This window comes from Micromonospora sp. M61 (genome assembly GCF_018070245.1).
In the GTDB taxonomy this organism is placed as follows: domain Bacteria; phylum Actinomycetota; class Actinomycetes; order Mycobacteriales; family Micromonosporaceae; genus Micromonospora; species Micromonospora zamorensis.
Window position 1 is genome coordinate 1 of the sequence record NZ_JAGPYA010000010.1, and the last position, 57671, is coordinate 57671.

Below are 57671 nucleotides of genomic sequence, written 5' to 3' on the forward strand. Positions count from 1 at the left end.
TTCATCCCCGACGAACTCCAGCGGTACGCCCCCGAGGTCGCCGAACCCGACGACTTCGACAGGTTCTGGCGGGACACGCTCGCCGAGGCGGCTGCCCGACCGGTGCTCGTCGACGTCCGGCCGGAGCCCACCGACCTGCGACTGCTCGACTCGTGGGACGTCACGTTCGCGGGCTTCGGCGGTGACCCCGTACGGGCCTGGTACACCCGCCCGGCCGGTCGACCTGAGCCGCTGCCCACCCTGGTCGAGTACGCCGGGTATGGCCGCGGCCGTGGCCTGCCGCACGAGCGGCTGACCTGGCCGGTGGCCGGCTACGCGCACCTGCTGATGGACAACCGGGGTCAGGCGGGTCAGTACGGCGCCGGGGACACCCCCGACCCGCACGGCGCGCCGGGCGGACCCTCGCCGGTCACCTGGGGCATCCACGACCCGCGTGACTACCACTTCCGCCGTCTGATCACCGACGCGGTGCGGGCGGTCGAGGCGGTCCGCGCCCTGCCTGGGGTCGACGTCGACCGGGTCACCGTGGTCGGCAACAGCCAGGGCGGCGGTCTGGCCCTGGCGGTGGCCGGTCTCGTCGCCGACCTGAGCGCGGTGCTGACCACCGCGCCGTTCCTCTGCGACATGCGACGGGCCGTCCAGCTCAGTGAACCCGCGCCGTACGGCGAGATCGCGCGTTACCTGGCCGTGCAGCGGGAGGCCGAGGAGTCCGTGTGGCGCACCCTGTCCTACGTCGACGGTGTGAACTTCGCACGACGCGCGACGGCGCCGGCGCACTTCGGGGTGGGCCGACGCGACACCGTCTGCCCGCCGCGCACGGCTTTTGCCGCCTACAACCACTACGGCGCCGGCAACGGGAGGCCGATCCGGCCGGAGCGGGAGATGCACGTCTACCCGTTCAACGGCCACGAGGGCGGCGAGGCCGTCCACGTCCGGCGGCAGCTGCGCTGGCTCGACTCGGTGCTCCAACCCTGACAGGTGGCACGGCTCACCGCTGAGTCATAGTCGAGCGTTGATGCATTGCCGATGTTGATGCATTGCCGATGTTAGCGATAACACGCTATGGTGCGTCGGGCGGAGTGCAGGGCACACTCCCGCCCACCGCCCATCGGTCCGTCGCGCCAGATTCGACGGCCGGCGCCAGGTTCACCGCCACGACCACCAGTGAAGATGTCCGGGTTCCTGGTCGTTGCGCGCACCCCCACCAGGAGCAGCCCATGAGCAGTTCGACCCTCGACCGTCCCGTCCCTCCCCCACCCGCCACCGGCGCGACGTCGCGACCTCGCCGGGCTCGCCGGCGGTGGGCCGTCCTGGCCGCCGTCGCCGCCATGGTCGCCGCCGTGCCGATCGCGACCACCCCCGCGAGCGCGGAGTCCAACGGCGGCGTACGCGTGATGCCCCTCGGCGACTCGATCACCGACGGGTTCAACGTTCCCGGCGGTTACCGGATCGAGCTCTGGCAACGGTTCACGACCGGCGGGTACCGCGTCGACTTCGTCGGCTCCCAGTTCAACGGTCCCGCCAGCCTCGGCGACCACGACCACCAGGGCCATTCCGGATGGACGATCGCGCAGATCGACGCCAACGTCGTCAACTGGTTGCGGGCCACGAATCCCCGGACCGTACTGCTGCACATCGGCACCAACGACATGTACGGCGACACGTCGGGCGCCCCGGGCCGGCTTGCCGCACTGGTCGACAAGATCACCAACAACGCACCGAACGCGGACGTGTTCGTCGCAACGATCGTCCCGAAGTCCGGCGCGGACAACCAGGTCCGGGCGTACAACGCCGCGATTCCCGGGATCGTGCAGACCCGGGCCGCCGCCGGGAAGCGCGTCCACCTGGTCGACATGTACCGCGCACTGACGCTCAGCGACCTGGCCGACGGCGTGCACCCCAACGCCACGGGCTACCGCAAGATGGCCGCCGCCTGGTACGACGCGCTGCGGACCGTGCCCGGCAGCATCGGGGGTGACACACCTCCGACCACCACGCCTCCGACCACCACCCCACCGACCACGCCGCCCGCGTCGGACGCCTGCCGTGTCGCCTACACGGTCAACGCGTGGAACAACGGTCTCACCGCGTCCATCTCCGTGACCAACACGAGCAGCACGCCGGTCAACGGCTGGGCTCTGGCGTTCACGCTCCCGGGTGGGCAGAGCATCACCAGCGGTTGGAACGCCAGCTACACCCCGTCCAGCGGAGCGGTCACCGCCCGCAACGTCTCCTACAACGCGACGATCGCGCCGAACACCTCGGTCGACGTCGGTTTCCAGGCGACCCACACGGGCAACGCCGGCCGACCGTCCGCGTTCACCCTCAACGGCACGGCCTGTACGACCGTCTGACACCCGTCGCGGTGCCGGGCAGCAGAGGCTCGGCACCGCGATGGGGAGCGCCCGCCATCGCCGACCCCTGGCGGGCGCTCCCCCGTCGCGCGGCCGACTACGTCGTCCACGTCGCCGTGCCCGCGGGATTGTGGACCTGGACGTCAGCGCTGTCCGCGAGTGCACAGACGACGGGGCGGCGACGGGATCCGTCGCCGCCCCATCAACGTGTGGTGGTGCTCAGGAGGCGGTGCAGGAGCGCACCACCGGACGGGTCCAGGTGCCGTTGGCCATGGTGGTGAAGCCGAAGACGTTGCCGCTGCCGTTCGACCGCATGGTCATGACGTTCCCGCTGCTGTCCCAGGTCGGGGTGCCATTCCAGGTGTTGGAGACCTTCTGGGGCGGGGTGACGGCGACCACGACGGTCCAGTTGCTCGCCCCGCTGACGGTCACCTGGCTGTTGAACCGGTCGCCCCATCGAGTGCTGTCCTGCAGCGTCGCGGTGCAACTGCCGCTGGGCGGGGTCGTCGGTGGGGTGGTGGGCGGAGTGGTCGGCGGGTCCGTCGGCGTGGTGCCGTTGTTCAACGCCGCGAGCACGGCGTCGTACGCCGCCTTCTTCTGACCGCTGCTGTTGAACAGCAACGGCGTCTGGGACGCCCGCCACGAGTCACTGTCGCGGATGCCCCACACCGTGACGCCGTTGCAGCGGGCCACGGCCAGGCAGTCCTCCACCACACTGCGGTAGGTGGCCGCCGGGGCACCCTGGATGTCCAGCTCGGTGACCTGCACATCCACACCCAGTGCCGCGAAGCTCGACAGCGTGGTGCGGTAGTTGCTCACGTACGGGGAGTCGTTGTTGAAGTGCGACTGGAAACCGACGCAGTCGATCGGCACACCGCGAGACTTGAAGTCGCGGACCATGTTGTACACAGCCTGCGTCTTGGCGTGCGTCCAGTTGTCTGTGTTGTAGTCGTTGTAACAGAGCTTCGCACCCGGATCAGCCGCACGCGCGGCCCGGAACGCCGCCTCGATCCAGTCGTTGCCCGTGCGCTGGAGGTTCGAGTTACGACGCGCACCGGAGGTGCCGTCCTCGAACGCCTCGTTCACCACGTCCCACGCCACGACCTGACCCCGGAAATGCGTGGCCACCTGCGTCACATGGTTGAGCATCGCCGACCGCAGCGCGCTGCCACTCATGCTCTCCATCCACGACGGCTGCTGCGAGTGCCACGCCAGGGTGTGACCCCGCACGCTCATCCCCCGACTCCGCGCGTGGTTCACGATCTGCTCCGCGGCGCCGTAACTGAACCGACCCTGCTGCGGCTCCGTCGCGTCGATCTTCATCTCGTTCTCGGGCGTCACCGAATTGAACTCTCGGTTGAGGATCGTCGTGTAGTTGCCATCCGACAACCTGCTCGCCGCCACCGCCGTACCGAAATACCGGCCCTTCTCCGCGGCAGAAGCGCCGAGGGTCGTCCCGGCGCTCGCCGTGCCGGGCAGGAACGCGACGCTCGTGGCGGCGAGCAGAGCCGCGGCGGCGAGAACGATCGCCGTACGCGCTCGGGGGCCCGTCCGTGGACGGGTGTCCCCCTGGCACCTTTCGGTCATGTCTCTTCCTTCCGTGGGGCCCGGGGCGGGGCAACTGACGCACCGCTCCGGCGGTGGTGGGTGCCGGGTCGGGACCGCGCACGGAAAAGGCGTCCGGGAAGAGGCGCCAACCCTGGGTCATCGACTCCGGTGGATGAGGAGTATGTCAGCGCCGTTCATCGACGAGCAAGAATTTCCGGAAGTTTAACGAGACATGGACCGCCCCGGTCATCAGACCAAGAGACTGCTGCCCAGGTGGCACCCCATGCCGCAGCACGGGGAGGTCGTGGTGCATCGACCCAGGACGGAGCGAGAGGAGCCCGCCGCCGCAAGTTCCGGAACTTGTTCCGCAACGCCTACCCGCCGTACGGGCAGAGCGACGTTCCCGCTAGATGATCACCGACCGGCGGCGGGGTAGAGCCGGCTCACGGTCTCGGCCACGCAGACGGGCTTGCCGCCGGTGTCGCTCTCCACGGTGACCGTCGCGACCATCTGCACACCGCCGCTGACCGGCGACACCTCGGCGATGACGACGGTGGCGCGCACGGCGGCGCCGACCCGGACCGGCGCGGGAAAACGCACCTTGTTCAGCCCGTAGTTGACCCCCATGGCCACCCCCTCGACCCGGTAGAGCCGGCCAGCCAGGGCCGGCAGCAGCGACAGGGTCAGGTAGCCGTGGGCGATCGTGCCGCCGAACGGCCCCGCTGCGGCCCGCTCCGGGTCGAGGTGGATCCACTGGTGGTCGTCGGTGGCGTCGGCGAAGAGGTCGACGCGGCTCTGCTCGATGGGCTGCCACGGGCCGGGCCCGATGGTCTCGCCGACAGCGGCGGCCAGCTCTTCGAACGAGCCGAAGACTCTCATGCCGGATCTCCTTGGAGCTAGAAGGCGTTGACGCCGGTGAGCGCGCGTCCGATGAGGAGTTGCTGGATCTGGCTGGTGCCCTCGTAGAGGGTGGCGACCCGGGCGTCGCGCAGGTACTTGCCGACCGGGTACTCGTCGATGTAGCCGTACCCACCGAAGACCTGGACCGCGTTGTTGGCCGCGCGGACGGCGGCCTCGCTGGCGAAGAGCTTGGCCATCGACGCCTCGGTGGCGAACGGCTGATCGCGGTCGATCAGGTCGGCCACCTGCCACACCAGCAGCCGGGCGGCTGCGGTGTCCACCGCGATGGCGGCGAGGAGCTGTTGGACGAGCTGGTGCCCGGCGATCGGCTTGCCGAACTGGGTTCGCTGCCCGGCGTAGCCGACCGCCGCGTCGAGGCAGCCCTGGGCGATGCCGACGCACCCGGCGGCCACCGACATCCGTCCCTTGGCGAGGGTGGCCAGGGCCAGCCGAAACCCGCCGCCCTCGGGGCCGAGGCGGGCCGCGTCGGGCACGCGCACCTCGTCGAAGCCCAACTCACCGGTGGCCTGGCCGCGCAGGCCCAGCTTGCCGTGGATCTCGCGGCGGGTCAGCCCCGGGCTGTCGGTGGGCACCAGGAACGCGGTGATGCCCCGGTGCCCGGGACCGCCGGTCCGGGCGAAGACCAGCGCGACGTCGGCGGTGGTGCCATTGGTGATGAACATCTTCGTGCCCGTGAGCAGCCAGTCGTCGCCGTCGCGGACCGCGCGGGTGCGCAGCGCGGCGGCGTCCGAGCCGCTGTCCGGCTCGGTCAGCGCGAAACAGCCGAGGGCGGTGCCGGCGCAGAGCCGGGGCAGCCATTCGGCCCGCTGCTCGGCCGACCCGTGGGCGGCGATGGACTTCGCGACCAGGCCGAGGGAGACCGAGACGATGCCGCGCACCGCCGAGTCGCCCCGGCCGAGCTCCTCCAGGACCAGGCAGTACGCGAGGTGGTCGCCACCGGAGCCGCCGTCGGCCTCGGCGATGGTCAGCCCCAGGAAGCCCAGGTCACCGAGCTTGCCGACGATGGCGGGGTCGACCGACTCACGTCGATCCCAGGCGGCCGTGTGCGGCAACAGCTCCCGGTCGGCGAACTCGGCGGCCAGTTGGCGCACCGCCGCCTGCTCGGCGGAGAGAGTGAGCTCCATGACGCTTAAACTAGCGGTGATAGTTTACCGCGTCCAGACCGGACGATCACCGATCCGAGGCCAGCCCGACCTGCCGCTCGGTGGCGAACGCCCGCGCCAGCTCGGTACGCGAGCGGATGCCCAGCCGGTGGAAGACGTTGCGCAGGTGGTGGTCGACCGTACGGGTGGAGAGGAACATCCGGGCCGCGATCTCACGGTTGGTCGCCCCCTCCGCGACCAGCTCGGCGATCTTCAGTTGCTGGCCGGTCAGTAACCTCGCCGCCGGCAGGTCCGGCGGACCGACCGACTCCCCGGCCGCCCGCAGCTCGGTGGTCGCCTGCTCGGCCCAGCGACTCACCCCGAGCAGCGTGAACATCTCACGGGCCTGGTGCAGGTGCGTACGCGCGTCGCGCGGGCGTCGGCTGCGGCGCAGCTCCTGACCGAAGAGCAGCTCGGTGCGGGCACGTTCGAACGTGCCGGCCTCCGTCGGGTGCAGCCGCAGCGCCGTCTGGAACTCCTGCTCGGCCTCGGGACCGCCGCGCGGCGCGAGTAACGCGTGGCACCGGGCGGACAGGGCCCGGCGCAACGGGCTCGCGGTGCTGCTGGCCCACCTGTCGAACACGGCGAGCGCGGCCGTCGCCGCAGGTCGGCAGGGCAGGTGGGCTGCCGCCTCCACCAGGTAGGGGGTGGCCATCACCTGCACGAGAACCTGACCGCGCCCGGTGCCCAGCCGGGCCAGTGACGCCAGCCGGTTCGCGGCCTCGGCGTGCCGGCCGCCGACCAGGTCGAGCACCGCAAGGGCCCACCCGGCAAACGCGTGCGGACGGCTGCCCGGCGTCGGCGTCTCGCCCATCTCGCGGATGCGCCGCAGGCTGGTGTCCCGGTCGGCCCGCACGGCGGCGAGCACGGCGAGCATGCCGAGGTGGACGTTGGCGCAGTTGGCCTGACCGGTGGCACGGGCGACCCGCAGCCCATCGCGGGAGGTTTCCGCCGCCGCCTCGTGCCGGCCCAACCAGTACTCGGCGACCGCCCGCAACTCCAGCGCCCGGGACAGCATGGACAGCTCACCCCGCTCCCGGGCCAGCGCGACGGCGCGATCGGCGAGCCGGTGTGCCGCGCCGTCCACGGCGACCACCAGGCCGGCCGCCGCGGCACAGCTCAGCGCGGTGGGGGTCAACGCCGACCCGGTCAGTCGGCCACCCAGCACGACGGCGCGACGCAGTGCGGGGCCGGCCCGCTCGTGATCGCCCCGCAGGGTCGCCGCCACCCCGCCGACCAGACTGCCCATCAGCTCCATGGATGGAGGATCGTTCGGCCGCCGCAACGCCGACGCCCGGCGGCCGACCTCGGCGTACCGGTACTGGTCGCCGGCGAAGCAGACCGCCTCGCCGGCCCGTACGAGCCCGGACATCGCCAGCGCGCGGTCGGTGCCGGCCACCGCTCCCGCCGAGGCCAGCAATCTGGCCGACGCGCGGGCGGCGGTGCCGCACCGCAGCTCCAACTCGCCGCGCAGCAGGTCGGCGCGACCCCGGACGGCCGGGTCCCGGTAGACCGCGCGGAGACGGTCGAGCAGGAGCCGGGCCACGTCGGGCTGGCCCCCGGTCCAGGCGTAGTGGGCGGCGGTCAGCAGGCGGGCGGCCGACTGGGTCGGCTGGTCGCTGAGGTCGGCGGCCCAGCGCAGCGCCGCCGAGGCGGTGGCCCAACCGTCGGCGCCGCCGGCTGCCGCCGCTTCCAGCTCGTCGGCGAGGGCGGGGTCGGCACCCGCCGCCGCGGCGGCGAGGTGCATCGCCCGGCGCAGCCGCTGCCCGTCGGCCACCAGCACGCCGGCGAGCAGTCGGTGCGCCGCGCGCCGCTCCGCGAGTGGGGCGCTGGCCGCGATCATCGTGCGCACCAGGGGCTGAGGAAAGGTGACGCCTCGCGGCTCGACGCGGACCAGGCCGGCCACCTCCGCCGGGGCGAGCGCCTCGATCTCGGACCCGGCGACTGCCGCGGCCCGGATCAGCGTGCCCGGCTCGCCGTCCTCGTCGAGCGCCGCGAGCAGCAGCATCCGTCGGGTGTCCGGTGGCAGCCGGTCCAGTCGGGCCCGGTACGCGCGGCCCAGAGCACCGTCCGCCGGTGGCGCGGCGGGTAGCGACTCCTCCCCCCGCCACTGGCCGGGACTGAGCACGTCGACGAGGTCCACCAGGGCCTGCGGGTTGCCGCCGCCGATCGCGGCCAGCGCGGCCACGACCGACTCGGCGGGCCGCTCGGGGAGCCGGTCGCCGCTGCCCCGCTCGATCAACGATCGGAGTCGGTCGGTGAGGACGGCGGCGCTCTCGTGCTCGGTCAGGGCGCGAAGCCGGTGTGCCGGTATCCCGTCGACAGTGGCGGTCACGTCCGCGGTGAGCAGGATGGCGATCGGCAGGTGGCGCAGCCGGCGGGCCACGAAGGCCAGCACCTGGGCGGTCTGCGGGTCACCCCGGTCGACGTCGTCCATCGTGGCGAGCAACGGACGGTCGCGGGCGGCAGCGGTGAGCAACCCGAGCACCGCCATCGACAGCGTCAGCCGGCGGTCGGCCGGGCAGCTCTCGCCGCCCAGCGCGCGCCGCAGCAGTCGACGCTGCTCGTCCGGGAGGACGGTGGCCCGGTCGAGCACGGGGTCGACCAGACGTTGCAGGCCGGCGTACGGCAGGGCGGCCTCCTCGGCTAGCCCGCTCCCGCCGAGCACGGTGCAGCCGTCGGCGTGCCGGTGGGCGTAGCCGACCAGCGCCGTCCGACCCGATCCGGGCTCACCGTGCAGCAGCAGGGCACCGCCGCCGTTGGGCATGCCGTCGAGGAGGCTCCGGACAGACCGGCACTCGTCGTCCCGGCCACGCAGCACGGTTAGTTGCACTCTCGATGCAGTAACCATGCATGTCAGTGTCACTCATCGGAAACCGAATGGAAAGAGGGGGCGATATCGGGCCGGACCGGAGTCAGTCGGCCGCGACCTCCGCCAACAGGGCCCCCACCGTCCGGGTCATCACCGCGCGGGCCTGGTCCACGCCCAGCCCGAGGCCGTAGCGCAGCATCGACCAGGCTGGCCACATGCTCGCGGCGATCAGGGCGTTGAGCAGTTGCTCCCGACCCCGACCAGCCTGGGCCAACTCGGCGGCGAAGAGTTCCTCGACCTCGTCGCGGACCCGGTCGATGTGCTTGAGGCGGTTGCGGTGCAGCTGGTCGGAGACCGGCTCGCGCATCTGCGCGGCACGCGCCGACGGCGTGATGAGCTGGAGCAGCCGGGCCCGCTGCCGGCAGTACGCGTCGACCCGCTTCGCCAGCGGCAACCCGGGCGAGACCGGCCGGTAGGCGGCGTCCTGCTGGCGGAGCACCTCCGCGCCGCTCGCCTCGAAGAGCGTCTCCATGTCCTTGAAGTTGGTCCAGAGCGTCCGCAGCGAGATGCCGGCCCGTTCGGCGATGCGCTCCCCGGTCGGGCGGAGGTCCCCCTCGCCGATGAGCGCGAGATGAGCCTCGACGATGGCCGCGCGGGTGCGCTCGGCCCGGGCGGTACGCCCGTCGACCCGGCTCGCGACCTCGACCCCGTCCATCCGCCCCCGCCCTCTCACCGCCACGGCGCCTCCTGACGCACCGCCGAGTCTAGACAGGCGGTGATCAGCGGTTCCGGGCCGACCGCCGGGGCTGTCATCCGGCTCGACCGGTCAGCGAGACGCCGCCGTCGCAGACGATGGTCTGCCCGGTGATCCAGCTGGCGTCGTCGGAGGCGAGGAAGGCGACAGCGCCCGCCACGTCCTGCGGCAGGCCGAGGCGGCCCAGCGGGTACCGTGCCGCGACCTCGTCCTCGCGACCCTCGTAGAGCGCGGCGGCGAAGCGGGTCTTCACCACGCCGGGTGCGACGGCATTGACCCGGACCGTCGGCCCCAGCTCCACGGCGAGACTGGCGGTGAGGTGGTTGAGCGCGGCTTTGCTCACCCCGTAGAAGGCGATGCCGGGCGACGGCGTGAGACCGGCGATCGACGAGACGTTGACCACGCAGCCGCCGCGCTCGGTCATGCCGGCGGCACACACCTCCTGCACCCAGCCGAGTGTGGCGACGACGTTGACGTCCAGGATCTTGCGGGCCGCGGCCGGGTCCAGCCCGATCAGCGGACCGTGCACCGGGTTGATGCCGGTGTTGTTGACCAGCAGGTCCACCGGCCCGAACGCCTCACTGACCTGGCGCACCGCCTGGGCGCGATGCTCAGGGTCGTCGGAACGGCCGGGCACGGCGACGGCGTACGCCGACCCGCCCAGGGCCGCGACCGCCTCGGCGAGCGCCTCGGGATGTCGGGCGGTCAGCCCGACCCGGGCGCCTTCGGCGACGAGGCGTTGGGCGATGGCCAGGCCGATGCCCCGACTGGCGCCCGTCACGATGGCGACCCGTTCCGCGAGCCGACCCGAATATGCATTCACGGTGCAGATAGTAGGAGGACTGATCGGTGTCGGTCAACGTCCCGGACAGCCGGTCACGAGGCCCGGTCACCCGAGCGCGCACAGCCGTCCGACCGGGCGTGGTCACGCGAGACCACGCCCGGTCGGGCGTCGCTGGTGCGGGTGATCAGGAGACGGTCGGCACCCCGTTCGCCGGCGGCGCGGCCGGGGTGGCGGTGTACTCGTTGACCGGCCCGTCCGCCTCGTCGGTCTCGTACGCGGGCCCGAAGTAGGTCTGCACTCCCCCGGTCACCCGGCTCAGCCGCTGGCCGCCGTAGCCGGAGTGGTCCTTGGCGGAGAAGCGCAGCGGCACCAGCCCGGGGCCCTGGAAGCCGCCCTTCTGCACGGCGTCCAGCACCTTCTCCCGGGTGACGTCCTTGCCGGCGGCGAGCAGCACCTGCACGAAGAGGTAGCCGACCGACATGCCGTAGACGGTGTTGCCGTCGAACGGCGCGTCCCCGTTGTGCTCCTTGTTGATCTTCGTGAAGAGCTGCACCCACGGGTTCGCGGTGTCGTTCTGCATCGGCAGGTAGTTGGTGCCGACCATGCCCTCCAGCAGCGGGGCCGCGGCACCGAGCTGCTTGGCCAGAGTCGGGTGGTCGGCGCCGACGTTGGACACCAGCCACTGCGGCTTGAAGCCCAGCCGAGCGGCGGTGCCGACGGACAGCGCGGTGAAGCCGGGCACTGTGGCGAGCACGACGACCTGGCAACCAGCCGCCTTGAACGCGCCGATCTGCGGTGCCACGTTGGTGTTGCTGGTGACGTACGTCTGCTTGACCGCCACGGCCGACGCGCCGAGCACCTTCTCCACGCCGGCCAGGCTGTCCCGGCCGAAGTCGTCGTCCTGCCCGAGGAAGCAGACCTTCTGACCGGCCAGGTTCGTCTTCGCGTAGGTGGCGAGGATCTTGCCCTCCACCGTGTAGTCCGGGTTGAACCCGAACGTGCCGGGATACTTGTCCGGCTGGTCCCAGCTGCGGCTGCCGGAGGCGACGAAGAGGTCCGGGACCCGGTTGGTCTTCAGGAAGTCGAGCACGCCACTGTGCGTCGGTGTGCCGAGGCCGTTGAGGATCGCGAAGACCTTGTCCTGGAGGACGAGCTGACGGACCACCTGCTGGGTGTTCGCCGGGTTGTAGCCGTCGTCCATGACCTTGTAGGTGATCTTCCGACCGTGCACACCGCCGTTGGCGTTGACGTAGTCGAAGTACGCCTTCGTCGCCGGGGAGATCTTCGAGTAGCCGGCCGAGGCCGGCCCGGTGAGCGGCATGTGGGTGCCGACGACGATCTCGGTGTCGGTCACGCCCGGCACCGACGCCGCGCCGGGACCGGAGCCGTCGTCACCACTGCAACCAGCGGCGGCGGCCAACAGGGCAATGGTGCTGGCGATCGCGAGACCACGTTGTGCCAAACGGTGCATGGAGAACACCGACCTTTCTCGGTCCGGTTCGGGGGAACGGTGTGTGTGGTGGAACGCCCGGCCGGGGCCGGGCGCGGAGCAGCTCAGGAACGCCGGGCCCGCAGGCGCCGACCAAGACGGGACAGCAGCCCGTGGATGCCACCGGGTGCGGCGATCATGACCACGATCAGGGTGAGGCCGAAGATCGCCAGCGGCAGATTTCCCTCCAGCCGCTGCGCCACCGCGGGCGAGAGCGTGAGCATCTCGGTCGCGGAGTGGGTGAGGTCGGGCAGCGCGACCAGCAGGACGGCCCCCCAGAGCGCGCCGGTGAGCCGGCCGAGACCGCCGATCACGACGGCCATCAGCAGGAACAGCGACAGGGTCAACGAGAACGCCCCGGGCGAGACGCTCTGCGCGAGCACCGCCAGCAACGCTCCGCCGAGCCCGGCGGTGGCGGCACTGACCACGAATGCGAGGACCTGGGTGCGGGCCACGTGGATGCCGGCGAGGCGGGCAGCCACCTCGTCGTCCCGGACCGCCCGGAAGGTGCGCCCGTAGCGGCTGCGAATGAGGTTGGCCAGCAGCAGCAGCGCGAGCAGGGTGGCCGCACCGGTGACCCAGAGCTGCCACCGCTCGTAGGGGAAGTACGGGCCGAGCGACATCGGCGGTGGCTCCACCGGCACCGACAGCCCCTGCTCACCGTTGAAGACGCCGTCGAAGGTGACGGCCAACGCCGGCACGACGACGGCCACCGCCAGGGTGACCCCGGCCAGGTAGGGACCACGCAGCCGGGCCGCCGCCACGCCGACGACCGCGCCGATCGCGACCGTGCTGACGATCGCCGCGACCAGCGAGAGCGGCAACAGCCAACCGCCGGTCATCCCCCGGTCGGAGAACGCGTTCTGGCACAGCGCGACGGTGTACGCCCCGGTGGCCATCAACGCGCCGTGCCCGAGCGACAGTTGACCGTTGAGGCCGGTGAGGACGGTCAACCCGGCGGTCGCGCAGAGGTAGGCCGCCACGGTGGCGAGCTGGAAGTTGCGGAACGGCTCGACGGCGTAGCTGACCCCGACCAGCAGGAGCCCGACGACGAGCACGATCGCGAGGTGGCGCAGCAGTGTCGAGCCGCGTCGCCGGTCGACGGGTCGACCCGTCTCGACGAGCTGCTGTTTCGGCGGCAGGGCCGCCCTCGTGGCGCTCACACCCGCCTCGCCGCGACCGGGGCGAACAGCCCACCGGGCCGGACCAGCAGCACCGCCAGCAGCAGGACCAGCACCGCAAGCGGCGTGAGGTCACTGCCGGCGTAACCGCTCACGTAGGAGAGCAACAGACCCACCACCAGGCCACCGACCACCGCCCCCGGTGGGCTGTCCAGCCCACCGACCACCGCCGCGGTGAACGCGGAGACGAACACCAGGTCCATCGCGTGCGGGTGCAGGCCCAACTCGGTCGGGATGACCAGCATGGCGGCCAGCGCGCCCACCCCGGAGGCGAGCGCCCACCCGAGGGTCAACATGCCACCGACGTTGACCCCGAGCAGCCGGGACACCTCGGGGGCGAAGGCCGCCGCGCGCATCCGCAACCCCACCGGGGTACGGGCGAACATCCAGGCCAGCCCGCTGACCACCACCCCGATGGTGGCGAAGACGAACAGGTCGTACGGCGACAGCACGGCCAACCCGCCCACGGTGAGAGCGGACCGACTGAACGGCGCCTCGGCGGGGCGGAACTCGTTGCCGTACACCATGCCCAGCACCGCCTGGATCAACAGCACCAGACCGAGCGCGACGATCACGGGGTTGAGGTGTGAGGTGTGGTCGACGTGCCGCATGACGACGCGGTCCACCAGCGCACCGAGCAACAGGCCGGCGACGAGCGCGACCGCGAAGCCCAACCAGTAGGAACCGGTCGCGGCGGAGACGGTGTAGGCGACGTACGCGGCGGCGACGGCCATCGCCCCCTGGGCGAAGTTGACGACCCGCGCCGCCCGCCAGATGAGCACCAGGGCCAGCGCGAACGCGGCGTACACCGCGCCTCGGGACAGGCCGTCGATGGTGAGGAAGACGAAGCGGTCCAACAGTCCTCCCTCCGGGGGACGAGGTGGTGGTCAGAAACCGAGGTACGCGTGGCGCAGGTCGACGTCGTCACGCAGCTTCGCCGCCGGGGCGGCGATCACCACCCGGCCGAGGGACATCACGACGCCCTGGTCGGCGACGGCGAGCGCGCTGCGGACGTTCTGCTCGACCAGCAGCACGGTCAGGCCGGTGCGGTCGCGTAGCTGACGGAGCAGTGCCATCGTCCGGGCGACGACCCGCGGCGCCAGGCCGAGCGACGGCTCGTCGAGCAGCAGCAGCCGGGGCCGGCCGACGAGGGCCCGACCGAGCGCGAGCATCTGCCGTTCACCGCCGGAGAGCTGGTGGCCGAGGTGCTTGCGACGCCGGGCCAGCGGCTCGAAGAGGTCGTAGACCTCGTCGAGGGCGCGCCCGGCGTCGGCCCGGTCGCGTCGCCACAACCCGCCGAGGCGCAGGTTCTCGTCGACCGTCAGTTCGCTGATCACGCCCCGTCCCTCCGGCACGTGCGCCATACCGCGTCGGACGAGCTGCTCCACAGGCGTGCCGCGCAGGTCCTCCCCGGCGAGGAGCACCTGGCCGGCGACCGGGCGGATCATGCCGGAGAGCGCGCGCAGCAGTGTGGTCTTGCCGGCGCCGTTGGCGCCGACGACCGCGGCGATCGTGCCGGCCGGGACGGTGAGGTCGATGGCCTGCAACACGGGCGCGGCACCGTAACCGGCCACCAGCCCGCGCACCACGAGCAGGTCAGGTGTGCTGTCCGCGCTCACGGATAGGCCTCCTCGACGGCGGCGCCGAGGTAGGCGTCCGTCACCGCCGGGTCGTCGCGGATCTCGTCGGGGGTGCCGGCGGCGATCACCCGGCCGAAGTCGAGCACCACGAGCTCGTCGCAGACCGCCATCACCAGGTCCATGTGGTGCTCGACCAGCAGCACCGCACAGGGGTTGTCGTCGCGCCGGGGCAGCTGCCGGACCAGCTCGGCCAGCTCGGCGATGTCGTCGGCACCGAGGCCACCGGCGGGTTCGTCGAGCAGCAGCAGCCGGGGTCGCGCGGCGAGCGCACGGGCCAGGGCGACCCGCTGACGTACGGCGAAGGGCAGTGTGGTCGGTGCGGCCTCGGCATGCCCGGCGATCCCCAGGTCGTCGAGGATGTCCAGGGCGTCGCGGCGCAGTCGGCGCTCGTCGCGGTCGCTGGCCGGCAGCCCGAGCAGCGCCGGGACGAAGCCCGCCCGGGCGGTGTGGGAGGCCCCGGTCATCACGTTCTCCAGCACGGTCAGACCGGCGAAGAGCCCGGTCCCCTGGAGGGTTCGGGCGATGCCGAGCCGGGTCAGCCGGTGCGGCCGTGGCCGCAGCGGTCGACCGTCGAGGGTGAGCGAACCCGTCTCCGGTGCGACGAAGCCGCAGATCACGTTGAACAAGGTGGTCTTGCCGGCGCCGTTGGGCCCGATGACGCCCACCACCCGGTTGGGTGGCACGCGCAGTGAGACGTCGTCGAGGGCGGTGAGGCCGCCGAAACGGACGCCGATGTGGTGCAGTTCGAGGCCGCGCTCCATCACCCATCCCTCTGTCGTGGCGGGTGTTTATTTACACTCGCAGTGTACGTTTCTCGGGTATCGCGTCAAGACCTTCAATACCCGGCCCCACACGCGGACGGGGCGGTCGCCACCGGCGACCGCCCCGCGACCACGGTCAGGCGCTGGGACAGGTGTTGCGGTACTCCTGGATCTGCGAACCGCTCGGGCCGGGGCACAGGAACTGCTCGTAGCGGGTGTCGTCGTCGACGAACCGCTTCAACCAGGCCACCATCTGCCGGGCGGTCGGCGTGTTCGTCGTCTGCGGGAAGAAGTGACTCGCCCCGTTCAGCTCCAGGTACGCCTTCTCGGCCGAGGCCGGGATGCTGTTGTAGAACGGCACCGAGTGCGACGAGACCGGCGCCACGGAGTCGCTCTCCCCGCCGATGATCAGCGTGGGCACCCGCAGCTCGGACCAGCTCTTGTCCAGGTTCCACGGCGCGAGCGGCACCGCGGCCTGCAACGACGGCCGGGACGAGGCCGCCTCCAGGCTGCCCCCGCCACCCATGGAGTGACCGGCCACCGCGAGTCGACTGCTGTCGATCCGGGTACGCACCGAGCTGCGCTCGGTGAGGTAGTCCAGCGCGGCGAGGAGCTGCCGGCCACGGCTGTCCGGCTGGTCCAGCCGGCTGTTGGTCTCGATGCCGATCACCACGAACCCGTGCGAGGCGATCCGCGGTCCGAGCCAGCTGATGCTGGACCAGGAGGCGGTGTAGCCGGGCGAGATGGCGATGGCGCCGAAGGTGCCCTCGCTGGTGCTGGTCGGGTAGTAGATGACGCCGCCGCCGAAGCCGGTGACGCTCAGCGAGGACACGCTCTGTGAGGCCGTGGCGAACGGACCGCGACTGGCCTCCAGGATCGCGGTGGTCGGGGCGGGGCCCCGCTCGTACGGGCTCGCGGCCTGGGCGGCGCCGGACGATCCGGCCAGGACGCCGCCGGCGGCCAGTACGGCGGCCAGCGCGAACCGGGTCGCTCGGGCGGCGACGGAACGGGGACGGGTGGTGGTTGGTGACGACACGTCGGGCACTCCCTAGAGTCGAGGGATATCGACGTGCGTCAGTTTTGGCTTCTCCGCGCATCCACGCATCGGTGAAATCACCAGTCCCGGTGACGGATGCCGCATCCAGTTGTGTTTCGACCCTCTGACCTGGGGTAGCAGGGCAGACGCCTGCCCGACACGCACCACGGAGAGGTTCGTTCAGTGGATTCAAGCAAGCCCGCCGAGGCGGTCAAGAACGTTGTGAAGAGCGCCACGGGGAAGATCGCCGACGCCCTGTCCCCCGATGTTCCCGGCGCACCGGGCAGCGGGACGCCCACCGTCGAGGAGCCGACGACGCCACACGACCCGCTGCCGCCGAAGCCGGAGCAGGGGGCACCGCAGACGCGTACGCCGACCGGCGCCGAGACCGGCGCGCCAGCGATCGCGAACGGTCAGCAGGGCGCCTACCTCACGACCGCGAACGGGGCGCGGCTGCGCGACACCGATCACTCGCTCAAGGCCGGCCCGCGTGGCCCGGTGCTGCTCCAGGACCACCACCTGCGCGAGAAGATCATGCATTTCGACCACGAGCGCATCCCGGAGCGCGTGGTGCACGCCCGGGGCGCCGGTGCACACGGGGTGTTCACCGCGTACGGCACCGCCGAGGCGGTCACCAGGGCCGGCTTCCTCAAGAAGGGGCGCGAAACCGAGGTCTTCGTCCGGTTCTCCACGGTGCTCGGCTCGCGGGGATCGGCCGACACGGTCCGCGACACCCGTGGCTTCGCCACGAAGTTCTACACCGACGAGGGCACCTTCGACCTGGTCGGCAACAACATGCCGGTCTTCTTCATCCAGGACGCGATCAAGTTCCCGGACATCATCCACGCCGGCAAGCCGCACCCGGACCGGGAGATCCCCCAGGCGCAGAGTGCCCACGACACGTTCTGGGACTTCGTGTCGCTGCACACCGAGGCGCAGCACCACGCCATGTGGAACATGTCCGACCGAGGCATTCCGCGTTCGTACCGGACGATGGAAGGCTTCGGCGTGCACACCTTCCGCCTGGTCAACGAGGCCGGCGAGACGGTGCTGGCCAAGTTCCACTGGAAGCCCAAGCTGGGCGTGCACTCCCTGACCTGGGAGGAGGCGCAGATGCTGAACGGCATCGACCCGGACTTCCACCGGCGCGACCTCTACGACGCCATCGAGGCCGGCGCGTACCCGGAGTGGGAGCTCGGCATCCAGGTCTTTCCCGACACCGAGGATGAGACCTTCGCCGGCATCGACCTGCTGGACCCGACGAAGATCGTGCCGGAGGAGCTGGCGGAGGTGCAGCCGATCGGCCGGCTGGTGCTCAACCGGACGCCGACGAACTTCTTCGCCGAGACCGAGCAGGTCGCCTTCCACCTGGGTCACCTGCCGCCGGGCATCGACGTCACGAACGACCCGCTGCTGCAGGGCCGACTCTTCTCGTACCTCGACACGCAGCTGACCCGCCTCGGCGGGCCCAACTTCACGCAGATCCCGATCAACCGCCCGCACGCGGCCGTCAATGACATGCTGCGCGACGGTTTCCACCAGCACGCCGTGCACGCGGGCGTCGCCCCGTATCGGCCGAACTCGCTCGACGGCGGCAACCCGTTCCCCGCGGGGGACGCCGAGAACGCGTTCGTCGACGTGCCGGTCACGGTGGCCCAGGCGCCGAAGGTACGCGCGAACCCGGCCTCGTTCGACGACCACTACAGCCAGGTACGCCTGTTCTGGCTGAGCATGTCGCCGGTCGAGAAGGAGCACATCATCCGGGCGTACACCTTCGAGCTGGGCAAGTGCTACCACCAGGCGATCAAGGAGCGCCAGCTGCAGAGCCTCGCCAACATCGACCCGGTGTTGTGCGAGCAGGTCGCCACCGGTCTGGGCCTGCCCGCCCCGCAGCCCACAGTGCCGCTGGCCGATGTCGCGCCCAGCCCGGCGCTGTCGCAGGTCGGCCGGGAGTGGCCGGCGGACGGGCGGATGGTCGGGATCGTGGTCGACCCCGACGGTGACCTGGACGGCGTCGCCGAGGTGCGCCAGGCCGTGTTCGACGCCGGCATGGTGCCGCTGTTGATCGCCCCGCACGGCGGCATGGTCGGCGGCATGCCGGTCCAGCGCACCTTCGCCACCGGCCGGTCGGTCGAGTTCGACGCGGTCCTGCTGGCGGGAGCGCCAGCACCCGCGCCGGATGCCATCCCGGCCCGTGACGACAAGGCGGGCAGGCCGGGCCCGGCGGCCGTGGACCCCCGCGTGCTGCTCCTCGTCGAGGAGTGCTGGCGGCACGCCAAGGCGATCGGCGCCTGGGGCGCCGGCGTCACCGTGCTGGAGCAGGCCGGGGTGGCCGGCACTCCCGGCATCGTGGCGGCGGGCTCCGGCGCCGAGGCCCTGACGGCGGTGCAGCAGTTGATGGCCGCACACCGGGTGTGGGAACGGTTCCCGGCCTCGGTCGCCTGACCCGTCACCGAGTCGCCTGACCGATCACCGGCGAGGGCTGTCCTCCGCAGTACGGGAGGACAGCCCTCGTCCGTGCTCAGGCTGCGTCGCTGGACGCTCCGAGCACGTCCAGGCAGCGCCCGCCCAGCTGCACACTCCCATCCGGCCTCATCGTCCAGAGCTGGTTGCGGGCCCGGTCGTCCCGGCAGTCCGCGAGCTGGCCGGCCCGGACGGTGTCGGCCGTCGTTTACACAGTGGCGCCGTCGGGCGAGAGCACGGTCGGCTCCACCGTGGGCGGTGGCCGGATGCTGGCAGGCCGTGGTGCCATCCGACAGATACCATCCTGAAACTACCTCAATCGTCATCAGACACAGGTGGACGCCAGCTTCCAATTGATCCGCCGGCCTACGTCGCTTCAGGTGCTTGACGTGTCAATTTTCCGCAGGTAGTTTAAATTCGCATCTACAAGCATCTATCTAAAGCAGGTGAACCGTGCTGTTGAAATCCATCGCCATCGCCGTGGCCGCGTCCGTCGCAGGCGTGCTGGCCGCCGCCCCCACCGCCTCGGCGGCAGCACCCGGAGTGTCGATACAGGGCTGGGGGTCCGGGAACTGCCCGCAGGGCATGCTCTGCATCTGGCCCAACTGGAATCACCCGCCGCAGGGTCCCGTGGAGACGCCGTCTCTGACGACCAACAGCGAGTGGACCGGCAGCATCCAGGGATTCAACTTCTACAACGGCACAGGCCGCGACGCCGTAATATCCGGGTTCACTTTCGGCTCGTCGATTCCCTTCAAAAACTGCGCTCCTGCCGGCGGCACCGGGGGCGACCTGTATATACCGGTCAACGTGACGAAGGTGACCTGGCAGCTGACCCCCTGCTGATCCTCCACTGGGCCTTTCCGAGTACGGACTTGAAAACGCTCAGTGAGCCGACCGCGTGACGGACGCAGCCGCGCCTACGCGCCCGAGATGGCAGTGAGTGCCGTGTCGAGTGCCTGGTCCGCCGGGACCTGCACATCGGGGACCACTCCGACGCCTTCCCAGTTGGTGCCGGTGACGCTGTTGACGGTCCGGGCGGTCGGCACGGTCACGAGGATGTGTTCGGTGACCGCGTGGCGGGCCGTCGGATGCGCGCCGCCACGTGTCGTCTCACCGACGACGACGCTCCGGCCGTGCGCCTGCAGCGTGTACGCCACGTCCTCGCCCCCGGAGAACGTGATCGCGCTGGTGAGCACGTAGACCGGGCGGTCCGTGTAGCGCGGCGCGGGAAGGTGCGCGGTCGTCCAGAACTGGCGGGTGGCGCCGGTGGACCGCTCGTAGAAGTCGTTGAGGTGCACCTGATCGTCGGGGAAGAAGTAGCTGCACCACATCGCGGCTCCCTCGGGTGCTCCACCGGCGCATGCGCGCAGGTCCAGGATGAGCGCGGAGCTGAGGGCGACCAGTTGCATGGCCGCGCCGATCGCCTCGGCGCCTTCGTTCGCGTACGCGATGCGCCGCACGTCGATGAGCCCGACATTCCCGTCCAGGTGCTCGACCCGGCGGATGCCCTGGTTCTCCGCCCGGAGCAGCGCGAGGAAGGCGGCCCGTCCTCCGTCCTCGTCCGCTGGATCCAGCGACTGCGGCTGGTCGGACCACAGCAACCGCAGATGCTTGTCCGGGCACGCCTCTTGAAGGTGAGCGGTCACCGTCTCGCAGAGCGCCGGCCCGGCCAGGCCGTCGTACTCGCCCGCCGCGAGACGGCGCCGGATCGCGGCGTCGATGTCCACGACCTTCGCAGGAAAGACGTACCCTGCCTCGATCCGATCCAGGGCCTGTCCGATGATCTGTTCGTTGGTGAGCACGGCGGGCCACGCTAGACCGCGGACAGCCCCACGACCACCGAATTTCGCGCAGCGGGGATCAGCCGATGTCGGCCAACCGTGGCAGCACCTCGTCGCCGAGCCGCTGGGCGAACTCCACCGGGTGCCGATCCGGCGTGACCTGCACCTCGGTGACCCCGAGCGCGGCGTAGGCAGACACCTCGGCCAGGAACCCGTCGGTGTCGTCCAGTGGCGACCGGTCGGCGACCACCGTCTTCTCGATGGTGTCGTAGTCGCGGCCCTCGGTGGCACAGTGCCCGCGCAGGACATCCAGTTTGCGCGCGACGTCGTCGGTGCCGCCGCGACCGAACAGGTTGCAGGCGTCGGCGTACCGGGCCACCAGCAGGAGGGTCTTCTTCTCGCCCCCGCCACCGATCATGATGGGCGGGTGCGGTCGGCTCAACGGCTGCGGCGAGTTGATGGTCTCGGCGAGCTGGTAGTGCTGTCCGTTGAACGGGCCGTCGTCGGCGCTCCACATCTGCAGGCAGATGCGCAGCGTCTCCTCCAGCCGCTCGAACCGCTCGGCCACCGGAACGACCGGCACGCCGAGCCCGAGCTGCTCCCGCTCGTACCAGGACGCGCCGATGCCGAGGCGGGCCCGGCCGCCGGACAGCACGTCGAGGGTCGACACGGTCTTGGCGAGCAACCCCGGGTAGCGGTACATCACACCGGTGACCAGCACACCCAGCGTCATCCGCTGCGTCTTCGCCGCGACGTAGCCCAGCGTGGTGTACGCCTCCAGCATCGGCTCCTCGGCCGCGAACACCGCGTCCATCTGGAAGAAGTGGTCCATCACAGTGAACGACGCGACACCGGCCTGCTCGGCGGTGGTCGCCGCCTCCGCCAGGGTGGGTGCGATCGCGGCCGGGTCGGCCGGGGTGGAGTAGTTCCAGTAGTGCAGCCCGAGCTTCATGTTCGGCACCTCCGCAACGAGCCTAGTGCTCCTCGGCGTCACCGGCATGCGGCTCGGGGACCCCGCCGACCCGGCCCGCGCGACGTCCATTACCGGTTCATGACAATTCGTGGATCACCTGCGGATATCCGGCTGGCAGCTTCTGCTGGGTGATCCAACAGCTGTCTCCCACCAATCCCAGGCCCGCGGGACTGTCACAGCGGGCGGAGTGGGCCGACGCCGCGAAGGGCGCCTGCATCATTCTCGTCGTCCTGTGGCACGTCGTCGTCAAGGACTACCTGCAGATCGACTGGCACATCGGCGTACCGGTGCCGGGCCTGTGGGGCACGTTGGGTGAGCAGTTCCTGCCGCTGCGGATGCCGTTGTTCTTCACCATCTCCGGCGTCTTCGCGGCGAACGCCGCCCAGCGGCCCTGGCGGGTCGTCGCCCGCAGCCGGATCGCCGGGTTCCTCTACCTGTACGCCGTCTGGCTGCTGATCCACACCGCCATCCTCACCGCTGCCCCGCAGCTGCCGACCGACCGCGCCACCTCTGCCCTCGGCCTGCTGGAGCAGCTCACCATCACGCCGTCCAACCTCTGGTACCTGTACGCCCTGGCGGTGTACTTCACGATCGCCAAGGTGACCCGCCGGGCGCCCCGGGCGCTGGTGCTCGTACCCGCCGCTCTGCTGTCCGCCGTCGCCGCCGCCGGCCTGCTCGACACCCCGGGCAACCGCGCCGGTCTCTACCAGAACCTGGTCTTCTTCCTGGCCGGCCTGTACCTGCGGCCGCAGATCCAGCAGTGGGCCGCCACCGCCAGCCGGCGTCGGCTCGCGCTGACCTCCGGCGCCTATGTCCTCGCGCTCGCCGCGATGGCGGTGGCCGGCGCCCAGCAGTGGTTCGGCGTATGGATTGCCGTCTCGGTGGTGGCGGTCGCCTTCGGTGTGACCGCCGCCGCCCGACTGGCTCACTGGCCGGCGATCAGCAGACCGCTGGCTGGGCTCGGCCGCATCACCCTGCCGATCTACGTCGTCCACATGCCGGTTCTGGCCGTACTGCACCGGCTGTTGCTCGTACCGGTTTCCGGCCTGGGTGGGTCCGCTCAGGGCCTGCTCGTGCTCGGATATCCGATTCTGCTGACCGGTCTGGTGATCGGCCTGAGCCTGGCCGTCCACCGCGGGCTCCTGGCGCTTCGCGCGGGGTGGCTGTTCGCGCTGCCCGGGCCGCGACGGGTGGAGGTGGCCGGATGAGCGCCCTGGCCGAGGCGCTGGTCGACCTGGACGCGGTCGCCAGCAACGTGCGGGCCATCACGTCGGTCACCGGCACCAGCCTGATGGCGGTGGTGAAGGCGGACGGGTTCGGTCACGGCGCGGTGCGGGTGGCCCGTGCCGCGCTCCGCGCCGGCGCCACCTGGCTTGGGGTGACCTCGGTGACCGAGGCGCTGGCCCTGCGCGACGCGGGTGTGACAGCACCCACGTTGAGCTGGCTGCACGGGCCGAACGACGACTTCGGTACCTTGATCAAGAGTGGTGTCGACGTCGGTGTGTCGACGACGACGCACCTGCACGCCGTCGCCGACGCGGTCCACCTGCTCGGCGTGCCGGCGATGGTGCAGCTCAAGGCGGACACCGGCCTGTCCCGCAACGGAGCCGCCGGGGACGACTGGCCCGAGTTGGTCGCCTGGGCCCGCAAGTACGAACGGGAGGGCGGGATCCGGGTGCGCGGCGTGTGGTCCCACCTCGTCGACGCGGACCTGCCCGGCGCTCCCGAGTTGAGCCGACAGGTGGCCACCTTCGAGGAGGCCCTGCGGATCGCGCGGTCGGCCGGTCTCGAACCCGATCTCGTCCACCTGGCCAACTCGGCGGCCGCGCTGTCGGCGCCCCGGACCCGCTTCGACCTCTGCCGGATCGGGATCGCGTTGTACGGAGTCGACCCGTTCGGCGCCACCGGCCCGGGCGAGTTCGGCCTGCACGCCGCGATGACCCTGCGCACGAGCGTGATCAACGTCAAACGGGTGCCCACGGGCACGGGCGTCTCCTACGGGCCGGAACACGTGACCGGGGCGCCGACCACGCTGGCGCTGCTGCCGCTCGGTTACGCCGACGGGCTGCCCCGGGCCGCCGGAGGCCGCGCCGAGGTGTGGCTCGGCGGCCGGCGGTGCCCGATCGTCGGGCGCATCGCCATGGACCAGTGCGTGGTCGACGTCGGCGACCTTCCCGTGGCGATCGGCGACCCGGTCGTGGTGTTCGGTCCCGCCGAGGGTGACCAGAGCCCACCGACGGTCGTCGAGTGGGCCCGCTGGGCGGGCACCAACCCGCACGAGATCTTGACCGGCATCGGGGCCCGGGTGGCCCGCGACCACCTCCACGGAAGGGCACGGACCTCATGACGATCCGACTGGCAGTGCTGTACGGCGGGCAGAGCGGCGAGCACGACGTGTCCTGCCGCTCGGCGGCCAGCATCCTCGCCAACCTGGACCGGAAGCGGTACCAGGTCACCGAGGTGCTCATCGACCGCGACGGCGGGTGGCATGTCGGGGGACGCCCGACGCCGCTGCCTGCGGCGCTGCGTGTCCTGCGCGCCCAGGATGTGGTGTTCCCGGCCCTGCACGGCCCGTACGGCGAGGACGGCACAGTGGCGTCGCTGCTGGAATGGCTCGGCGTGCCGTACGTCGGCAACGGTGTCTTCGCCAGTGCCGCCGGAATGGACAAGGGTGTCACCAAGCGGCTGCTCGCCGCGGAGGGCCTGCGGGTCAGCCCGGGAGTGACACTGCGGCCGGGCGAGGAGCTGTCGCCCGACGACCGGCAACGACTGGACCTGCCGGTCTTCGTCAAGCCGGCTCGCGCCGGGTCCAGCCTGGGCGTCGTCAAGGTGGACGACTGGGCGGGAGTTCCCGCCGCTCTGGAACTGGCCCGACAGGTCGACCCGAAGGTGCTCATCGAGCAGGGGGCCCGGGGGCGGGAGATCGACGTGGCGGTCCTCCAACACCCGGACGGCCGGGTGCAGGCCGGCCCACCGCTGGAGATCCGGGTGACCGGTGCCGGTTTCTTCGACTACGACGCGAAGTACGACGGTGGGGCGGTCTTCGAGATCCCCGCCCCGCTCGACGCGGCCACCACCGAGGTGCTCCAGGACCGCGCGATCCGCGCCTTCCAGGCCCTCGACTGTCGCGGCCTGCTGCGGGTCGACTTCTTCCTGCCCGCCGAGGGGTCGTCGGAGCCCATCGTGAACGAGGTCAACACGTTCCCCGGTTTCACCGCCGCGTCGCAGTTCCCACAGATCTGGCAGAAGGCCGGCATCGGGTTCGCCGCCCTGATCGACATCCTGATCTCCGGCGCGCTGGTCGACCGGGATCGGACCAGCCACAGTGGGTTGCCCCGGCCACGAGCGGCCAACCTGGTCTGAGGCGGTGGCCGTGCCCGCTCACCTGATCGGGCACGGCCGGGGCGGTCGGGCGCCGTCGGACCCGACGATGGTGACCGGGGCGGAGCTGTCCGCGAAACCGTCCTGCTGGGCGGCGTCGACGACAGTGCAGATGATCTGGTCGGCCGCGTCGGCCGACAAGGTCCGCACGGCGGTGGTCGTGCGGACCGTGAGACCACCGGCCGGATCGGCCCCCGACGTCACAGTGACCGGGTCGAGCCCGGCCGGAACGTCGCTGGTGAAACCCTGGCGCCGCTCGTTCTCCTCCGGACCGGCGGCGAGCAGGGCGAGCGTGTCGGCGGGCGACGAGTCCACCTTCACCGGGCGCAGGACGAGCACGAGTTCGCCCCGCGCGAGCAGGTAGAGCCCCGTGCCCTGCGCCGGGCCGCTGACCGCCGGGCGACCCCTGATGACCTCGCTGGGCCGTACCCCACAACCAGGCGCGAGCAGCGCGAGCAGCAGTCCACCGGCGAGCAGCGCGCGGCCCGTCCGCCGGCCGGTCACCGGGCACCTCCGGTGTCCGCCGTGTCCCGGGGCAGGCGAAGCGTGAACACCGCGCCTCCGCCGGCGCCGTTGGCCGCGACGAGGCTCCCCCGCCACTCGCCGTGGCGGTGCAGGCGGGCGTTCTCCCAGGAGATGGCGAGGCCGAGGCCGCTTCCCTCGGAGCGGGTCCGCGCGGTGTCGGCCTTGTAGAAGCGGTCGAAGACGTGCGGCAGCACCTCCGGGTCCAGCCCCGGCCCCTCGTCGGTCACCTCGATCGTGATCCAGTCCCGGTCGGCGTCCAGGCGTACGGACACCGGCTCGGCACCGTGCCGGAAGGCGTTGCCGACCAGGTTGGCGACGATGACGTCGAGCCGACGGGGGTCGATTCGGGCCACCACTCCGGGTGGCAGCTCGGTTCGCACCCGGTCCAGCCAGCCCCGGATCCGCAGGGTCGCGGTCACCGCCGCGGCCACGTCCACGTCGTCCAGGGCGAGCCGAGCGGTGCCGGAGTCGAACCTGCTGACCTCGATGAGGTCGTTGACCAGCTGGGTGAGGTTCTGCGTCTCCTGGCTGACCAGCCGGGCGGCCCGCCCCGCGTCCCCGGGCAGGTGGTCCGCCTCCTCGTCCAGCACGTCGGTGACCGCCGTCATCGCGGCCAACGGCGTACGGAGCTCGTGCGAGACGTCGGCCACGAATCGGCGGGCGTCGGACTCCATCCGCCGCAGCTCACCGACCTGCCGCTCCAGCGTGCCCGCGGTGTCGTTGAAGGTGCGCGCCACGTCCGCCAGCTCGTCGGCTCCCCGAACCGCCAGCCGGGTGCTCAGATCGCCCTCACCGAGGCGGCGCGCCGCCCGGCCGAGGTCGCGGACGGGTCGCAGCACGCCGCGGGCGGACAGCAGGGCCAGCAGGACGGCGAGGATCAGGGACAGGCCGCCCGTCATCCACGCCCGGTTGGCGAGGCGGTCGATGCTCTGCTGCTCGGGCGCGAGGTTGCGCACCGAGTAGACCTCCAGCCCGGAGGCCCGGGACGTGCCGTCGGGCCGGTCGAGCTCCAGCTGGGTGCCGATGAGCAGCCAGGGCTGCCCGTCGAGCGAGACACGTTGCCAGGCGATCCTGCCGTCGCCGACCTCCTGCCGCAGCTCGGGGGTGAGCGGGTCGGCGAAATCGGAGCCGCCCCGCGACCGCATGTCCCGGTAGACGACCACCGCGAAGCCCTCCCGGTCGGAGAGACGCTGGGCCAACAGGTCCAGATCGCCCTGGGTCGGCGGAAGCTGGGCGATCGGGTAGATCTTGGTGATCTGGTCGGTCAGCGACATCACCGCGGCGTCCTGCGCCTGTTGGAGGATGACGGTCCGGGCCTGGAAGTAGCTGCCGCTGGCCACGACCGCCGTCGTGGTCACGCCCAGCAACGCGAACGCCAGGAGCAGCCGGACCCGCAGGCCCGAGACTCGGGCGCCGACCCAGCGCCACGGTGTCACAGCGGCCCGAACCGGTATCCGAAGCCGCGCACGGTCTGGATGAAGACCGGTGCCGACGAGTCAGCCTCGATCTTGGCGCGTACCCGCTGGACGCAGGCGTCCACGAGCCGCGAGTCACCGAGATAGCCGTGTTCCCACACCGCCTCCAGCAGTTGCTGGCGGCTGAGCACCTGACCTGGGGTGTGTGAGAGCTCCAGGAGCAGGCGCAGCTCCGTCGGGGCGAGGCTGACCGGCGCCCCGTCCTTGCTGACCACCAGCGCGGCCCGGTCGATGGTCAGCGCGCCGTGCTGTTCCAGGCCGGCCCGCTCGCCACCGGCACGCCGCGACTCGCCACCGGTCCGCCGGAGCACCGCGCGGATGCGTGCCTCCAGCACCCGGGCCTGCACGGGCTTGACCACGTAGTCGTCGGCGCCGGCCTCCAGGCCCGCCACCACGTCCATGTCGTCGTTGCGGGCGGTCAGCATGATGATCGGCAGGTCGCCGAGCTGCCGGATCCGGCGGCAGACCTCGAAGCCGTCCATGCCGGGCAGCATGAGATCGAGGACGACGACGTCGGCCGAGGTGGTGCGCAGCCGCTCCAGGCCCTGCTCCCCCGTCCCCACGGCGTGCACCGTGTGGCCCTGTCGCGTGAGCGCCAGCTGAAGCCCGTCGCGCACCGTCTGGTGGTCTTCGATCAGCAGGACCTGGGACATGTCGTCAAGTATCCCATCATGAGATCTTTTGGGGTTCGGCCACTGGTTGCGGTGGCCCGCCACGGCGCGCGGAGAGCGGGACCGCGAAATCGGCCGAACGCACCAGGAACACCACCGAACCCACCAGGAACACCGTGGACGCGCCGGCCGCCACGATGGCGACGAGCGCCCCACGCTGCACCGACGCGGCCAGGCCGGGCACGCCGACCACCAGTGCCCAGACCAGCACGACCAGCGCGAGCGCCGCCTCGGCCAACCTGCGCCACAGACCGCCACCGTCGGGCCCGCCGACCCTGTCGTGGTCGCCACGCCAACCGGCCAGCAAGGCCGCGGCCAGGCAGAACAACGCCACACCCAGCAGTAAGCCGCCGAGCGCGTCACTGAACCGGTGCCAGCCCGCGATCATCGTGGCCGCCGCGATCACCGAGACACCTGCCGCGCCCGGCACCACGAGCCAGCGTCGGGCCCACCCGGGCAGGACCAGCATGAACGCCAGCAGCAGTGTCGTCGCCGCCGCGACGTGGCCGCTGGGGAAGCTGTTGTGGGTGGTCGAACTCTCGACCTGGAGGTCCGGGCGGGGCAACGCCGACTTCACCGCACCGGCCACCACCACCGCGCAGAGGACCATGCCCACGCCGACGATGCCCGCCACCAGCCGGCGGCGGAGCACACCCACCAGCAGCATCGCGCCGAGCAGGGCAGCGAGCAGTGTCGGGCTGCCGAACGTGGCCAGCACGGTCTTGGCCGGACCCACCAGGACGGTCTGCTGCTCGTACCCCCCGCCACGCTCCGCCCTCGGTAGGAGCACTCCGTCCAGCCACTGACCGGGGTACGTCCGCACGAAGACGGTGGCGGTGAGGGTCAGGGCGAGCAGACAGCACAGCGCCACCGCGAGCAGCCGGAGACCGAGAGGCGCCGCCGCGTGGGCGTGCGGCAGCGGTCGCGCCGGCTGCGGACCGGGCGTCGACCGCCCGACGGGGTACGACGATCCGATGGACATGCCGACCATGCTCGCCCCGGCAGGTCCGTACGCCGTACTCGAATTGTCTTGGTTCTGTCACAACCGCCCCCGGCGCTTCCGGAAAGCGGATCGTCGGCGGTAGGGCCGGGTGGGCCCGGACGAGGCAGCGGGATTCACATGCCTGCATGCAACGATGTTTTACCCAGCCGAGATCAGCCACCACTAGGGTCAGGACGCCGATCGATGTCTGGTCGACGGTGCAGGACATCCATCCGGAGTGAGTTGGGGAACCGGAAGGGGTTGGGGAATGCAGGAAATTCCAGTCGCCAGCCTGGTCATCGGCATCGCGTCCTCGCCGGCCGAACGCCGACACCTGGCTCGGCTGCTCGGCGGCAGTGACGCCTTTCTGATCGTCTCGAACGTCGACCAGGCCCGAGAGTTCCTCGGGGTGATCGAGGCACCTCCGGTCGCGGCCCCGCAGGCCGTCGCCGTGCTCGCCGAGGTGGCGCCCAGCCCGCAGTCGCCGCCACCGGATCTGGCCGTCGACTCCGACCGCCGGGTGCTGCGGTGGCGCGACCAGGAGATCGACCTGACCCGGTTGGAGCACGACGTCCTGCTCTGCCTGGTGCACGCGCCCGGGCAGATCTGGACCTACGAGCGTCTGCACCTCGAGGTCTGGGGCAACCGGCACCTCGGCCGTAACTCCGACATGCACTCGGTGGTCCGCCGGGTGCGCGGCAAGCTCGCGCGTCTCAACGCCGCGACGACGATCCACTCGGTACGCGGGGTCGGCTTCCGCCTCGCCCCGATCTAGGACGTCGGCGGCCCGCGGGCCCCTCGTTCATCGGCGGGAGGATCAGCGGTCCTGGACGCGGCTGAGGAAGCGTGCGCCGATCTCGGTGACGTCCTCGGTGGTCCAGTCGAGAGCGGGATCGGCGACGGTGATCTCGGTCATCGCCATGCCGGGCACGTCCGTCTCCTGCCAGCCGGCGGCGAACCACACCTTCTCGTCCTCCGCGAGCGCCAGCGCGGCGTCATCGAGCGCCTGCGCCGGATGCGGCAGGAACAGGCGGAATCTCTGGGTGTGCGGAGGCTCCGGGTACACCAACGCGCCGGGCAGGGCGGCGAGCGCCGTGGCGACGGTCCGTGCGTGTCGCACGTACTCGGGGATGCGGGGCAACTCCCGGTCGAGACCGGCGAGCGCGCTCAGGGCGGCCGGCCACTGCTGGAACACCTGACCGCCGTAGCGGTGCCGCCAGACGCGGGCGTAGGAGGCGAGCTGCTCGGTGCCCGCGAGCGCCGCGCCGCTGAGACCGCCGATCGTCTTGTAGAACGAGACGTAGGTGCTGTCGGCGAGGTCGGCGATCTCGCTGAGGGTGTGCGCCAGATAGGGGGTGGATTCCCACAGTCGGGCGCCGTCGAGGTGGAGGCGGGCGCCGATGGAGTGCGCGGCGGCGGACGCGGCGGCGAGTTCGTCCCAGGTGGGGAGGACGAAGCCGGCGTCGCGCAGCGGGAGTTCGATGACGACGCTGCTCACGGGGTCGGCGAGCGCGCTGATCTCGGCGGCGGTGGGGTTTCGGGGTTCGGTGGTCGGCCAGGTGCTGCGCAGCCCGCTCAGGTTGGCGTAGGCATGCCGTTCGTGCACCTCCAGGTGGCCGAGCGGGTGGAGAGCCACCGTCGGGTGTCCGCTGTGCTCGGCGCCGTAACGCAGCGCGACCTGCTGTGCCATCGTGCCGGTCGGGAAGAAGACGGCGGCCTCGGTGCCCAACAGCTCCGCCACGCGTTCCTCCAGCGTGGTGACCGGGCCGTCGCCGTAGAAGTCGGGCTGGCCATCCAGGTCGCCGCCCGCGGCCAGGTCGGCGAGCCGCTCACGCATGGTCGCGGGCCGGCTGCCGGACAGGATTCGGTCGCAGGCGCGCTGGGCGGCCAGCCGACGCTGCCGTGTGTTGTGGGACATCGGCGGATCTTCGCACTTCAGCGCGCGAGGACCAATCAGTTTGCCGACGGCGGGCGAGCGGTGTCGGCCCGCGACGACCCTCCGGACGCGGTCCGGCCCGCCTGGTCGGTGACCAGGCGGGCCGGAGTTGTGCGCTACCGCTCAGACGTCAGCACTTGATGGGCGCCAACCCGAAGTTCTCCACCGTCGGAGCGGCGGTGGCGATCTTCGTCTGACGGGTCTGGGGCTTCCAGCCGTCCTTGGCGACGATCATGGTGAGCGGGTTGTTGCGGCGGTCCATCCAGTAGGCGTACCTGCCCTCGGCATCGGTGGCGAAGGTGTACGACGCCGCCCACGAGTCGACCTGGACGACCGCGCCGGTGAGCGGCGAGGTCGCACCCTGGCAGCTGGTGCCGGTGACCGTACCCATGAGCTTGCCCCAGGTCTTCGGGGGGTTCGCGGTCATGGTCACCGCGACCGGTGCCACCGAGTACGGGGTGTTCTCCGAGATCCCGACCGAGCCGGAGTAGGTGCCCGGCTGGTCCACGTTCGCCGTCATTCCGACGGTGACAGTGACCTTCGCGCCCGGCGCGAGGGTGGCCGACGACTTGTCGATGGTCATCCAGCTGACGTCGGCCGCCGACTCGGCGCACCCCTCGAAGCCCGGAAGCACCTCACTGTTGGCCGCCGCGTTGAAGCTGCCGGACGAACCGCCGATCTTGTAGAAGCCGCACGCCGCACCACCGCGGTAGCGGGCCGTGTTGGCGTTCGGCAGGTTGGACCACGAGCCGGCGGCCGGGTCGAAGGCGAAGCCGGCGTTGCTGATGGCCCCACCCTGCGAGCCACCGACGACGAGCAGCTTGCCGTTGGCGACGGCGTACGAGCTGGCCCAGTTGTCGGCCGGCGCGTCGGCGATCGCCGTCCAGGTGTTGGCACCCGGGTCGAAGGCGTAGCTGGACTTCTGCGAGGCGGAACCGTCGTTGCCGCCGGTGCAGTAGAGGATGCCGTCGATCCCGCCGCAGGAGGCGAAGGCCACCGACTTCGGGTAGTTGGCCATCGTCTCCCACGTGTTCCCGGCCGGGTCGTACCGGACGACGCTGTTCGACATCGGCAGGCACTCCGCGGTGGTGCAGCCACCGACGGCGTACAGCTTGCCGTCGACGACGGCCTGACCGGCCGCGGCCCGTGGCGCCGGGTTGTCGGCCAGCTCCGTCCAGGTGTTGGCCCCCGGGTCGTACGACCAGGTGGCGGAGTCCGGGCCGGCGTCGCCCCAGCCACCGGTAGCGATGATCTTCCCGTCCGCGACACCCACGGTCAGGGCGTTGCGGGCACCCGGAAGGTCGGCGATCGCCGTCCAGGCCTGGGCGGCCGGGTCGTAGGCGTAGGCCTTCGCGGTGGAGGCGCTACCGTCGCCACCACCGAGCGAGTACACCTTGCCGTCCAGGTGCACCACCCGGTTGTCCATGATCGCGGACGGGTAGTTGGCGATGTCGGTCCACGGTGCCGCGTTCGGGCCGACCCCGGCGACGGCGGCCTTGGCGAACTTGCCGGATGCCTTGGCGGCGAACGACGTCGGGGCGTTGAGCCGCTGCTCCGGCGCGCCACTGGCCCCGAGCACCTGTTGCCTGGTGACAGTGGACCCGTCCGCGCGGAGGAGTTCGAACCCGTTGTCCCGCTCGCTGAACTTCACCTCGACCGGCGCGCCGCCGGTGTTGGTCACCGTGAACGTCTTGCTGGCCTTGCCGTTGGGCATCTGGAGCGTCGCGCTCAACTGCGTCGGCGTCACCGACAGTCGACCGGCCGCGAGCTGGAAGTTCGCCACGGTCGCCCAGTCGGCCTCGACGTCGACCTGCTTGGTCTGGCTGACGTAGTTGCCGGCGCTGGCGGTGAACGGGTGCGTGCCGGTCACCGTCGAGTAGATCCAGTAGAAGCCGTCGGCCAGCCCCGGGTCGTCCGGGGTCGCCACGGTGACGGCCTTCTCGGCGGGCCGGTCCTTGCTGGTGACGGTAGCGCCGTTGACGTAGCTGTTGTCGTTCTTGTCGCGGACGTTACCGACGACCAGACCGCCGTCGACCGGCACGCAGGTGACCTGGCTGCCGATCAGCACGTTGTCGACCTCCCACCACCACTCGTACGAGGCGTCGTAGTAGCGGAACCGCACCTGCACCTGCGCCTGGCCGGCCGCCTGCGGGATCGGGATCTCGGTCACCTTCGGTCCCCGGACGTCGGTCTCCTGCCGGAGCAGGTTGGTCCAGGTGGTGCCACCGTCGATGCTCAGATCGACGTCGGCGGTGTCGTCGGCCAGCTGGTTGAAGTCCTGGTTGAACCGGACGACCGGGGCCGTCACACCGGTCAGGTCGACCACCGGGCTGACCAGCGAGGTGTCCTGGCTGCTGCCCGCGCCGTACGCGTCGCTGTCGATCATCGCGAAGTTGCCGGTGCCGCCGGTCAGGTTGCCCCGGTCGCCGTCGTCGGTGAACTTCCAGACCTGACCGCTGCCCGCGTTGTCCACGACGGTCCAGCCGGCCGGCGTGGTCGTGCCGTCGAAGGTCTCGTACTCACCGTCCGAGCCGAACGTGTATCCGGGGGCGGTGGTGCAGGTGGTGGTGTCCACCGGCACGGCGACGTTGGCGGTGACGTTGCCGGAACCGACCACGACCTCCTTGGTGACGGTCTGGTAGCCCGGGTACTGCGACTCGTACTTCAGGGTGTACGTCTGCCCGGCCGGCAGCGAGATGCTGTAACGGCCGTTCGACGGGGTGGTGTAGTCGTAGACGCCGGACACGCCCGTGACGGTCACCTTCGCGTACAACGGCCACCCGTGGCCGGAGCCGTCGGTGACCGCGCCGGTGACGTTGACACTCGGCACCGGCGTCAACGCGACGGTAAGCGTCGTGGTCGCGCCCTTGGTGACCGTCGCCGGCTTCGTGGTGCTGGCGTAGCCGAAGGCCGCCACGGCGACCTGGTAGTCACCGATGGGCAGCTGGGTCGAGAACTTGCCGTCCGCTCCGGTGGTCAGCTCACGGGCGCTCGGGCCGGTGAGGGTGAGGGTCGCGCCGGCGATCGGGGCGCCGGTGGCCGCGTCGGTGACCGTGCCGGCCAGGGTGCCGATGTCGCCGGTCGGAGCGGCGTTGAGCAACGCGAGTGCGTCGAGCCGGCCCTCTCCGTAGACGTTGTTGTCGGCCGCGGTGCCACCGCACTGGTCGTCGGCCTTGTCGACGGCCGCGCCGTTGAGCAGCGCGCGGGTCGCGTCCACGTCACCGATGAGCGACGGGGCCGCCGAGTACAGCAGCGCGATCGCGCCCGCGAGGTGCGGCGCGGCCATCGAGGTGCCGCTGATGCTGCCGTAGGAGTTGCCGGGAATGCTCGACCGGACGTTCACACCGGGGGCCGAGATGTTGGGCTTGATCTCGCCGTTCTGCCCGGTGCCCCGGGCGGAGAAGCCGGCGATGTTGTTGTTGACGTCGTACGCGCCGGTCGAGTAGTTGCTGGCGAGGCTGCCCGGCGAGCCGCTGGTCTGGCATGCCGGTCCGCTGTTGCCGTTGGACCAGACACCGAAGATCCCGGACGCGGTCCAGGCGTTGGTCACGTCCTCCATGAAGGGCTCGTTGGACGGGTCCCGGGTGCCCCAGGAGTTGTTGATGACGTTCGGTCGCTTGCTCGCGTCCGCGTTCTGGCCGTTGAGGTCCAGTGGTTCGAGCATCCACTGACCGGATTCGATCAGAGCGGCGTCGCTGGGGCAGCAACCGTTCGCCGAGATCCACCTGACCCCGGGGGCGACACCGATCTGGTTCGCGCCGTCGGATCCGGCCATGGTGCCCATCGTGTGCGTACCGTGGCCGTCGTCGTCGCAGGGGGCGGTCGCGCAGGTGCCGGCGGCGTCGAACCAGTTGTAGTTGTGGTCGAACGTCCCGTCGCCGTTGTTGCCGCGGTAGGAGTTCACCAGCGCCGGGTGGTCGAACTGGACACCGCTGTCGATGCTCGCGATCGTGATGCCCTCGCCCTTGACGCCGTACTGGGACCAGACGTCGTCGGCGTTGATGTTGGCGACGCCCCACTCGAGGGCGTTCACGGTCTTCTCGTCGGTGCCCTTGGTGGTCTCGGGCACCTTGTAGGCAACCGGGGCGTAGAGGCCCTCGACCTCCGAGTGGCCGGCGAACCTCTGCGCCATCGCGAGCGAGCCGCTGCTCACCTTGATCGCGTTGGTGGCCCAGAAGGTCTGGTACTTCGCGCCCGAGCTGTCGAGGTCGGCCCGAATCTTGCCCTGGCTCGCCGCGGCGGTCTTGCGCAGAGCGTCCGCAACAGCGGTGCCACGCTTCGACCAGTCCTTGATGGCGCTGGCCTTGCTGAGGTCCGCCCGGTCCTTGAACCGGATCCAGAAGTCCCCTTCACTCTTGGCCTGGAGCTGCCTGGCGAGCTCCGGTCGGATCTTGTCGCCGGTCGGGGCGCCCGCCCCCATCCCGCCGCCCGGCGCGGCCTGCGCGCCCGAGCCCATGGTGGCCAAGCATGTCGCGGCGAGGATCGTCGCCGCCCCGGCGCTCACCAGTGATCTGGCTGCGCGCCGCCATTGTGGACGTCTGAACATCGGTGCTGCCTCCCTCAGAACGACCCAGGGTGAAAATGGGCCATGGTGGACCTCCCCCATGCACCGCGCGGGTCACGCCGGTTGCCCGAGTGGACACTATGATCGAGAAGAAAGGACGATCAAGAACTTGCCGTGAGCAACTTGTCGCTAAGAGTTGCCCTGCTGGCGGCGCGCTTGCCAATCATTGTCAGGACCATGACGAGAGTTGGGCAGGGATGCCCATCGATCCCGGGCGGTGCTGTGGCCGAGGACGACGAGGCAACGTTGAACAGGGGTGATCCGGCCGACGAGCCGTTCCCGCTGCTGATCGCGGTGACCTCGTCGCCGGCCGAGCGCATCCGGCTCGCGGAGCGCCTCGACGGCATCGCGCCACTGCTGCTGGTGGCCGACCTCGACGAGCTACGCCGGCTGATCGCCGCCCCGCAGCAGGTGGCCGCCGCCGCGTCCGAGCCGCCGCCGGTCGCCGCCCTGGTGATCGACTCGTCCCGCTCCAGCGCCCGCTGCGGTGATCGCGAAATCGATCTCACCCGCCTGGAACACGACCTGTTGACCTGCCTGATCACCGAGCCGGCCCGGGTCTGGAGCTACGCGGAGTTGCACCGGTCGGTCTGGGGTGACGAGGGGCGCGAACGCAAGGCGGACGTGCAGTCGCTCGTGAAGCGGCTGCGCCGCAAGCTGCACGACCTCGGCACCGGGGCCACCATCGACGTCGTTCGAGGGGTGGGGCTCCGGCTGACCGACCACCAGCAGGCGCGGGTCGAACGGGCCTGACGGCACGAACGCCCCTGCCGCTCCACCGGGCGACGGGTCAGATCAGCCCGGCCCGCGCCCACAGCAGACGCCCCGGCCCGGCCACCAGGCCGACGCCCGCCAGGTTGGCGTGCACCCGCTCCGCCGACCAGCGCAGGGTGGCACGCCAGTGCGGATTGGCGCGGGCAGCGGCACGACCGACCGCCGGTGGGATGCCCACCGCCGCGTACGCGTCGGGATGGACCAGGCGGTTCGCGATCGTGTAGGCGGCGCGACCAACCAACAGCCGGGCGTACGCCATGCCCGCCGGGCCGGTGGCCTCGACGGCGGCGGCCAGTTCCTCACGGGCGAACCGGACGTGTCGCGCCTCCTCGACCACGTGGATGCGGGAGACCATCCGGATGAGCGGCTGGAGCGACTCGTCCGCCATGATCTCGCGCTGGAACGCGTCGAGGATCTCCTCCGCGATGAGGATCGCGGCGTACATCCGGGGGCCGCTGGCGGTGGCCTTGAGGAAGCGCCCGAGGTGGTGGTCGACAGTGCTCGCGCGGTAGACCGGACAACCCATCGCCTCGATCAGCCGGCCAAACATGATGGAGTGCCGGCACTCGTCGGCGACCTCGGTCAACGCGTACTGGGCCTGCCGACTGGTCGGGTCGGCGCGGTAGTACTCCCGGATCAGCATCTGCATGAGGATCGTCTCGAACCACAGCCCGGCGCTGGCCGCGCTGGCCACCTCGTGCTTGGTGAGCTCGACGCGCTGCTCCTCGCTGAGCTGCTCCCACAGTGGCGTGCCGTAGAGGCTGCTGCGCTGCGGCGGGAGCCAGTAGGCGCCGGGGGTGTGCGGGGCGTCCCAGTCGATTTCGACTGTGGGGTCGTAGCTGGTCCGCAGTGAGGACGTGAGTAGTCGCTCGGCGACCGCCGCACGCCCGGTATCCGCCGCCTCCATGGCTCCTCCATATTGACGTGACGACCGGTAACTGTTACGAGTAGTAGCATGCAATCGCCGCTCACCGATGTCAATGCATCCGACCCGCCGGTCACGCCCCCCGACGGCGGTCCGAAGGCGAAGGGCAACGGCCGCCGGGACCGCTGGGCAGACCATCGTGAGCAACGGCGGCAGGAGTTGGTCGGGGCTGCCGTGCAGGCGCTGCTGCGGCACGGGCCGGACGTCGACATGGAACAGGTCGCCGCCACAGCAGGCGTCAGCAAACCGGTCCTGTACCGCTACTTCGCCGACAAGTCGCAGCTCTGGGTCGCGGTCAGCGAGGTGGTGGCGGCCCGGGTGGTCGACGCCATCGCGCCGGCGATCGAGCAGGTCCGCGAGGAGCGTGACCTGGTCGAGGCGACGATCGACGCGTACCTCGGGGTGATCGAGTCACAGCCCACGCTCTACCGGTTCCTGATGCGACAGTCCGGCCAACCCGGCATCCACCAGGTGGTCGCCGGCACCAGCCGACAGGTGGCCGCCGGGCTGGCCCGGGTGATCGGTGACCGCCTGCGGGCTCTGGGCCTGGACGCCGGCCCGGCGGAGCCGTGGGCGTACGGCCTGGTGGGTTTCGTGCAGGCGGTCGGCGACTGGTGGACCACGCACGGCCAGCCGATCAGCCGGGCCGCTCTCACCGACTACCTGACCGCTCTGCTGTGGAGCGGCATCGAGGGGGTACGGGCCAGCGCCGACCTGCCGCACGAGCTCACCCGCGCCCACGAGCGGATCGTGCCGTGAGCTACCACGGCCCGGCGGGTGTCGAGGGCACCTCGGTCCGGGTGCACCTCAGCGGGCGGTGGGAGCCGGTCGACGGCCGCTTCCACTGGGGTGGGCGGATCGAGCCCGAGCCACGGGTGGCCCACCTGCTGCGCTCCGGCCGACGCGACGTCGAGGTGCGCATCGCCGACCGCGTCCGGGCCGCCCGACTGGCCGAGGTCGACCCGTGGGGCGGCGTACGAATCACCGGCGTGGGCGATCCGCCCTGGCCGCCCGTGGCCGACCCGACTTCCGCGCCCGAGCACACGGAGGAGTGAATGGAGACAGACGTTGCCATCATCGGCGCCGGCTTCGGTGGCCTGGGCGCCGCCATCCGCCTCCAGCGGGCCGGCTTCACCGACTTCCTCGTCTTCGACCGGGGTGAGGACGTCGGCGGCACCTGGCGTGACAACACCTACCCGGGCTGCGCCTGCGACGTCCCGTCGCACCTCTACTCGTTCTCCTTCGCCCCCAACCCCCGCTGGTCGAACACGTTCTCCGGTCAGCCGGAGATCTGGGACTACCTGCGGGGCTGCGTCGACCGCTTCGGGATCCGCCCGAGGTTGCGGTTGCGCCACGAGGTGCACGAGGCGAGGTGGGACGACCAGCGCCAACGCTGGCTGCTGCGCACCTCCGGCGGCGACCACAGCGCCCGCGTCCTGATCTGTGCCGCCGGCCCGCTCAGCGACCCGGCCATCCCCGACCTGCCCGGGATCGACGGGTTCGCCGGCACGGTGTTCCACTCCGCCCGTTGGCGGCACGACCACGATCTGACCGGCCGGCGCGTCGCGGTGATCGGCACCGGCGCCTCGGCCGTCCAGTTCGTGCCACAGATCCAGCCGACGGTCGAGAAGCTGACGCTCTTCCAGCGCACCCCCGCGTGGATCATGCCGAGGTTGTCCCGCCGGATCAGCGGGGTCGAGCAGGCCGCGTTCCGCACCGTGCCCGGCGCGCAACGGGCCGCCCGGGCAGGGCTCTATCTGGTACGCGAGGGCATGGGCCTGGGCTTCCTGCACCCGGCGGTCAACCGCCTCGCCTCGCGCCTGTCCCTGCGTACGCTGCGGCGTCAGGTCTCCGACCCGCACCTGCGGGACAAGCTCACTCCCCGCTACGCGATGGGCTGCAAGCGGGTGCTGATCTCCAACGACTACTGGCCGTCGCTCACCCGACCGAACGTCGACGTGGTCACCGCCGGCATCGCTCGGATCGTGCCGGACGGCCTCGTCACCGACGACGACGTCCATCACCCGGCGGACACGATCATTTTCGGCACCGGCTTCCACGTCACCGACTCCCCCGTCGTCCGACGCATCCACGGTCGGGGTGGGCGCAGCCTGGCAGATGCGTGGACCCCCAGCATGCACGCGTACCGGGGCACGACCATCGCTGGCTTCCCCAACCTGTTCTTCCTGCTCGGCCCGAACACCGGGCTCGGGCACACCTCCGTGGTGCTGATGATTGAGGCACAGCTGCACCTGGTGCTCGCGGCACTGCGTCACATGCGGGCCAAGGGCATCGGGGCCATCGAGCCCACCGGTGACGCGCAACGGCGCTGGACCGAGCGGGTCGATCAGAAGATGACCGGCACCGTGTGGGAGACCGGCTGTCAGAGCTGGTATCTCGACAGCACCGGCCGCAACACCACCATCTGGCCAGGCTTCGCCACCAGCTTCCGGATGCGGCTGCGCCGGTTCCGCCCGGCCGACTACCAGGTCGCCACGCCCGGGAACACCCCCAACGACGCGGAACGGGAGCACGCCGATGCGGTATGACCTGGCGGGCAGGACAGTGCTCATCACCGGCGCGGCGCGCGGCATCGGGGCGCAGATGGCCCGCGAGGCGGTCGCGCGGGGCGCCCAGGTCGCCGTCGTTGGTCTGGAGGGCGAGCTGCTCAAGCAGCTCGGTGCCGACCTCGACGCGCACTGGTACGAGTGTGACGTCACCGACCAGGCGGCGTTGGACGCGGCGGTCGCCTCCACTGTCGACCGCTTCGGTGGCATCGACGTTGTCGTGGCCAACGCGGGCATCGCGAACCTCGGCACCGTCGCCGTGGGGCCGGTCGACGCGCTGGTCCGTACCGTCGAGGTGAACCTCTGCGGCGCGATCCGCACGGTCAGCGCGGCGCTGCCGCACGTCACCGCCGCCCGTGGCCACGTCCTGATCATCTCGTCGGCCGCCGCTTTCACGGCGATGCCCGGGATGGCGGCCTACTGCGCGTCCAAGGCGGGTGTGGAGCAGTTCGCCAACGTGCTGCGCCTGGAGACCCGCTCACGCGGCGTCACCGTCGGCACGGCGCATCCGATCTGGATCGACACCGACCTGGTCCGCGACATCCGTGACGACCTGGCGTCGTTCCGCGCCACGCTGCGCCGGTTGCCGTGGCCGCTGTCCACCGTCGTCCCGGTCGAGCAGTGCGTCGAGGCCCTGCTCCGGGGCATCGAGCGCCGCAAACGCAAGGTGTACGTGCCACGATCGCTCGCCATGGTGCAGGCGCTGCGGCCGGTGGTGCTGAGCGGCCTCTCGGACACGTTGATCACCCGCTTCGGTGGCCAGACCATGGTCGGCCAGATGGAAGACGAGGTACGCCAGCTCGGGCGTTCCTTCGGCAGGACGTCGGTGGGAGGGCAGTCATGAGCATTCATTTCCGACGTGCGGGCAGCGGCGAGCCCCTCCTGCTCATCCACGGCATCGGTCACCGCCATCAGGCGTGGGAGCCGGTGTTCGAGCGGCTCACCGCCCACCACGAGGTGATCGCGCTCGACCTGCCCGGATTCGGGAACTCTCCGGTGCCGGGCACCGGCATGCCCGCCGACATGGCCGCCACCGTGGCCGGGGTCCTGCCGGTCCTGACGGAGTGGGGGCTGGAGCGTCCGCACGTCGCCGGCTACAGCCTCGGTGGGGCGATCGCCCTGGAGCTTGCGGCGACGGGGGCGGCCGCCTCGGCCACCGCCTTCTCCCCCGCCGGTTTCTTCACCCCGGCTGAGCGCCGGCGGGCGCTGGCCATCCTCCGGATGCTGCGGGCCAACTCGTACCTGCCCACCCCGATCATGCGGGTCGCGCTGCGCTCGGCGTACCTACGGGCGTTGTGCTTCGCGCCGCTGATGGCCCGCCCGACCCTGCTGGACGTCGAGCGCGCGCTGGGTGACGCGCTCGCCCTGCGACGGGGGCTCGGCTTCAACGCCGTGGCCCGAGCCGCCCGCGACTATCGCTTCGACTGCCTTCGGCTGTCCGACCCGACGGTGCCGGTGACCATCGGCTGGGGCGACCGCGACCGGATCTTCGGCGTCCACCAGGCCGAGCGCGCCCGGGCGGGCCTGCCGGCGGCACGGGTGGTGACGCTGCCCAGGTGCGGGCACGTCCCGATGAGCGACGACCCGGACCTGGTCGCCGGGCTCATCCTGGAGACCACCGGCGCCGTGCCCCGCACCGAGCGACCGATCCGTCCGGCTCCGACCAGCATCGCGAGTCAGGAAGATCACTTCACACTCTAAAAACTTGCAGGCTGTGCAAGTTCGCTCCTAATCTCGCTCGCGTGACCGACACCGACCAAGCCGCGCCCGGGCGTCGCGACCGCAAGAAGGCGCAGACGCGGGCCGCGCTGACCGCCGCCGCGCTGCGGCTGGTCGCCGAACGCGGCCTGGAGCACGTGACGGTGGAGGAGATCAGCGAGGCCGCGGACGTGTCCTCGCGGACCTTCTTCAACTACTTCACCTGCAAGGACGAGGCACTCACCGACGATCCGGCGCTCGACGGCAACCCGGTCGTGGCGCGTCTGGCGGCCGCCCCTGCGCAGGTGCCGACATTGCAGGCCGTCCGACTGGCCCTCGACGAGGCGATCGACACGATCCAGGCCGACCGGGAGTTGTGGCGGCTGCGGCTGGCGGTCATCACCCAGAACCCCGCGCTGCTGCCCCGGCTGGTGTCCGGCAACATCGCGACGGAGCGAGCGATGGTCTCGGTCATCGCCACCCGCCTCGGCGTAGGCCCCGACCACGGCCTCCCGCCGCTCATCACCGCTGTCACCAGTGCTGCCTTCCACACCGCGATGCTGCGCTGGTCCGCCGGCGACGACACCCGCCCCCTGCGCGACTACGTGGACGAGGCGTTCGCCGCTATCGCCGCCGGGCTGCCGGATCCGCCGTCCCCCTCCTGATAAGCCACTGCCCGCCCCGCCGCACCAGCTGCGGGGCCAGTCACCCCGCCACAAACCCGCCGAGGGAGCGTCAATGACCACCACCGTCCCGCCCGCCGACACCGCCGAGGTCGGCACGCGCATGTCGCGTCGGGAGGTTCTCCAGGCCCTTTCCGGCCTGATGGTCGGCATGTTCGTGTCCATCCTCGCCTCCACGGTGGTGGCGAACGCGCTGCCGCGGATCATCGCGGATCTGAACGGCAGCCAGACCGTCTACACCTGGATCGTCACCAGCGAACTGCTCGCCATGACGGCGACGGTGCCGCTGTGGGGCAAGATGGCCGACCTGTACAGCAAGAAGCTGCTGATCCAACTCTCGCTGGGCCTGTTCGTGGTGGGTTCGCTCATCGCGGGCTTCACGCCGAACGTCGAGGTGCTGCTGCTCAGCCGTGTCGTCCAGGGCATCGGCGCCGGCGGCATGACGGCGCTGGCCACGATCGTCATGGCGGCGATGATCCCGCCCCGTGAGCTGGGCCGCTACGCCGGCATCTTCGGCGCGGTCTTCGGTGTGGGCACCATCGCCGGTCCGCTGATCGGTGGCCTGCTCGTGGACACGTCGTGGCTGGGCTGGCGGTGGTGCTTCCTGATCGGCGTCCCGTTCAGCATCATCTCCATCGCCCTGCTCCAGCGCACCCTGCACCTGCCGGTCATCCGCCGCAAGGCAAAGATCGACTGGCTGGGCGCCCTGCTCATCACCTCTGGTGTCTCCACGCTGCTGATCTGGTCGTCCCTGGCCGGGAACAAGTTCGAGTGGGCCTCCGGCTGGACGGCCCTGATGGTCGTCGGCGGTCTGGTCCTGCTGGCGCTGGCCGTGCTCGTCGAATCTCGCGCCGAGGAGCCGATCGTCCCACTGGGCATCTTCCGTAACCGCACGGTTTCCCTGGCCACGATCGCCAGCGTGCTGGTCGGTGTCGCGCTGTTCGGCGGCACCGTCTTCCTGTCCCAGTACTTCCAGATCTCGCTGGGCAAGTCACCCACCGTCGCGGGCCTGATGAGCCTTCCGATGATCTTCGGCCTGCTCGTCTCGTCGACGGTCGCCGGACAGCTCATCACCAAGTACGGCCGGTGGAAGGCATACCTGGTGGCCGGCGCCGCGGTGATGAGCGTCGGGATGCTGCTCCTGGGCACCATCGACGCCAACACCAGCGTCCTCGTGCTGTCGATCTACATGGCCGTGCTGGGCGTCGGCGTCGGCATGCTCATGCAGAACCTCGTGCTGGCCGCACAGAACGACGTACCGGCCCACGAGCTCGGCGTCACCACCTCCGTGCTGACGTTCTTCCGCAGCATGGGCGGCGCCATCGGGGTCAGCGCCCTCGGCGCGGTCCTGGCGAACCGGGTGGCCTCGCTGACCGCCGAGCGGCTCGGCCCGGCGGCGACGGCCGGCGGTGGCTCCGCCGAGGTGCCCGACCTGTCCACCCTGCCCGAGCCGGTGCTGCGCATCGTGCAGGATGTGTACGGCATCGCCACCGCGGATCTCTTCCTGGTCGGCGCGCCGTTCGCGCTGCTCGCGCTGATCGTCGTGCTGTTCATCAGGGAGAAGCCGCTGCACACCCTCAGCGGGGAGGAACGACGCGTCCAGGAGGAGGCGGCCGCGAAGGCCGCGATCCACTGAGCGGTACGACAGCAGTCGGGGGCGGGCCGGTGGGCCTGCCCCCGTTCTGTTTCCACCTCCCGCCGCGTTTTTCGGTAATGACGTGGCGTGAACCAGCCGACACGTAACGTGAGGTGAAGCCGGTAATCGGCTGACGCCAGACGTGCGCCGGGCCGCCACTGCGGCGGCGCCGCTCGGCCAACTGCCGGGTCGGGACAGCTCGGCAACGTCGCGGCCTACTCAGCCGCAGGAGGTGTGGACGATGCCCATGCTGTCGGTCTTCGATCCCCGGCACACTGTCGCTCCCCCGGGATACAGCCGCTGGCTCATCCCGACCGCGGCACTGGCGGTGCACGTCTGCATCGGCCAGGTCTACGCGACGAGTGTCTACAAGAACTCCCTCATCGCGCACTTCGACACCAGTCAGACGGCGATCGGCGCGATCTTCAGTATCGCCATCGTCATGCTGGGTTCGTCCGCGGCGGTGGGTGGCCGTTGGGTGGAGCGGAACGGGCCACGCCGGGCGATGTTCGTCTCGGCGTGCTTCTGGGCCGTCGGGTTCCTGGTCGGCGCGCTCGGCATCGCGACCCAGCAGCTGTGGCTGCTCTACCTCGGGTACGGCGTCATCGGCGGCATCGGGCTCGGCATCGGTTACATCTCGCCCGTCTCGACCCTGATCAAGTGGTTCCCGGACCGCCCCGGCCTGGCCACCGGTCTGGCCATCATGGGGTTCGGCGGTGGCGCCCTGGTCGCCGGCCCGCTCGCCCGCCAACTGCTCTCCCTTTACGACTCCGGCTACAACCCCAACAACCCGGCCGCCGTGGCGTCGGGCAGTGCCCTCGTGGCGCTCTTCGTCACGTTCGGCATCGGGTATTTCGTGATCATGATGTTCGGCCCGTTCAACGTCCGGGTTCCGGCACCGGACTGGCGGCCCGCCGGGTTCGACCCCGCGACAGTGGCCGCCCGACCTCTGGTGACGACGGCGAGCGTGTCGGCGTCGAACGCCGTGCGTACCCGGTCGTTCTGGTTGCTGTGGATCGTGCTGTTCTGCAACGTCACCGCGGGCATCGGCATCCTGGAGCAGGCAAGCCCGATGATCCAGGACTTCTTCCGGGACAACGGGACCGCCACCACTGTCTCGGTGTCGGCTGCGGCCGGTTTCGTGGGAGTGCTGTCGCTGTTCAACATGGCTGGGCGGTTCGTCTGGTCGACGACGTCCGATCTCATCGGCCGCAAGCCCATCTACATGATCTACCTCGGCGTCGGCATGGTGCTGTACGTGCTGCTCGCCGTGGCCGGCCACTCCGCGACCGCGGTCTTCGTGCTGATCGCCGCCGCGATCATCTCCTTCTACGGCGGTGGCTTCGCCACCATGCCCGCCTACCTGCGTGACCTGTTCGGCACCTTCCAGGTCGGGGCCATCCACGGCCGGATCCTGACCGCCTGGTCGGCCGCGGGTGTCGCCGGCCCGCTGATCGTCAACGGGATCCTCGACACGCAGGGCAAGCCCGGCACCCTCACCGCGGCGGCGTACCGGCCCGCGCTGTTCACCATGGTCGGCATCCTCGCCATCGGGTTCATCGCGAACCTGCTGGTGCGTTCCGTGCCCGAGCGGTTCCACGAACCGGACCGAGGGCCGACCTCGCCCGTGGCGAAGGCGACCGTCACCGAGCCGGTCGCTCTCGGACGGGACAGTCAACCGCCCGCGCCGCCGCGCGTCGGCAGCCAGACCGGGCGACTCTGGTTGTCGTGGCTGCTGGTCGCGGCACTGCTCGGCTACGGCATCGTCCAGACCGCGATCACCGCCGCGAAGCTGTTCACCGGCTGACGCGCGACGACCAGACCTCTTGCATCACAACGGAAGGCGCCCCTTCACAGGGGCGCCTTCCGTTTCGCCAATCCGCGCTCAGGCCTGGGTGGTCGACCTGAGCCGCTCCCGTTGTGGCACGACCGTGTACTTCGGATCGCGTGCCGACACCCGTCCCGCCTCGAAGACGCCGAACCGGGTGGCGACCGACGATGCCACGAGGGCGGCGCCGGAGATCGCCGACAGGACCCGGCTGCGCCGGCTGAGCAGGGCGGTGACGGTGCCCACGGCGAGCAGGGCGCGTCCCGCCTTGACCAGCCGGCCGCTGCGGCCGTGCTTGTAGGGCTCGCTGGTGAGGCCCTGCCGCTCCAACTGGTGCCCTCCGCCGAACTCGACGGCCGCGGCGGCCAGGGCGAGTCGTCGCAGTGGGGCGGTCTCCGCGGCCGGTGCCGCGATCAGTCCCACCCCGGACGCGGCGGCGAGCGCGCTGCCGGCGAAGACGAACGGCAGCGACGGGTAGGCGTCGTGCCAGGACGGCACGGCCGTGTCGGCGAGCAGCACCCCGGTGTACGTCGCCAGCGCCGGCGCGGTGACCGCGGCGGCCAGGCCGGCGACGTTGCCGATGGGCGGTGCGATCCGACGGGCGAGGCCGAGCACACCGTGCTGCGGGAGCAGGGGCGCGAGCTCGGCGACCGCGGCCACGCCGGCCAGTGGCCCGAACGCGGCGAGGATCCAGGTGCCGACCGACATCGGCGAGGTCACCTTGGCGACCCGGAGCATGTGATGGAACCGGGCCGGCCGGCCGAGGTCGTGAACCAGCAGGTACGTGCTGGCCGCGACGCCGCCGAGGGCCGTCCAGCGGCCCACCTTGCGCAGCCCGGGTCGTCCGGTCAGCTGGGCGCCCGCGCCGATCAGCGCACTTCCCGCGGCGAGGCCTCCGGTGAACAGGTAGCCGGCGATGTCGTACTTCCACACCGGCGGCTTCAGGACCGGCCGGCCGTAGTAGGAGGCGAAGTCGGCCGGCGGCACCGTGAGCTGCTCACCGTCGCCGCCTCGTCTGCGGGGCTGCCGGTGACGCTTCCCGTCGGGCTGATCGAGGCCGGCCTGGAACTCGCGGAACCGGGCGCCGACCGGCTCGTTCGATGGTGTCTCGTCGGTCATTGCCGCCTACCCAGGAACGCGACCGCCGTGGCGACCGCCATCGTCATCGCCGCGAGACCGGCGCGCTTCCACATGGCCGGCAGGTCGCGGGTGGTCACGATCGGGTCCGGTGGCAGCCCGTACACCTCGGGTTCGTCCAGGAGCAGGAAGAACGCACCGTCCCCACCGACGCCGTCGTTCGGGTCGTGCCCGTACAGGCGGGCCTCCGGCACTCCCTGCTCGTGCAGCTTCGCCACCCGCGTGGCGGCCCGCTCCCGCAACTCGTCCAGAGCCCCGTACTGGATCGACTCCGTCGGGCACGCCTGCGCACACGCTGGCGTCATGCCCGCCCCGAGCCGGTCGTAGCACAGCGTGCACTTCCACGCCCGACCGTCGTCCTTGCGCTGATCGATAACGCCGTACGGACAGGCGGAGATGCAGTAACCGCACCCGTTGCAGATGTCCTCCTGCACCACCACGGTGCCGAACTCCGTCCGGAACAACGAACCCGTCGGACAGACATCCAGACACGCCGCGTGCGTGCAGTGCTTGCACACGTCCGACATCATCAACCAGCGGAAATCCGTCCGCTCCTCCGCACCCGAACCCCTCCCCGGGGGCTGCGCCCCCGGCATCCCCAGAAACTCCGGACCGCCCGACATGCGGGCGGCCGCTGCGGGCGAGCCGGTGGGCAGTCCGGGGTCCGTGCCGGTGTCGGTGCTGGTACCCGCGCCGACCGCCGCCGTCACAGGGCTGATCGCCGGCCCGTCCGGGTCCCCCTCGAACGCTGGGGTCGCCCAGCCGGCCGAGCGGGGCTGCTCCACGAACGCGACGTGCCGCCACGAGTTCGCGGTCAGCGCGCCCGTGTTGTCGTACGACATGCCCAGCAGGTCGAGCCCACTCTCGGGGACGCCGTTCCACTCCTTGCAGGCCACCTCGCACGCTTTGCAGCCGATGCAGACGCTGGTGTCGGTGAAGAACCCCATCCGCGGCGGCGCGTCCTCGTAGCCGGCGTCCGGTGCAGGGTCCAGCGGCCCGTACAGGGCGTTGGCGTGGGGCATCGGTCAGGCCTCCTGGTCGCTGCTGCTGTCGGCGACGTCGGTCGTGACCATCGGCGGGTATCGGTGGACGAGGTTTCCCGACCGCCGCCGGTAGTCGACGACGAGGTCCACCAGGTCCTGTCCTCTGGGGCGTCGTCCGGGCCGGACGTCGCACGTGCCGACCTTGCTCTCCTGAATCAGGACGTTGGGGTCGAGGGTGATGCCGAACAGGTCGTTGGCCGAGTCGCCGGTCACCAGGCCCTCGTAGCCAAAGTGGTAGGGCAGCCAGAGCTGGTGGATGATCCGGCCGTCCACTCGCAGCGGCGTCACCCGGTCGGTCACCAGCACCTTCGCCTCGACCGCCGCCCGGCTGGTGACCAGGTGGGCCCAGCCCAGGTGACTCAACCCTCGCAGGGCCGCCAACTCCGGCGACACCTCGACGAACATCTCGGGTTGCAGCTCGGCCAGCGGTGACACCGTCCGGCTCATCCCGCCGGCGGTGTGGTGCTCGGTGAGCCGGCTGACCGTGAACACGTACGGGAACACCTGGCTGTGCTCCTGCGGCGGGCTCGGGTTGAGCGTGTTGATCGGGTGGGTGTAGACCTTGCGGGTCGGGTTGGCCTGCTGTCGGTAGAGCGGGTTGCGCACCGGCGACTCGACCGGCTCGTAGTGGGTGGGCATCGGCCCGTCGAGCACGCCGGTGGGCGCGTACAGCCAGCCTTTGCCGTCGCCCTGAAGGATGAACGGGTCGTCACCGGCGATGCCCGCCACACCCGAGGCGTCGTGCTCCGGTCGGTAGGACGGCGGTTTGGTCTTCTCGAAGTCCGGCACGTCGTAGCCGGTCCACTCGCTCTTGTCCGCGTCCCACCAGACGTAGCGTTTGCGCTCACTCCACGGGTTGCCGTCCGGGTCGGCGGACGCACGGTTGTAGAGGATGCGCCGGTTCGCCGGCCACGCCCAGCCCCACTCGGGTGCCACCAGGGACTGCTCCGAGCCGGGTTTGCGGCGGGCGGCCTGGTTCACGCCGTCGGCGTACACCCCGGTGTAGATCCAGCACCCGCCGACGGTGGAGCCGTCGTCCTTCATCTCGGTGAACGACGCCAGCGGACGGCCGGTGGCCACGTCGTACCCGTTGATCTCGCGCAGCACCGCCTCGGCGCTCGGCTCGACGGTCGGGCCGTGCGTGGGGTAGTCCCAGGCGAGGTCGAGCAGCGCACGGTCGCGGGGCTTCGTCGACGTCGCCAGCCGTTCCCGGATGACGCGCCCGAGGTGGTAGAAGAACCAGAGCTCGGAGCGGGCGTCGCCTGGCGGCTCGACGGCCTTCTCCCGCCACTGCAACAGGCGCTGCGTCTGGGTGAACGTGCCCTCCTTCTCCACGTGCGAGGCGGCGGGCAGGAAGAACACCTCGGTGCGGCACTCCTCGGGCACGATCTCGCCGGTCTCGATCTCCGGCGCGTTCTTCCAGAACGTGGCGCTCTCGATCTCGAACAGGTCCCGGACCACGAGCCAGTCGAGGTTGGCCATGCCGAGACGCTGCGCCCGGCCGTGCGCCGAACCGACAGCTGGGTTCTGCCCGAGCAGGAAATAGCCCTTGATCTTGCCGTCGATCATGTCGAGCACCTGCTGGTAGGTGCCGTGGTCGCCGGTCATCCGCGGCAGGTAGCCGTAGCAGTAGTCGTTGTCGGCGGTGGCGGCGTCACCCCAGTACGCCTTGAGCAGGTTGACGCCGTAGGTGCGGGCGTTGCCCCAGAAGCCCTTCTGCCCCGGGTGCGCGATGCTGTCCACCCACTTGTCCAGGGTCGGGTGATTGGCGTGGTGCGGCATCGGCAGGTAGCCCGGCAGCAGGTTGAACAGCGTCGGAATGTCGGTGGAACCCTGGATGCTGGCGTGCCCGCGCAGGGCCATCACCCCACCACCCGGGCGGCCCACGTTGCCCAACAGGAGCTGGATGATCGCGCCGGTGCGGATGTACTGCACACCGACACTGTGCTGCGTCCAGCCCACTGAGTAGACGAGCATGCCGGTCCGGTCCCGGCCGGAGTTCTCCGTCCACGCCCGGGCCAACTCCAGGAACTTGTCCTGCGGGACACCACAGACCCGTTCCACCATCTCCGGGGTGTAGCGGGCGAAGTGCCGCTTGAGGATCTGGTACACACAGCGCGGGTGCTGCAGCGTCTCGTCACGTTCGGTCTCGCCGCCGACCGGCGCGCCGTGCGACTCGTTCTCCAGCCCGGCCGCCGTCTCCCGCTGCGTCTCGCTGTCGCGGGTCGTCTGGTTCTGCGAGTGGCCCTCGTACCGCCAGCTGGCCTGGTCGTAGGTGGCGTTGTCGTCGTTGAAGCCGGAGAAGAGGCCGTGCATGTCCTCGGTGTCGGCGTACTCCTCGGTCACGATCGTCGCGGCGTTGGTGTAGGCGACGACGTACTCCCGGAAGTCCAGCTCGTTGTCCAGGATGTAGCGCACCACCCCGCCGAGCAGCGCGATGTCCGTGCCCGCCCGGATCGGCAGGTACGAGTCAGCCAGCGCGCTGGTGCGGGTGAAACGCGGGTCGACGTGGAAGACCTTCGCACCCCGGCGCTTGGCCTCCATCACCCACTGGAAACCCACCGGGTGTGCCTCGGCCATGTTCGAACCCTGGATGACGATGACGTCGGAGTTCGACAGGTCCTGCTGGTACTGGGTGGCGCCGCCACGACCGAAGCTGGTCCCCAGACCGGGGACGGTGGAGGAGTGTCAAATACGGGCCTGGTTCTCGATCTGGAGCGCCCCCATCGCGGTGAACAACTTCTTGATGAGGTAGTTCTCCTCGTTGTCCAGCGTCGCCCCACCCAGGCTGGAGATGCCCAGCGTCCGGTTGAGCGGTCGACCCTCGGCGTCGACGTCCTCCCAGGTCTCGTCCCGGGCGGCCAGGACCCGATCGGCGATCATGTTCAGCGCCGTGTCGAGGTCGAGGTCCTCCCAATCGGTGCCGTACGGCCGGCGGTAGCGGACCTTGGTCTGCCGCAGCGGGCTGGTCACCAGACTCTTGCTGGCCGAGCCCTTCGGGCAGAGCCGACCCCGCGAGATCGGGCTGTCCGGGTCGCCCTCGATCTGACTGACCTTCCCGTCCTTGACGAACACCCGCTGACCGCAGCCGACGGCGCAGTACGGGCACACCGAACGGGCCACGCTGTCGGCGGTTTCCGTGCGAGCGGTGAGCGCACGGGATCCATCGGACTTCGCCGCGGCACCCCGCCCCAACGGGTCGGTGCCGGTGAGCTGGCGGTAGACCGGCCAGCCCTCGATCCAGCTACGCACCCCCATTGCCGCACCTTCCCGACCAAGCACGCCAAATATGAACACTCTGACGTTAGATGAGGTGCCGGTCCGGTCGCAGCGGGATCACCAACAGTCATGCCTCCCCCGGCCTGATCGCGCAGGCCAGGAGAGGCATGAAGTACGGCGATGGTCAGTTCGGTTGGAGCTGACCGACGGGGTGCTCGGCGAAGGTCCGGTAACGGCGCAGCTCCCAGAACAGCCAGCCGATGCTGATGATCGCCAGCACGATGAAGACCAACGAGCCGGAGAACGTGTCCCAGAGGGTGTGCAGGACCACGACACCCAGGAACGTACCGATGAACCCGATGAGCCGGCCGACGCTCGGGCTGGCCAACAGCGCCCACAACGCGCCGGCGGTGAGCCCGGTCCAGGCGGTGTGACCGGCGGGCGCGGTCAGACCACGGACGAACAGCGTCTGCTCCACCGCACCGATGTTGCCCTGCGAGCTCAGCAGCGCGCTGAAGGCGTAGCCCATCGTCTCCAGCGCGGCGAACCCCATGCCGGCGGCGATGCCGATGATCAGCCCGTCGGAGGGCACCCGGCGGCGACGCTGGGCCACCACCGTGAACAGCAGGACCACCGGGACGATCAGCTTCGCCGACTCCTCGATCAGCGCGACGAACAGCATCGGCAGGGTGCCGAGCCCGCGCAGGGTGTCGTACTCCAGCGTGCCGGCGACCACAGTGCCGATCACACCACCGAAGAACGCCGACGTCACCAACACCGACGCCGGCACCTGCCATCGCCCGGTGCGAGCCTGCGCGAACGTCAGGAACGTCAGCGGCACCAGCGTCGACCCGAGCAGGATCAACGCCGGTACGAAATTCGGGTTCTTGGTGCTGACCAGGGTCCGCAGCACCGCCAGGTAAAGGATCAGCCCGACGACGAGCACTCCGACCCACGCCCACCGGCGCCAACGATCACCCATACGGCGCAGTCTGGCGGATCCAGGTTACGAAGAACAGCCACGGAGTTGAGATCCTGACGACGACGCAGGGGCACACTGCCTGCGTCTTGATCACCTACGATCTGCCCCCATGCGTCGCATAGCACGGTCCCTGGCACTCACACTCCTGCTGGTCCTGTCCACCTGCGCCTCGAAGCCTGAGGTTGCCGGGGACGTGGCGTTGACCGTCTTCCTGGACAACGACGCGACGGCGACGCAGAGAGAGGCCGTGCAGCAACGGCTCCGGTCGATGCCAAGTGTCGAAGGCGTGGCTCTCGAAACCCGCGAACAGGTGCACGAGCGCTTCAAGGTCGATTTCAAGGACCAACCCGACCTGCTGGCGGACCTCAAGCCGGAGTACGCGCCAGAGCTCGTCCACGCCACTGTCACCGACTCTCTGATCGCCGAAGCGATCGAGGCGGTGATGACCGAGGTCGACGGCGTCGATGAGGTGGCGCTCCGGATCGCCGACGTCGACCCCCGGCCTTCGTGGATCGGGATCATCGTTCGGTTGAAATCCTCGGCGACCAGCGAGCAACGGGCCGCCATCCAGGACGCCGTCCGTGGACTGCCACACGCGAAGTCGGTCGGTTTCGAGGACCGCGACGCCGCGTACGAGCGCCTACGCAAGCGGTGCCAGGGCAAGGGCGACCTCACCGCGCAGCTCAAACCGCCGATGCCGCACGAGTCGTGGCGGTTCGAGCATCCCCTCAACGGCACGGGATCCGGAGTGTCACATCTGATGGACCTCGACGGAGTAGACGGCATCAAACTGGTTCCCGTCGAGATGCTGTAACGCCCTGCATGCCGGCTGGTCAGACGACGTGCGCCAGCCGGAAGCGCTCGGCTACCACCAGGGTGTCGTCGTCGACGGTGAAGCCGGGGTCGCCCAACTCGCTTCGCACCTCAGCGCTGTGCCAGAACGCCTCGTGCCCCGCGCGCCACTGCGCCACCGACTCGTCACCCTCGCCCTCATCCAGGGCGTGTTGCAGGTCGACGTCGCCGAGCCGGACCACCCGTACGTCGGTCAGCTCGATGACCGCGACGCGCCGCCCGTCGGAGTCCACCACGGCGGACAGTTGACCCACCTCGGGCAGCGGCTCGTTCGCGCGCTCGTACCCGATCAGCAGGCCGGTCGTCGAGGTCTTCGCGCCGGAAACGATCGCGGCGACGAGGCTGTCGCGCAGCGGTCCCGGGAACGCGAACTCGGCCAGCGGAAGATCATCGAGTTCCATCAGCGGAGGGTACGCGATCCGGCGTCCCGCGAGGCGACGCCGTCGACAAGCTCGGGGCGACATGGCACGGTCCTCTGGTGGCAACCTATGGCGTCGCTCTCGTGCTGCTGGTCGATCCGTCGGGCGCGGTGCTGCTTCAGCACCGCGATGAGGACGCGCCCGCGTCGCCGGGTCAGTGGAGTCTGCCGGGTGGCCACATCGAGCCCGGTGAGTCACCGGAGGAGGCGGCCCGCCGCGAGCTGCTGGAGGAGACGGGCCTGACAGCGGGTGAACTCCACCCACTGTGGAGCGGCCCGCGCCCGTACGAGCCCGGCTTTCCCCACACCGTCACCGTTCACGTGTTTCGGGGCACCACCACGGCCCGGCAGGAGGACGTGGTTCTCGGTGAGGGGCAAGCCATGGTGTTCGTCCCTCGGGACCAGGTGCTCGACCGTGAGCTGGCGGTCTCCGCGGCGCTGGTCCTGCGCATGATCTAGCGTCAGGTGTGGTGGATCGGGGTCGCCAGGTCGCTGAGCGGCCGGCCCGAACCGCCCCAGGCCTGCGCGGTGATCTCGGCGGCGATCGCCACGGCCGTCTCCTCGGGTGTCCGCGCACCCAGGTCCAGCCCGATCGGTGAGCAGAGCCGGGCCAGCGCGGTCTCGCTCACGCCTGCCTCGCGGAGCCGGCGCATCCGGTCGTCGTGTGCACGGCGGCTGCCCATCGCGCCGATGTAGCGGGCGGGTGTGCGCAGTGCGACCTGGAGCAGCGGCACGTCGAACTTGGGGTCGTGGGTCAGCACGCAGAGCACCGTGCGGTCGTCGACGGTCGTCGACTCCAGGTACGCGTGCGGCCACTGCACCACGAGGTCGTCCGCGTCCGGAAAGCGCGCGCGGGTGGCGAACACCGGGCGGGCGTCGCAGACCGTGACGTGGTAGCCGAGGAACCTGCCGATCCGGGCCATCGCGGCGGCGAAGTCGATCGCGCCGAAGATGATCATGCGGGGCGGCGGCACGTACGACTGGACGAACACCGCCACGTCGTCGCCACGCTGCTCCCCCCGCCGGCCCAGGTGGATCGTGCCGGTGGCACCGAGGGCGAGCATGCCCCGCGCCTGCCGGGCGGCCGCGTCGTCCAGGTCGGGTGCGCCGAGGCTGCCGGCGATCCGGTCGGGCCAGATCACCAGTTGGGCGTTCTCCACCGATGCGGTGGCGACCGGCCGGCCGTCGGAGATCGCGGCGAGCACCTCGTCGGTCTCGGTCATCGCGACGCCGGGCTGCACCAGGATCTGGATCGTGCCGCCGCAGGTCAGACCGACGTCGAACGCGTCGTCGTCGCTGACACCGAAGGTCTGGGTCTGGGCAGTTCCGGTCTCCAGCGCCGTCCGGCACATCTCGTAGACGGTGCCCTCGACGCAGCCACCGGAGATGCTGCCCAGCACCTCGCCGTGTGCCGAGACGGCCATCGCCGCCCCGGGTTGCCGGGGCGCGGACTGCCAGGTCCGCACGACGGTCGCGACGGCGAACGCGACGCCGGCCGAACGCCAGGTCGTCAGCCCGTCAACGATGTCCCGCATGGCCGCACGATCCGCGAGCCCGGGCCGCACCGTCAACGGCGACCTAAGCAACTGCTTAGGTCGCCGTTGACTTTGGTCACCGTCGGGCAGAGATTTTGCCGGACTGCGGAGGTACGACATGCAGGTGCCGGCACCGTTCGAGTACGAGCGAGCCACCAGTGTGGACCATGCGATCAGTCTTCTGGAGCATCGCGGCGGCACCGCCCGCCTGATCGCCGGCGGGCACAGCCTGCTGCCGATGATGAAGCTCCGGCTGGCCAACTTCGACTATCTGATCGACATCAACGACCTGCACGCCGAGCTGGGCTACGTCGAGACGGGCCCGGACGAGGTTCGCATCGGGGCGCTGACCCGCCACCGGGAGCTGCTCGAATCCCCCGTGCTGGGGGCGGCGTTCCCCATCTTCGCCGACGCCGAACGGGTGATCGCCGACCCGGTGGTGCGCAACCGGGGCACGCTGGGCGGCTCGCTCTGCCAGGCCGACCCGTCCGAGGACCTCTCGGCGGTGTGCACGACCCTGGACGCGCGGTGCGTGATCCGGGGTCCGGGCGGCGCGGAGAGGGTCGTGTCGATGGAGGACTTCCACGTCGGGCCGTACGAGACGGCCGTCGCGGACGACGAGATCCTGGTCGAGATCCGGCTACCCGTGCGGCCCGGCTGCGGCAGCGCGTACGCCAAGGTCGAGCGCCGGGCCGGCGACTGGGCCGTGGTGTCGGCCGGCGCGGCGGTGTGGCTCGTCGGCGGCGCGATCGTCGACGCCCGGGTCGGGCTCGCGGCGGTCGGCCCCAACACGACGGGCATCCCGGAGATCTCGGCCGCGTTGCGCGGGCAGGAACCCTCGGAGGGGCTCTACGAGCAGGCCGGGGCGATCGCGGCGCGCAGCTGCGACCCGGTGACCGACCAGCGCGGCAGCGCGGACTACAAGCGGCATCTGGCCGCCGAGCTGACCAGGCGGACCCTGCGCCGGGCCGTCGAACGGGCGAGGAGCTGAGCATGCAGGTCACCATGACCGTCAACGACGTCGAGGTCACCCGGGAGATCGAGGCCCGGCTGCTGCTGGTGCACTTCCTGCGCGACGTGCTCGGTCTGACCGGCACGCACTGGGGCTGCGACACCAGCAACTGCGGCACCTGCGTGGTCTGGTTGGACGGCGAGCCGGTGAAGTCGTGCACAGTGCTCGCGGCGATGGCCGGCGGCCACCAGGTGCGTACCGTCGAGGGTCTCGCCAAGGGCGCCGAGCTGGACCCGATCCAGCAGGGTTTCATGCAGTGCCACGGTCTCCAGTGCGGCTTCTGCACGCCGGGGATGATGATGACCGCGCGGGCGCTGCTCGACCGCAACCCCGACCCGAGTGAGACGGAGATCCGAGAGGCGATCTCGGGTCAGATCTGCCGGTGCACGGGTTACGCCACCATCGTCCGCTCGGTCCGCTGGGCCGCCGTGGCCGAGGCGCAGGCCGCAGCCCAGGTCACCGAGACCACCGAATCGACCGAGGCCGGCGAGATCGACAACGCCGGCCAGCCCGCGGAGGCCGTCGCATGACCACCGTGCACGAGCGCGTGGACACGTTCCACGACAACGACCAGAAACCCGTCGGGTACGGCCGGATGCTGCGCAAGGAGGACCCGCGCTTCCTGCGGGGTCGCGGCCGGTACGTCGACGACGTCCAACTGCCCGGCATGCTGCACCTCGCGATCCTCCGGTCGCCGGTGGCGCACGCCCGCATCGTCAGCATCGACACGAGCGCCGCCGAGGCGTCGCCCGGGGTGAAGGCGGTCGTGACCGGGGCTGCCCTGGCTGCGCAGAACCTGGCCTGGATGCCGACCCTCTCCAACGACGTGCAGGCCGTCCTCGCCACCGACAAGGTGCGTTTCCAGGGCCAGGAGGTGGCGTTCGTCGTCGCCGAGGACCGGTACGCGGCCCGCGACGCGCTGGAGCTGATCGACGTCGAGTACGACGTCCTCGACCCGGTGATCGACGCACGTCGCGCGTTGGAGCCGGACGCCCCGGTGATCCGCGACGACCTGGACGGCAAGACGAACAACCACTGCTTCGACTGGGAGACCGGCGACGAGGCGGCCACCGAGGCGGTCTTCGCCCGCGCCGACGTCGTGGTCAGCCAGGACCTCGTCTACCCCCGGGTGCACCCGGCGCCCATGGAGACGTGCGGGGCGGTCGCCGACTACGACGCCGTCGACGGCAAGCTGCGGCTCTGGTCGACCACCCAGGCGCCGCACGCGCACCGCACCCTCTACGCCATCGTGGCGGGCCTGCCCGAGCACAAGATCCAGGTGATCGCGCCGGACATCGGCGGCGGGTTCGGCAACAAGGTGCCGATCTACCCCGGGTACGTCTGCGCGATTGTCGCCTCGATCGTCACCGGCAAGCCGGTGAAGTGGATGGAGGACCGCTCGGAGAACCTGATCAGCACCGGTTTCGCTCGCGACTACATCATGCGCGGGGAGATCGCGGCGACCCGCGACGGCCGGATCCTCGGCATCCGCACCAACGTGCTGGCCGACCACGGCGCGTTCAACGGCACCGCCGCCCCGGTGAAGTACCCGGCCGGCTTCTTCGGGGTGTTCACCGGCAGCTACGACATCGAGGCCGCGTACTGCAAGATGACGGCGATCTTCACCAACAAGGCGCCCGGCGGTGTCGCGTACGCGTGCTCGTTCCGGATCACCGAGGCGGTCTACCTGGTCGAGCGGATCGTCGACTGCCTCGCCGACGAACTCGGCATGGACCCGGCCGAGCTGCGGCTGAAGAACTTCATCCAGCCGGAGCAGTTCCCGTACACGACGAAGACCGGCTGGGTGTACGACTCGGGCAACTACGAGCCGACGATGCGGCTGGCGATGGAGATGGCCGGCTACGACGAGTTGCGCCGCGAGCAGGCGGAGAAGCGGGCCCGGGGCGAGCTGATGGGCATCGGCATCGCATTCTTCACCGAGGCCGTCGGCGCCGGGCCGCGCAAGGACATGGACATTCTCGGGCTGGGCATGGCCGACGGCTGCGAGCTGCGCGTCCACCCGACCGGAAAGGCCGTGGTACGCCTCAGCGTCCAGTCGCAGGGTCAGGGGCACGAGACGACGTTCGCGCAGATCGTCGCCGAGGAGATCGGCATTCCACCGGCGGACATCGAGGTGCTGCACGGCGACACCGACAACACCCCGTTCGGCCTCGGCACGTACGGCA

49 protein-coding genes (1 of these 49 running past the window's edge) are annotated in these 57671 nt (G+C 70.8%); 22 read left to right on the top strand and 27 right to left on the bottom strand.

Translation table 11 applies throughout. The features are described 5' to 3' along the window. The first annotated feature begins 3 nt into the window (after positions 1-3). Both KBX34_RS07805 and KBX34_RS07810 read left to right on the top strand, forming a co-directional pair. On the top strand, positions 4-975 hold the full coding sequence (locus KBX34_RS07805; RefSeq protein WP_210924277.1) for an acetylxylan esterase: 972 nt from the start codon (positions 4-6) through the stop codon (positions 973-975). Between the two features lie 242 nt (positions 976-1217). Further along, entirely contained in the window at positions 1218-2354 is a 1137-nt protein-coding gene (locus tag KBX34_RS07810; RefSeq protein ID WP_210924132.1) for a cellulose binding domain-containing protein, read from the top strand. 219 nt (positions 2355-2573) lie between these two features. Here KBX34_RS07810 and KBX34_RS07815 read toward each other — a convergent pair whose 3' ends face one another. From KBX34_RS07815 to KBX34_RS07870, 12 genes are all read right to left on the bottom strand, one after another. Further along, positions 2574-3941: an endo-1,4-beta-xylanase gene (locus KBX34_RS07815; RefSeq protein WP_210924134.1), complete on the bottom strand. Its 1368-nt coding sequence runs from the start codon at positions 3939-3941 to the stop codon at positions 2574-2576. A 375-nt stretch (positions 3942-4316) separates the two neighbouring features. Next, a complete protein-coding gene (locus tag KBX34_RS07820) occupies positions 4317-4781 on the bottom strand; it encodes a MaoC family dehydratase (RefSeq protein WP_210790139.1) in 465 nt (154 codons plus the stop codon). Between the two features lie 17 nt (positions 4782-4798). Next, positions 4799-5947, bottom strand: a complete 1149-nt coding sequence (locus tag KBX34_RS07825) for an acyl-CoA dehydrogenase family protein (RefSeq protein ID WP_210924136.1) — start codon at positions 5945-5947, stop codon at positions 4799-4801. Between the two features lie 46 nt (positions 5948-5993). Beyond that, positions 5994-8816, bottom strand: coding sequence for an AAA family ATPase (locus KBX34_RS07830; protein WP_210924138.1), 2823 nt, complete (start codon positions 8814-8816; stop codon positions 5994-5996). Between the two features lie 64 nt (positions 8817-8880). Further along, on the bottom strand, positions 8881-9492 hold the full coding sequence (locus tag KBX34_RS07835; protein WP_088948637.1) for a TetR/AcrR family transcriptional regulator: 612 nt from the start codon (positions 9490-9492) through the stop codon (positions 8881-8883). Between the two features lie 94 nt (positions 9493-9586). Continuing rightward, positions 9587-10354, bottom strand: coding sequence for an SDR family oxidoreductase (locus tag KBX34_RS07840; RefSeq protein ID WP_210790148.1), 768 nt, complete (start codon positions 10352-10354; stop codon positions 9587-9589). Positions 10355-10499: 145 nt separating this feature from the next. Next, entirely contained in the window at positions 10500-11786 is a 1287-nt protein-coding gene (locus KBX34_RS07845) for an ABC transporter substrate-binding protein (protein ID WP_088951818.1), read from the bottom strand. Between the two features lie 83 nt (positions 11787-11869). After that, the gene (locus KBX34_RS07850; RefSeq protein ID WP_210790151.1) at positions 11870-12967 is read right to left on the bottom strand and encodes a branched-chain amino acid ABC transporter permease; all 1098 of its coding nucleotides are present in this window, start codon (positions 12965-12967) and stop codon (positions 11870-11872) included. Beyond that, entirely contained in the window at positions 12964-13842 is an 879-nt protein-coding gene (locus KBX34_RS07855; RefSeq protein ID WP_210790154.1) for a branched-chain amino acid ABC transporter permease, read from the bottom strand. Before KBX34_RS07855 ends, KBX34_RS07850 begins: the two co-directional genes overlap by 4 nt. Positions 13843-13872: 30 nt before the next feature. Further along, entirely contained in the window at positions 13873-14604 is a 732-nt protein-coding gene (locus KBX34_RS07860) for an ABC transporter ATP-binding protein (RefSeq protein ID WP_307871351.1), read from the bottom strand. Further along, positions 14601-15386, bottom strand: coding sequence for an ABC transporter ATP-binding protein (locus KBX34_RS07865; RefSeq protein ID WP_088948641.1), 786 nt, complete (start codon positions 15384-15386; stop codon positions 14601-14603). The genes KBX34_RS07860 and KBX34_RS07865 overlap by 4 nt, the downstream gene beginning before the upstream one ends. A gap of 136 nt (positions 15387-15522) precedes the next feature. Further along, entirely contained in the window at positions 15523-16422 is a 900-nt protein-coding gene (locus KBX34_RS07870; protein ID WP_210790157.1) for an alpha/beta hydrolase, read from the bottom strand. A 183-nt stretch (positions 16423-16605) separates the two neighbouring features. Between KBX34_RS07870 and KBX34_RS07875 the strand changes: the two genes are divergently transcribed. Beyond that, positions 16606-18867: a catalase gene (locus KBX34_RS07875; RefSeq protein ID WP_210790159.1), complete on the top strand. Its 2262-nt coding sequence runs from the start codon at positions 16606-16608 to the stop codon at positions 18865-18867. Between the two features lie 471 nt (positions 18868-19338). Beyond that, entirely contained in the window at positions 19339-19731 is a 393-nt protein-coding gene (locus KBX34_RS07880) for a hypothetical protein (protein ID WP_210790162.1), read from the top strand. A gap of 74 nt (positions 19732-19805) precedes the next feature. Here the strand turns inward: KBX34_RS07880 and KBX34_RS07885 are convergent, their stop codons facing one another. Further along, positions 19806-20690: a S41 family peptidase gene (locus KBX34_RS07885; RefSeq protein ID WP_210790165.1), complete on the bottom strand. Its 885-nt coding sequence runs from the start codon at positions 20688-20690 to the stop codon at positions 19806-19808. A 58-nt stretch (positions 20691-20748) separates the two neighbouring features. Further along, complete coding sequence (locus KBX34_RS07890) at positions 20749-21621, bottom strand: LLM class F420-dependent oxidoreductase (RefSeq protein WP_088948646.1); 873 nt, start codon at positions 21619-21621, stop codon at positions 20749-20751. 149 nt (positions 21622-21770) lie between these two features. Here KBX34_RS07890 and KBX34_RS07895 point away from each other — a divergent pair, with 149 nt between their 5' ends. Genes KBX34_RS07895 through KBX34_RS07905 form a run of 3 tightly spaced genes read left to right on the top strand, consistent with a single transcriptional unit; the run spans position 21771 to position 25005 of the window. Beyond that, positions 21771-22850: an acyltransferase gene (locus tag KBX34_RS07895; protein ID WP_307871352.1), complete on the top strand. Its 1080-nt coding sequence runs from the start codon at positions 21771-21773 to the stop codon at positions 22848-22850. Beyond that, a complete protein-coding gene (gene alr / locus KBX34_RS07900; protein ID WP_210790168.1) occupies positions 22847-23989 on the top strand; it encodes an alanine racemase in 1143 nt (380 codons plus the stop codon). The genes KBX34_RS07895 and alr overlap by 4 nt, the downstream gene beginning before the upstream one ends. After that, positions 23986-25005: a D-alanine--D-alanine ligase family protein gene (locus KBX34_RS07905; protein ID WP_210790170.1), complete on the top strand. Its 1020-nt coding sequence runs from the start codon at positions 23986-23988 to the stop codon at positions 25003-25005. The genes alr and KBX34_RS07905 overlap by 4 nt, the downstream gene beginning before the upstream one ends. Before the next feature lie 18 nt (positions 25006-25023). On the opposite strand, the gene KBX34_RS07910 is transcribed toward KBX34_RS07905, so the two are convergent. From KBX34_RS07910 to KBX34_RS07925, 4 genes are read right to left on the bottom strand one after another with little or no spacing between them, the layout of a single operon-like run. Continuing rightward, entirely contained in the window at positions 25024-25527 is a 504-nt protein-coding gene (locus KBX34_RS07910; RefSeq protein WP_307871353.1) for a hypothetical protein, read from the bottom strand. Continuing rightward, the gene (locus tag KBX34_RS07915; protein ID WP_210790173.1) at positions 25524-26984 is read right to left on the bottom strand and encodes a HAMP domain-containing sensor histidine kinase; all 1461 of its coding nucleotides are present in this window, start codon (positions 26982-26984) and stop codon (positions 25524-25526) included. Before KBX34_RS07915 ends, KBX34_RS07910 begins: the two co-directional genes overlap by 4 nt. After that, positions 26981-27676: a response regulator transcription factor gene (locus KBX34_RS07920; RefSeq protein WP_088948651.1), complete on the bottom strand. Its 696-nt coding sequence runs from the start codon at positions 27674-27676 to the stop codon at positions 26981-26983. Before KBX34_RS07920 ends, KBX34_RS07915 begins: the two co-directional genes overlap by 4 nt. Positions 27677-27692: 16 nt before the next feature. After that, positions 27693-28676 (bottom strand): phosphatase PAP2 family protein, encoded by a 984-nt coding sequence (locus KBX34_RS07925; RefSeq protein ID WP_210790176.1) that lies wholly within the window; start codon positions 28674-28676, stop codon positions 27693-27695. A 268-nt stretch (positions 28677-28944) separates the two neighbouring features. Here KBX34_RS07925 and KBX34_RS07930 point away from each other — a divergent pair, with 268 nt between their 5' ends. Beyond that, positions 28945-29451, top strand: coding sequence for a winged helix-turn-helix domain-containing protein (locus tag KBX34_RS07930; RefSeq protein WP_141909820.1), 507 nt, complete (start codon positions 28945-28947; stop codon positions 29449-29451). 42 nt (positions 29452-29493) lie between these two features. Here KBX34_RS07930 and KBX34_RS07935 read toward each other — a convergent pair whose 3' ends face one another. Both KBX34_RS07935 and KBX34_RS07940 read right to left on the bottom strand, forming a co-directional pair. Next, positions 29494-30594, bottom strand: coding sequence for a low specificity L-threonine aldolase (locus KBX34_RS07935; protein WP_210790178.1), 1101 nt, complete (start codon positions 30592-30594; stop codon positions 29494-29496). Between the two features lie 148 nt (positions 30595-30742). Beyond that, the gene (locus KBX34_RS07940; RefSeq protein ID WP_247671584.1) at positions 30743-35068 is read right to left on the bottom strand and encodes a S8 family serine peptidase; all 4326 of its coding nucleotides are present in this window, start codon (positions 35066-35068) and stop codon (positions 30743-30745) included. Between the two features lie 285 nt (positions 35069-35353). Between KBX34_RS07940 and KBX34_RS07945 the strand changes: the two genes are divergently transcribed. Next, on the top strand, positions 35354-35929 hold the full coding sequence (locus KBX34_RS07945; protein ID WP_141909823.1) for a winged helix-turn-helix domain-containing protein: 576 nt from the start codon (positions 35354-35356) through the stop codon (positions 35927-35929). A 37-nt stretch (positions 35930-35966) separates the two neighbouring features. Here the strand turns inward: KBX34_RS07945 and KBX34_RS07950 are convergent, their stop codons facing one another. Next, the gene (locus KBX34_RS07950) at positions 35967-36857 is read right to left on the bottom strand and encodes a diiron oxygenase (protein ID WP_210924142.1); all 891 of its coding nucleotides are present in this window, start codon (positions 36855-36857) and stop codon (positions 35967-35969) included. Between the two features lie 48 nt (positions 36858-36905). Here KBX34_RS07950 and KBX34_RS07955 point away from each other — a divergent pair, with 48 nt between their 5' ends. The 8 genes from KBX34_RS07955 to KBX34_RS07990 all read left to right on the top strand — a co-directional run bounded on the left by KBX34_RS07955 (position 36906) and on the right by KBX34_RS07990 (position 45266). Further along, on the top strand, positions 36906-37634 hold the full coding sequence (locus KBX34_RS07955; RefSeq protein ID WP_210790186.1) for a TetR family transcriptional regulator: 729 nt from the start codon (positions 36906-36908) through the stop codon (positions 37632-37634). After that, on the top strand, positions 37631-37930 hold the full coding sequence (locus KBX34_RS07960) for a DUF4873 domain-containing protein (protein WP_088948659.1): 300 nt from the start codon (positions 37631-37633) through the stop codon (positions 37928-37930). The genes KBX34_RS07955 and KBX34_RS07960 overlap by 4 nt, the downstream gene beginning before the upstream one ends. Beyond that, on the top strand, positions 37931-39424 hold the full coding sequence (locus tag KBX34_RS07965) for an NAD(P)/FAD-dependent oxidoreductase (protein ID WP_210924144.1): 1494 nt from the start codon (positions 37931-37933) through the stop codon (positions 39422-39424). After that, a complete protein-coding gene (locus KBX34_RS07970; protein ID WP_141909827.1) occupies positions 39414-40286 on the top strand; it encodes an SDR family oxidoreductase in 873 nt (290 codons plus the stop codon). Before KBX34_RS07965 ends, KBX34_RS07970 begins: the two co-directional genes overlap by 11 nt. Then, entirely contained in the window at positions 40283-41143 is an 861-nt protein-coding gene (locus KBX34_RS07975; protein WP_210790205.1) for an alpha/beta fold hydrolase, read from the top strand. The genes KBX34_RS07970 and KBX34_RS07975 overlap by 4 nt, the downstream gene beginning before the upstream one ends. Positions 41144-41184: 41 nt before the next feature. Beyond that, positions 41185-41805, top strand: a complete 621-nt coding sequence (locus KBX34_RS07980) for a TetR family transcriptional regulator (RefSeq protein ID WP_210790208.1) — start codon at positions 41185-41187, stop codon at positions 41803-41805. Positions 41806-41878: 73 nt separating this feature from the next. Beyond that, positions 41879-43459 (top strand): MDR family MFS transporter, encoded by a 1581-nt coding sequence (locus KBX34_RS07985; RefSeq protein WP_088948664.1) that lies wholly within the window; start codon positions 41879-41881, stop codon positions 43457-43459. Between the two features lie 247 nt (positions 43460-43706). Then, on the top strand, positions 43707-45266 hold the full coding sequence (locus tag KBX34_RS07990) for an OFA family MFS transporter (RefSeq protein ID WP_088948665.1): 1560 nt from the start codon (positions 43707-43709) through the stop codon (positions 45264-45266). A gap of 78 nt (positions 45267-45344) precedes the next feature. Here the strand turns inward: KBX34_RS07990 and nrfD are convergent, their stop codons facing one another. From nrfD to KBX34_RS08010, 4 genes are all read right to left on the bottom strand, one after another. Then, complete coding sequence (gene nrfD, locus KBX34_RS07995; RefSeq protein ID WP_210924147.1) at positions 45345-46406, bottom strand: NrfD/PsrC family molybdoenzyme membrane anchor subunit; 1062 nt, start codon at positions 46404-46406, stop codon at positions 45345-45347. After that, positions 46403-47446, bottom strand: coding sequence for a 4Fe-4S dicluster domain-containing protein (locus tag KBX34_RS08000; RefSeq protein WP_210790221.1), 1044 nt, complete (start codon positions 47444-47446; stop codon positions 46403-46405). Before KBX34_RS08000 ends, nrfD begins: the two co-directional genes overlap by 4 nt. 3 nt (positions 47447-47449) lie before the next feature. After that, positions 47450-50725, bottom strand: coding sequence for a formate dehydrogenase (gene fdh, locus KBX34_RS08005; protein ID WP_210924149.1), 3276 nt, complete (start codon positions 50723-50725; stop codon positions 47450-47452). Between the two features lie 145 nt (positions 50726-50870). Further along, entirely contained in the window at positions 50871-51668 is a 798-nt protein-coding gene (locus KBX34_RS08010; protein WP_210924151.1) for a PrsW family intramembrane metalloprotease, read from the bottom strand. A 199-nt stretch (positions 51669-51867) separates the two neighbouring features. Between KBX34_RS08010 and KBX34_RS08015 the strand changes: the two genes are divergently transcribed. Next, the gene (locus KBX34_RS08015; RefSeq protein WP_210790228.1) at positions 51868-52482 is read left to right on the top strand and encodes a permease-like cell division protein FtsX; all 615 of its coding nucleotides are present in this window, start codon (positions 51868-51870) and stop codon (positions 52480-52482) included. Positions 52483-52501: 19 nt separating this feature from the next. Here the strand turns inward: KBX34_RS08015 and KBX34_RS08020 are convergent, their stop codons facing one another. Then, the gene (locus KBX34_RS08020; RefSeq protein WP_210790231.1) at positions 52502-52921 is read right to left on the bottom strand and encodes an ASCH domain-containing protein; all 420 of its coding nucleotides are present in this window, start codon (positions 52919-52921) and stop codon (positions 52502-52504) included. 77 nt (positions 52922-52998) lie between these two features. Here KBX34_RS08020 and KBX34_RS08025 point away from each other — a divergent pair, with 77 nt between their 5' ends. Further along, the gene (locus KBX34_RS08025; RefSeq protein ID WP_210790233.1) at positions 52999-53397 is read left to right on the top strand and encodes an NUDIX domain-containing protein; all 399 of its coding nucleotides are present in this window, start codon (positions 52999-53001) and stop codon (positions 53395-53397) included. 2 nt (positions 53398-53399) lie between these two features. On the opposite strand, the gene KBX34_RS08030 is transcribed toward KBX34_RS08025, so the two are convergent. Beyond that, positions 53400-54473: an XdhC family protein gene (locus KBX34_RS08030; protein WP_210790235.1), complete on the bottom strand. Its 1074-nt coding sequence runs from the start codon at positions 54471-54473 to the stop codon at positions 53400-53402. 118 nt (positions 54474-54591) lie between these two features. Here KBX34_RS08030 and KBX34_RS08035 point away from each other — a divergent pair, with 118 nt between their 5' ends. The 3 genes in view from KBX34_RS08035 to KBX34_RS08045 are tightly spaced (at most 2 nt apart) and all read left to right on the top strand, a layout consistent with a single transcriptional unit that may run on beyond the window. Further along, on the top strand, positions 54592-55464 hold the full coding sequence (locus tag KBX34_RS08035; protein WP_210790238.1) for a xanthine dehydrogenase family protein subunit M: 873 nt from the start codon (positions 54592-54594) through the stop codon (positions 55462-55464). Between the two features lie 2 nt (positions 55465-55466). Then, positions 55467-56015, top strand: a complete 549-nt coding sequence (locus KBX34_RS08040) for a (2Fe-2S)-binding protein (RefSeq protein WP_088948676.1) — start codon at positions 55467-55469, stop codon at positions 56013-56015. Beyond that, on the top strand, positions 56012-57671 hold the 5' portion of the coding sequence (locus tag KBX34_RS08045; RefSeq protein WP_210924152.1) for an aerobic carbon-monoxide dehydrogenase large subunit. 731 nt of this gene lie beyond the right edge of the window; the window shows 1660 of its 2391 coding nt (coding positions 1-1660); its start codon is at positions 56012-56014; its stop codon lies beyond the right edge, outside the window. The genes KBX34_RS08040 and KBX34_RS08045 overlap by 4 nt, the downstream gene beginning before the upstream one ends.

Coding starts and splice junctions, on each gene's coding strand:
- KBX34_RS07810 (WP_210924132.1), top strand. CDS start 1,218: ATGAGCAGTTCGACCCTCGACCGTCCCGTCCCTCCCCCACCCGCCACC.
- KBX34_RS07815 (WP_210924134.1), bottom strand. CDS start 3,941: ATGACCGAAAGGTGCCAGGGGGACACCCGTCCACGGACGGGCCCCCGA.
- KBX34_RS07820 (WP_210790139.1), bottom strand. CDS start 4,781: ATGAGAGTCTTCGGCTCGTTCGAAGAGCTGGCCGCCGCTGTCGGCGAG.
- KBX34_RS07825 (WP_210924136.1), bottom strand. CDS start 5,947: ATGGAGCTCACTCTCTCCGCCGAGCAGGCGGCGGTGCGCCAACTGGCC.
- KBX34_RS07830 (WP_210924138.1), bottom strand. CDS start 8,816: ATGGTTACTGCATCGAGAGTGCAACTAACCGTGCTGCGTGGCCGGGAC.
- KBX34_RS07835 (WP_088948637.1), bottom strand. CDS start 9,492: ATGGACGGGGTCGAGGTCGCGAGCCGGGTCGACGGGCGTACCGCCCGG.
- KBX34_RS07845 (WP_088951818.1), bottom strand. CDS start 11,786: ATGCACCGTTTGGCACAACGTGGTCTCGCGATCGCCAGCACCATTGCC.
- KBX34_RS07865 (WP_088948641.1), bottom strand. CDS start 15,386: ATGGAGCGCGGCCTCGAACTGCACCACATCGGCGTCCGTTTCGGCGGC.
- KBX34_RS07890 (WP_088948646.1), bottom strand. CDS start 21,621: ATGAAGCTCGGGCTGCACTACTGGAACTACTCCACCCCGGCCGACCCG.
- alr (WP_210790168.1), top strand. CDS start 22,847: ATGAGCGCCCTGGCCGAGGCGCTGGTCGACCTGGACGCGGTCGCCAGC.
- KBX34_RS07905 (WP_210790170.1), top strand. CDS start 23,986: ATGACGATCCGACTGGCAGTGCTGTACGGCGGGCAGAGCGGCGAGCAC.
- KBX34_RS07920 (WP_088948651.1), bottom strand. CDS start 27,676: ATGTCCCAGGTCCTGCTGATCGAAGACCACCAGACGGTGCGCGACGGG.
- KBX34_RS07925 (WP_210790176.1), bottom strand. CDS start 28,676: ATGTCCATCGGATCGTCGTACCCCGTCGGGCGGTCGACGCCCGGTCCG.
- KBX34_RS07930 (WP_141909820.1), top strand. CDS start 28,945: ATGCAGGAAATTCCAGTCGCCAGCCTGGTCATCGGCATCGCGTCCTCG.
- KBX34_RS07935 (WP_210790178.1), bottom strand. CDS start 30,594: ATGTCCCACAACACACGGCAGCGTCGGCTGGCCGCCCAGCGCGCCTGC.
- KBX34_RS07940 (WP_247671584.1), bottom strand. CDS start 35,068: ATGGGCTCGGGCGCGCAGGCCGCGCCGGGCGGCGGGATGGGGGCGGGC.
- KBX34_RS07945 (WP_141909823.1), top strand. CDS start 35,354: ATGACGAGAGTTGGGCAGGGATGCCCATCGATCCCGGGCGGTGCTGTG.
- KBX34_RS07950 (WP_210924142.1), bottom strand. CDS start 36,857: ATGGAGGCGGCGGATACCGGGCGTGCGGCGGTCGCCGAGCGACTACTC.
- KBX34_RS07955 (WP_210790186.1), top strand. CDS start 36,906: ATGCAATCGCCGCTCACCGATGTCAATGCATCCGACCCGCCGGTCACG.
- KBX34_RS07965 (WP_210924144.1), top strand. CDS start 37,931: ATGGAGACAGACGTTGCCATCATCGGCGCCGGCTTCGGTGGCCTGGGC.
- KBX34_RS07970 (WP_141909827.1), top strand. CDS start 39,414: ATGCGGTATGACCTGGCGGGCAGGACAGTGCTCATCACCGGCGCGGCG.
- KBX34_RS07975 (WP_210790205.1), top strand. CDS start 40,283: ATGAGCATTCATTTCCGACGTGCGGGCAGCGGCGAGCCCCTCCTGCTC.
- KBX34_RS07985 (WP_088948664.1), top strand. CDS start 41,879: ATGACCACCACCGTCCCGCCCGCCGACACCGCCGAGGTCGGCACGCGC.
- KBX34_RS07990 (WP_088948665.1), top strand. CDS start 43,707: ATGCTGTCGGTCTTCGATCCCCGGCACACTGTCGCTCCCCCGGGATAC.
- nrfD (WP_210924147.1), bottom strand. CDS start 46,406: ATGACCGACGAGACACCATCGAACGAGCCGGTCGGCGCCCGGTTCCGC.
- KBX34_RS08000 (WP_210790221.1), bottom strand. CDS start 47,446: ATGCCCCACGCCAACGCCCTGTACGGGCCGCTGGACCCTGCACCGGAC.
- KBX34_RS08010 (WP_210924151.1), bottom strand. CDS start 51,668: ATGGGTGATCGTTGGCGCCGGTGGGCGTGGGTCGGAGTGCTCGTCGTC.
- KBX34_RS08020 (WP_210790231.1), bottom strand. CDS start 52,921: ATGGAACTCGATGATCTTCCGCTGGCCGAGTTCGCGTTCCCGGGACCG.
- KBX34_RS08030 (WP_210790235.1), bottom strand. CDS start 54,473: ATGCGGGACATCGTTGACGGGCTGACGACCTGGCGTTCGGCCGGCGTC.
- KBX34_RS08035 (WP_210790238.1), top strand. CDS start 54,592: ATGCAGGTGCCGGCACCGTTCGAGTACGAGCGAGCCACCAGTGTGGAC.
- KBX34_RS08040 (WP_088948676.1), top strand. CDS start 55,467: ATGCAGGTCACCATGACCGTCAACGACGTCGAGGTCACCCGGGAGATC.